Source organism: Chitinophagaceae bacterium (assembly GCA_016717285.1).
Lineage (GTDB): Bacteria > Bacteroidota > Bacteroidia > Chitinophagales > UBA10324 > JACCZZ01.
The window spans coordinates 1,962,641-2,020,311 of sequence record JADKFU010000005.1 but is presented as its reverse complement, the minus strand read 5'-3'; the positions used below and the strand labels follow the sequence as shown (position 1 = coordinate 2,020,311).

Here is a 57,671-nt window from a genome sequence, read left to right as displayed (position 1 = left end):
GGCATGTCCTACTTTTGATTTTGTCCATCGCTTCACTTTATTCACCACATCAAACGATGACCAGTCGAATGGCTTATCGAAAAGCAAAACCGAACCGTTCCGGATTTCTTCGAGCGTCATAACATTTGCAGATTTACTCCCATTGCAATCAGCAGGAGTAAGATAGCGCCCACTACAATTCTGTAATAACCAAATACTTTGAAGCCATGTTTGGTAAGAAATCCGACAAATGCTTTGATAGCGACCATCGCAACAAGGAAAGCCACTACAAAACCGATCAGCAATGGCGTTAATGTTTCAGGTGTGATGAATTTATAATATTCAATCAGATCCAGCAGGGAAGCAGCAGCCATTGTAGGCACTGCAAGAAAAAAGGAAAACTCTGCGGCCTGCTTCCTGCTCAGTCGCTGACTCATGCCACCGATAATGGTAGCAGCGGACCGCGATACACCGGGAATCATGCTGATGACCTGGAACAATCCGATTTTGAAGGCCATTGGAAAGGTGACCGGTTTTTCTTCACCTGCTTCCGATTCTTTAAAAATTTTATCAATGAAAATCAAAACAACGCCTCCTGCAAGCATGGAAACAGCAACAACCGTAACACTGCCGATCATCTGTTTGATATAATCGTGAAATAACAATCCGAAAAATGCTGCCGGGATAAATGCGACGAACAGTTTAAGATAAAAATCAAACCACTCACGCATGGTCTTGTTGCCGGGCATAAATTTCCTCCAGTATAAAACCACCACAGAAAGTATGGCACCAAACTGAATCACCACTTCAAACATTTTTACAAAATCATCATTGTTGATGCCCATGATGGTGGAAGCGATAATCATGTGACCGGTGGAAGAAATGGGAAGGAATTCCGTAATGCCTTCAACAATAGCGAGGATTACCGACTGAAAGATGCTCATTTAAAACAGGAAAGTTTGTTAAGAATAATTTGCCGGTTTATGATGCTCGGGGCATTTTAACTTAATAAGTAAAAAAATGTTTTCACGAATCAATAAACTCAGGCGGGCGCAAAGATAGGCGGGAACCTGGAAGTACAAAGGGAATCGTTTCGAAGGAGTAGCAGTGTTGGATTTTGATGTCATATGGTTAAATGATTGCATGGCTAAATGGTTAAATGGTTGCGGCAAAGCCGAAGAACATTATCGTGGAATAATTGCGGCCTTGTTTTGAGGAGGAACAATAAATGTGTTGCATGAAGTTTTAAAAGTGCACATCAGTTTACCCATTCTGCTTAAATTAGCGGTTCTGCAATGGAAACTGAAGTTCTTGCCATAGAAAAAACTGCCGGCCCTGATACCACGGGCGGTGCGCATGTCATTCTCTTTAATGACGATTATCACACTTTTGATGACGTGATTTTCCAATTGATTTTAGCCATTAATTGTTCTTACAAAGCAGGAGAGAAGATGGCGCAAACGGTGCATACCGAAGGCAAGTGCAAAGTATATGAAGGAGCGATGGAAGAATGTTTATCTGTGAGTGCTATATTGGAAGAGATCAATCTGAAGACGGAGATCGGGTTTGAGTAGAGAGCTGATAGCAGTTTTTCCGAATTCTGCCCTGGAATATGTAGTCATTTCCCATGTATGATTTTGAAAGGCTGATGGAAGGTGCTACACTATTGAAATGCCCGGAGTTTGGGGATGAGGTGATAAAGAATATGTGAGCATAGCAGTAGAATAATAAGGTAAATCATAAAGTTCATTCAAACAAAAAGAGAAGCTTCGGTTTCTCTTTTTTCATTTCAATCCGAAGCATGAAAAATTGCGGGTGTCATTCCAGGAAGAAACTGCTTCTCAATCAGTGCTGACATTGGCTTATGCTTCATCTGTAATTCTAAGCCATCAACTGCAGAAAGAAGATTTCAATTAAAGATGATTACTATATTTGATACAAAGTATCTATTGTATGTATCAGGCATTATCCACCTTTCAGCAAAATGCGGTAACCGCTTACTGCGACCATATCCGCCTCAAACAATACAGCGCTGCAACATTAAAGAACTACAGAAGCTGCTTTATTCTGTTTCTGCTGGCCTTCCCGGAGCACAAGCCATCGCAGATCCGAAAGGCAGAAGTGATGCAATTCCTGGTGAATCACCTAAACGAGCACAAACCTTCGGCATCGTATTACAACCTGATGATCAACGCCATCAAATTTTTCTATGAAGAAGTGTTGGGCAAACCGCGGGAGGTGTATGACCTACCACGTGCGAAAAAAGAAAATAAGCTGCCTGCAGTATTTTCTGCCGCTGAAATAAAAAAGATGCTTGGAGTAACTGAAAACCTCAAGCACAAAACCATCCTTTCAATTGCGTATGCCGGCGGACTAAGGATCAGTGAAATCGTGAACCTGCAGGTGAAAGAGGTAGACTCCACACGCATGACGATTACCATCAGGCAAGGGAAAGGTAAGAAAGACCGGCAGGTGATGCTCTCTGAAAAGCTGTTGTTGCTTCTTCGGATGTATTACAGGCAATACAAACCGGCAAAATACCTTTTCGAAGGCGTCAACCATGAGCAATACAGCGTAAGAAGCATTCAATTGGTATTGAAACAAGCCAAGAAAAAAGCAGGCATCAGGAAGCAGGGAGCGATGCATGCATTACGGCATTCCTTCGCAACACATTTACTGGAAGGTGGCACTGACCTGGTGAGCATCAAAGAATTGCTTGGCCACAGCAGCATCCGGACAACCGCAATTTATACGCATGTAAGCACCAAAAGCATCAGCAAAATTCAAAGCCCACTTGACAAACTGGACCTGTAAGCATGTTGCGTGTTATTTTTCAATTCATTCGTGTATTCTGTTATATTTGGTGGGCTTGACGAAAGGAAAATGCGTAAAATAAAATGTTATGCGTCATGCTTGGGGACAGTGCAAGTAATTATCTTTACAACAAGGAATGAAACGACAGAAAAATTTCGGCAAATGCATTTGGAAATTACCTTTACTCTTGCCCCAACTCACCGACAACGACACCACATTGCCAACTTTAAAATATCACTTAGAAAAACCCTGTCCATGAAAAAAATATTTTGCATTTTCCCGATTTTAATTTCCAGTTTATCTCAGGCACAAACTATTTCTGGTATTCACGAAAGCGCTGATAGCTTTTACTTGACCTCACTTAAAGAGATTGCAAGTAGGGACACAGTGAATACATTCAATTATCCAAAAGAAGTAGAGAATGATTTTGAAAAAGAACATGATCTGAAAGTACCAGAATCATTTAAGGTAAAGCAAAATAGCGATCATGGAAAACCCATAAAACAAAACTCGAGCAATATCTTTTCCCCAATTCCTGATACAAGTTTTATTGCTGTAGGCGATAATGGGCAAGCATATCCACCTGACGTAAGCGGGGCTGTTGGAGACAGTTTTTTAGTAACTGCTCTAAATACCCAAGTAAGAATTCAGAACAAATTTGGAAATGTTTTAAGCACAGTTTCTCTATTTAGTTTTTGGTCAATATTTGCCAATGTAACTCCCTTTGATCCAAGAATATTATTTGACCCTTATCAACACAGATGGATTTTGACATCAGCAGCGAATTCATATTCTCCCAATGCTGCATTGTTAATTGCTGTTTCAAGTTCGGCAGATCCAACAGGAAGTTGGTATCAATACAAAATTAACATTGATCCTAACTATTGGATGGATTATCCAAGAGTGGGGTTTAATAATAAATGGATTGTTGTTCAGGGTGCGATATTTCCGAATGGTATTGGTTCAAATATTAGCAACTATTATTGTTTTGATAAAAATAATTTATATGCAGGTGGTGCGGGAAATTATACACTGTTACAATCTACATATGGTGGAAATATGCCTACTCCTACGTTAACCTATGATGATACTTTATCAAATTTTTATTTGGTGCAAGATTGGGCAAGTAATGACGCTGGCATTTGCTATCTCCGTTTGTTCGAAATATCTGGTACTGTTGGAAATGAAGTGCTTTCTACGATCGCTTATCCCTCTGCACCTTATCCATGGAATACTACTATGACAACACCTCAAGCGTCGCAATTAAATAGCTCATATACCTTATCAACAAATGACACTAGAATAAGCGGTTCAATTTATAAAAACGGAAAACTGTGGTGTATCCATACGGTTTTTCTACCTGCTGACACACCAATAAGATCATCCGTCCAATACTGGTGTTTAGATACTTTGGGCAATGTGCTTGATGTAGGAAGAATTGACGATACCAGCGGAGTTAACTTTTACGGACAACCAAGTATTGCCGTGAATGAAAATAACGATGCACTGATTGGATTCTCAAAATTTTCTAACTTAATTTACGCGAGTGGCGCATATTCTTATCGCGCTTTGTATGATACAACATTTGAAGCGGATTATGTTTTGAAACATGGAGACAGTACCTATCATCGTTCAGTTGGAAGTTCCAGTAGGTGGGGAGATTATACAAGTACAATAGCCGACCCAAATGGTAAAGACATTTGGACAATTCAGCAATATGCGGCTTACCCACAATCTGGCATTGATAGGTGGGGGAACATATTGGGGTAAAGTTGGGTGCTCGAAACCAAAAAAGCCCGAAACTCCTAATGGTACAATAACTGTTTGCAAAAACTTTATTCCTAGCACTTATACTACAAGTTCAGATGGTGCAACATCATATTCGTGGACATTAGATCCTCCAAGTGCAGGTACGATACTAAATGTTGGTTTAGGTGTTCAAATTGTTTGGGATACATCATTTGTTGGCACAGCTCACCTTGCTGTACGAGGAATCAATTTTTGTGACGTAGGTGAAGAATCTGATAGTTTACAAATATCGGTATTCTCACTTCCGAATATTTTAGCTTCCGCAATAAATAATATTTTCTGTAGCGGACAATCAACAACGCTTTCAGCAAGTGGAGCAAGTAATTATTTGTGGACACCGTCAACGGGATTAAACAATGACAGCATTGCAAATCCAACCGCTGCTCCAATCATAACAACGACTTACACTGTTATAGGAACAGATAGTAACGGATGCACCAATACTGCTACAGTTGCAATCACAGTCAATCAATTACCAACTCCTGCAGTAAATGCAAGCGGACCAACAATATTTTGTTCGGGTGATACTGTTACTCTTTCATCTTCAATCACAGGAACAAATTATTTGTGGAGTAACAATGCGACAACGCAAAGCATTTCTGTAAACATGACAGGAAATTTTTATGTGACTCTTACGGACATCAACGGTTGTGTAGGAACATCACTACCAACAAGTGTAATAGTAAATCCATTACCAACACCAATGGTGAATCCAAGCGGAGCAACAACATTTTGTTCAGGCGACAGCGTTACTCTTTCATCTTCAGTCGTAGGAATAAATTATTTGTGGAGTAACAATGCAAACACACAAAGCATTGCCGTAATCACAACAGGAAATTATTCCGTTACAGTAACAGATGTCAATGGATGCACAGGCACATCAATAGCAACAAGCGTAACGGTAAACCCACTTCCGAATGTTTCAGCCTCGGCAGTAAGCAATGATCTCTGCTACGGACAGTCAACAACGCTTTCAGCAAGCGGAGCAAACAATTATTTGTGGATACCAACAAATGGATTAAGTAATGACAGTATTGCAAATCCAAATGCATCACCTCCAGTGACAACCATCTATACAGTTACAGGGACTGATGGAAATGGATGCAGTAAAACCGCGACTGTTCCAATAACTGTTAGTGCGTTACCGTCGGTAGATGCAGGAAATACTGTAACGATTACTCAAGGTAACACTACTATTATCGGTGGAATTCCAACTGCTTCAGGTAATGAACCTTTTATTTATAGTTGGACACCAACAACTGGATTAGATTCAAGTAATGTTTCAAATCCGACAGCTTCACCCACAGACACAACTACTTACACTGTTACTGTGATAGATGTTAACGAATGCAGCAACATTGACAGCATTTTGGTAATTGTAAATCTCCAAACGGGTATTGTTGAATCAACAAATGAAATCGGACTTTTAGTTTTTCCGAATCCTACAAACGATTTGCTGAATATTTCAGGTTCAAGTATTGAGAATGGAGAATACACTTTTGAATTGAAAAATGTTATAGGCGAAACAATATTTGTTGATAAATTAAATGTATCAAATCATTCAGTTAGAAAACAATTTTCTCTTGCAAGTCTTACAAGCGGAATGTATTTCCTGACAATTAAAAATGGAAAGACAAAAACAGTAGCAAAGTTGCATAAGATGAACTAGCGAGCCAAGTGTGGAACAATTTGTTTGATTCTAAAAACTCAGCTTCAAGCCACAGTAGCACGAACGCATAACATGGGTTTTGCGTTAGTGGGCACGAAGTGCGGACATAAAAAGTGTTTCATTTAGTTACCTTTATTCCGGGCATGCAGTTGGTTGTTTCAAACGCCCACCAACGCAAAGCCCCATTCGTTAGCAGCAATACAATCGACTCCCTAAGATATGAGCTTAAAAAAACTAATTGATAAGCAAACAATAATTATAGACGATCACAAGCGAGGAAATGGAGAAGTTAAGAATTGGGATAATCCTTCCATTGATATTCATATTGACAAGAAGACAAACTACCGACTCAATGGCAAGCAACAAGAAGTAAGAATTAGATTGCCAATAAACTCGGACAGACCCTTAAGAATTGAAGGTAAAGGAAGAAAACAACTTAATGATGTTCCAGGACAATTAAGGCGAGAAATCCAACAAGCGTTCGAGAATAAAGATACAAGAGAAAGCTTTGTCACTGACGTCGTCGAGACTTTGAAAAATTATGACACAATATTAAACAGTGAGCAACGAGTAGAACAAGTACTTAAAAACCTTTCAAGACATTTCAATCTGCAATGGACTGACGAAAAAATTGCGACCTACCGAAATGAAGTACTTGAACTTTATACTAGAAACTATACTGATCAGACAGGCCGGCAGTTCTTTATTACCGTTGACAATAAAAAAATTAAAATTGGCGAGAATAATGGCTATGCTCGGCATCAAAAAAGCTTAAAATAGTACTGCTGCTAACATGGGTGCCCGTTGCACAACTCACCAAACATAGTGAATAACTACCTGAGATCGAAGGAGGATATCAAATGCTGTTCTGAGATATTTGTGTCATGCAAGGCCGTAAAGAAATAATACCCAAAATGCTCTACCAGGTTCACATTGATGACCTGGTTCCAAAGGAGAACTTTTACCGTAAGCTCAGTGCAGCTATTGATTTGCATTTTCTGTATAAGCAAACTGCACGTTATTATGGAAGTGAAGGTCAGGACAGCATTGATCCTGTAGTGTTTTTTAAGATCTGTTTGGTGGGTTACCTCAACAATATAGGTTCGGATCGCCGCCTGATGGAGTATTGCAGCAACTGCCTGGATGTAAGGTTGTATTTGAAATATGATATCGATGAACCACTTCCCTGGCATTCGACCATTAGTCGCACCAGGCAACTGTACGGTGAAGAAGTTTTTCTTGCATTGTTTAAAAACATACTGAGCCTGTGTATTGAGGCTGGTATGGTTCGCGGTAAACGACAGGCCATTGACAGCGCTCACGTGAAAGCAAATTGCAGTATGGATTCGCTGGTTGAAAAACAGATACTTGATGATGTAGAACAATACAGCAGTGAACTGAACGAACAAAGTGAGTTCAAAATAAAACCTCCCACACTCACTCCTTCTGATAAAGCAAGCCCCACCATCAGTCGTGATAAGCACAAAGCCGTCCAATCCCATCACCAATGGAAAGCAGAGGAATATAAAGACATGCCCGGTGGAAGTAGTAAGGGAGCTGATCAAAACAGTAACCAGATCCGTGGAAAATATTTAAGTAACCATACCCATACTTCTCCCACTGATCCTGATGCGCGTATTGCAGTCAAGCCCGGCAAAACGAGGCAGATGAATTACCTGGCACAGGTGGCAGTAGATCAAAGCTGCCATGTGATCACGGCAGCAGGAGCCGATTTTGCCGATAAACGCGATAGTGAATGTCTTGAACACATCGTAAAGCAGGCCACCACTAACTTAAAAGAAAATGACCTCCATTTAGAACAGATCACAGCCGATACAGGCTACAGCAGCGGTGAGGCACTACAATACTGTGCTTCAAATAATATCGATGCCTACATCCCCAACTTCGGGCAGTATAAAAATGAACGGGAAGGGTTTATCTATAACAAAGAACAGGACCGCTATGAATGTACAAGAGGAAATAAAGCCACCCTTCCCTTCAAAAAAATAAGGTACAGCTACGACAAGCATGCGATGAAGGTTTACCGCAGTGACAACAGTAAATGCAAAAGTTGTCCGTTAAGAAGCAGTTGCATTGGTAAGGGTGATTATAAGAAGATCGAGCACAGCATCCATAAACCACTATATGATCAGATGCATGAGAAGCTCAAAACCCCATATGGCAAACGGCTGATGAAAAAGCGCAGCAGCACCGTAGAACCAGTGCTGGGGACGCTGCTGAACTTTGTAAATATGAGAAGAGTCAACACCAGAGGCATCCACCAGGCCAATAAACACATCATGATGGCAGCACTCACTTATAACCTGAAGAAGTATATCCGCTTCACGAGCAAAAAAACAAATTCAAAAGCGGCAGCGATGATAGAAAATGCTTCCGAATTTGTTCAAAAACTGCTTTCAGCGCTGTTTTTTGTTTTACCACGTCCTACACCACAGTATGCAGCGAAACTTGTCTGAAAAAAATCCCCGACAATTTTTTTAAAACTATCAGCGACTTAAGCTGATCGCTGTTCAAAATCATGCATGAATACCATCTCAGGAAGAAGTTGTGCAACGGTTACATGGGTTTTGCGTTAGTGGGCACGAAGTGCGAACATAAAAAGTGTTTCATTTAGTTAACTTTATTGCGGGCATGAAGTTGATTGCTTCAAAAGCCCACCAACGCAAAGCCCCTTTCCGTTATCCGCAATTTTAACGCTCCGAACAACCGACATCAGTAACATCAAACATCAGTATTTCAATTAACCATATAAATTTGTACAAACAAAAATTCAAAATTATGAACTATAAACATTTTATTTATTTAATCGCACTTGTTGCTATTGCAGGAAAAGCTAATTCACAAAACATTACACTGCATTATGATGATGCCTATATGCAGGATTTTTTTAACTCAATACTAAAAGTATGTTTAGTTGGTGATGCAAAATATGATGCTGCAATTAAAGAGGCTGTTCAAAATAACTGGACACTTACTAAGTTTGAATTTATTAACAACATGGATTTAAAGGATAAAAAAATTATTCAAGACAAGACCTCATCCTTTTTAGTACCCTTATCTTTAAGTGACCTTGGTGACGCACACCTTACACCCAACTTAGTTTATCAATGGAAAATGTTAAACGATAATCGTTGGCTTTCGATTTTACCAGGCGGAAGAAAGTCTATTTTGGATTACCGCGATTATAATATTATTGTTTATTCACCATTCGATAATTTTAATCTTGAATCCAACATTTTGTTGTGTTCGTATAGGCTTGGCTTAATGATAAAAAGTATGCAGGATGCTATTATCATTTCTCGTGATAAAAAAATAAAAGGAGCACCGTTTAATGTTTTAAGCGATGTTTTGAGCCAAATAAATTTGAAGGCAAATGTTTTAAAAAGTAAAACTTTGTTGGTAAACGAAAACCTTCTTAAAAATAAAAACGAAAAAGGTAAGTTCGCAATTACAGAGGAAATTTTAAAGACATACAAGTTCAAGTATAAAATAGTAAGTCAACAAGAAATCGAAACTGCAATTAAAAGTAAAGATAAAGAGTCTTGTTATTTCTGTCCTGTCTTCAGCGGAGGTAAGGACATTTACATTTACAATCTTGAAAACATGGAAGTGATTTATGGAACATACGAAATGAAAGGCACAACTGTTGACAATGGTGATATTTCAAAACTTAATGAGGCAATAAGTTCTAATTAACTTTCATGCTAACTCCAAACTTCTGTGCTTCGACTGAACAGCAAAACTGCGGATAACAGTAAGATTAAAAGAAATAAAAAAATGAAGGGCTTTGACAGGTAAACAAAGAGTTGAGCTTCTAATGAACAGTGCAGGTAAAGGAACAGTTGTACTTCTAAACCCTTCTTTTTTTTACTTCTTTAATCCCTTCTTCGTTATGTGTAATGCTAAGACCGACCCCAAAAGAATTCAATAGACACCATTTTGGCTATCTTTGCATGGGCAGAAAATTAAATGAAACAGAGAATTTACATAGACACATCACTGGTAGGCGGCTACTTTGATAAAGAATTCAAAGAGGCGACAATTAAGCTATTTGAACGACTTGATAACAATGAGGTTGTTTTTGTAGTATCTGACTTACTTGACCTTGAATTGATAAACGCACCACAGCAAGTACGAGAACATTTACTTAAATTTTCGGCTGACAAGTTTGAAAGAGTTGAACTAACCGAAGAGGCCGTAAGGCTTGCAGACTCTTACATAAACGAAAAAGTTGTTGGCAAGACAAGTTTGGAAGACTGCCGACATATTGCATTGGCGACCATTAACAAAGTGGACGTTTTAGCAAGTTGGAACTTTAAACATATTGTAAATCTTGACCGAATTAAGGGCTACAATTCTGTCAACTTACGACTTGGGTATTCAATGATTGAAATCAGAAGCCCCAAAGACCTTGTAAATTATGGAAACGACTAAAAAAGAAAAACAGTTTGACGCTGTAAAAATGATGAGAGACATAAGAGAAAAGATAAGCTCTGAAACTCAAAATATGACTTTTGACGAATTAAAAGCATACATCAAAAAGCAACTTACAGACAACAAAACTAAACTTGTTGGACGACCATAACTGAAGAAAGCACTACACATAACATATAAGGATTAAACGCGCGCAGCGAAGCGGAGCAGCGATTTAATCCTGTGTTGAAAGAAGCTTCGGTAGCCCCTCCGATGTTGACTTGCAGCCTTATGGGGATTTAATAAAATCAGTGCGATTGCGAACAGGCGGGCAGAGGTAATCTGAGTGTACAGATATGTTGTTGTGCCCGTTTTTTAATATCATTTTGAACAGATTATTTTTTACGGCTAATCTTTTCTGGCTTACCACTTCGTTTTTTTCATATGCGCACATAGCAAACCTGCCTGCCATTTTGCAGCAAAAATTAATTGGTGATTTTTTGTTGGTATTTTTCCTGATGTGTTGCGCTGATCAATCGTTACGCGCTCCATAAATTTTGAATCAACAGCCGCAAAACCTGTTACATGAATTTTTGTTTGCGACACTAATGTGGTCTTTGATTTTTTGTCGTTGCTCATTTTTATGGTTTTTTGATTTGAGCACGGTTTACAAAAAATCCGCTAATTTGTGTACATAGTTAAGAAGGGCTACCGAAGGTTCTGTTCAACATGGGTTTTGTGTTAGTGGGCACAAAGTGCGGACATAAAAAGTGTTTCATTTAGTTAACTTTATTGCGGGCATGTAGTTGGTTGTTTCAGATGCCCACCAACGCAAAACCCCATTCGTTAGCGGCAAGCAATAGAGCCAGCCCACTTGAATTTATTAACTGCTAATTGACTCCATATTTTCAATACCTTTATCAAAAAATATTAAGGCAATGCTGACATTAAACACCATACTTAAGGAGATGAAAGATGTTCCGGTTAACCGACTGGAAGAACTTCATGAGTTCGTTCAATCACTAACGCTTACTAAAAGGCAAACGGAGACCTTGCGTAAGAAAATCCTATCGTTTGCTGGAGCATTTAGCGATATGAGTACAAAGGATTATACCGACTTTGTTCATCAAACAAAAAAGTCAAGAAAAAAACTTTTTGACCGCAGCATTGACTTATGAAGCCATCAATGCTTGACACCGATATTCTTTCGGAATTTTTACGTGGTAACCCAAATGTAATTTTTAGAGTTGACGAATACTTGAAGGAGTTTGGTTTCATAAGCTTGAGCATCATCACTTACTACGAAATTCTAAATGGACTTTTATATAAGGATGCCAGAAAGCAACTTACGCGATTTGAAGAGTTTGTAGCTTTAAACAAAGTTGTTCCACTTACTTTACGTATGGCGAGAGTTGCCGCATTTATTCAGGCCGATCTAAGACGAAAAGGAACTGAGATCGGACACACCGATATTTTGATAGCAGGCATTGCAATATCAAGTGAACTTCAATTAGTGACCAATAACACAGCTCATTTCAAACGAATAAGAGGACTTGAAATAGCTAATTGGACGAAATGAGAACGCTTTGAAGTTTGCCAGCAAGTAACATATAAGGATTAAACGCGCGCAGCGAAGCGGAGCAGCGATTTAATCCTGTGTTGAAAGAAGCTTCGGTAGCCCCTCCCATGTTGACCTACAGCTTTATGGGGATTTAATAACATCAGCGTGACTCCGGACAGGTGGGCAGAGGTAATCTGAGCGTACAGATATGTTGTTGTACCGGGTTTTTTAATATCATTTTGAACAGATTATTTTTTACGGCTGCTCTTTTCTGGCTTACCACTTCGTTTTTTTCATATGCGCACATAGCAAACCTGCCTGCCATTTTGCAGCAAAAATTAATTGGTGATTTTTTGTTGTTACTCATTTTTATGGTTTTTTGATTTGAGCACGGTTTACAAAAAATCCGCTAATTTGTGTACATAGTTAAGAAGGGCTACCGAAGGTTCTGTTCAACATGGGTTTTGTGTTAGTGGGCACAAAGTGCGGACATAAAAAGTGTTTCATTTAGTTAACTTTATTGCGGGCATGTAGTTGGTTGTTTCAGATGCCCACCAACGCAAAGCCCCATTCGTTAGGCGTAATTTTTGACAACCGACAACAACAACACAATGATAACAATTGATAACTATTTAGACAGCCATTATATACACCGAAGCAACTGGTTGAGAGCAGCTGTTTTAGGAGCAAACGATGGAATAATTTCTATTTCCAGTCTTGCAATAGGAGTTGCTGCTGCAAGTTCAACAAGAGAGCCTATTGTTTTAGCAACAGTCGCGGGACTTGTAGCTGGTGCATTATCTATGGCTGCCGGTGAATATGTTTCTGTAAGTTCTCAAACTGACACAGAAAAAGCTGACATTGAAAGAGAAATCAAAGAACTCAAAGAAATGCCAGATATAGAGTTAAATATATTAGCTCAAATCTATGAGAAAAGAGGACTAAAAAAAGAAACAGCAATGCAAGTAGCCATTGAAATGACAGAGAAAGACGCATTGGGAACACACATTAGAGAAGAACTGGGTATAAACGAGATTAGCCAAGCAAATCCAATACAAGCAGCCATTGCATCAGGAGCATCATTTATTGTTGGAGGAGTATTACCTCTTTTAGTAATACTTTTTGCACCAATAAAAGGACTGGAATATTGGTTATATGGTTTCACAACTATTTTTTTAATTGTTTTGGGAACAACTGCGGCCAAAACAGGTGGTTCAAGTGTAAAAAAAGCTATTTTACGCATTACTATTTGGGGGACAATCGCAATGGGCTTATCAGCTCTGGTGGGCTATATCTTTGGTGTTAAAATATAATTTATGATTTTAATAAATTGTATAGAAACTGAAATAAAAACTACGCCTAACAGCACCTACAAAAAATTGGCGGTTCCGTGGTTAAATGGAGCTTTGTGCTTCGTATCAAGTTCAGTGCTGGTAGACAGTTTTCGTCTCCGAAATCGCCAACTTCTTGTAGCTGCAAAGCGTTATCGGCAACCTTAATCGCTCCGATTGAACAGTGTGTTAACATAAACAAATAGCAAAAAACAAATTAGTATGACAAACGAATTTAAAAATTGCCAATCATGTGGAATGCCTTTAAAACGAGACCCAAAAGGTGGAGGAACAAATGCCGATGGGAGCATCAGCAAAATGTATTGTTCTTATTGCTACGAAAAAGGTGAATTCACTTATAAAGGAAATGATGTAAAAGAATTTCAGGAATTGAACAAACAAAAAATGATGGAAGGCGGACACTCAAAATTCTTCTCTTGGTTATTTACAAGAGGGATGAAGCGATTAGGAAGATGGAAAAACAATTAGCGTTTTTTTCACCGAAGACAGTAACTCAAAAATGATAGGGTTCCTTGCTTCTAACAAACTTCTCTGTGGACTTCAAACAGTTGCGCTTCGGACGAACAGCAAGGCAGCGCATAACAGCACCTACAAGAAATTGGCGGTTCAGTGGTTAAATGAAGCGAAACCATCATTCGTTTAGAACATTAAAGACAATTTTAATAATGAAAAATATTTCTCCCAAATGCAATTTTTTACTTTTCTGACAATAATAATTTTTTGCACTTCCTGCAACAGACAAGTCAAAAATGACTTACCAAAAGAAAAGGTAAGTGAATTAAAAATAATAGCTGATGGACAACCAAAACTTGTAAGAAATCTGGGCTCACTAAAAGATAAAGGCAACAATGTTAATAGTAGCCTGCAGGACAAAGCCGGTAACCTTTGGTTCGGAACCACAGGAGACGGTGTTTATAAGTATGACGGAAAATCGTTCACTCAATTCACAACGTCAAATGGATTGAACAGCAATACTGTTTTTTGCATTTTAGAAGATCAAAGTGGTAAGATTTGGATAGGTACAGACGATGGTGTTTGTCTTTACGATGATAATAAATTTTCTAAAATTCAAATCGCTTTACCAAATGATACACTAAGTAGTAAATACTATGTATGGAGTATTATGCAGGACAAGAGCGGAAAACTATGGTTTGCAACTAGTATTGGTATTTATGAATATGATGGCAAATCATTTAACTTTTCAAAGTACCTAATGACATAGAATATTGTATTATGAAAATAGAAAAAGTTTTAGAAGATAATGAAGGTAACTTTTGGTTTGGAGGACGGTGTCACGATGGAGTGTATCGTTACGATGGAAAATCTGTAACTAAATTTGAACTAAAGAAACTATATGAAGACAGTCCACTAAGAGAACGCAATTGGGCCTTTCCTCAATTGCAAGACAAAAATGGAAATATTTGGTTCAGCAATTGGGATGGAGTCTACCGTTATGATGGAAAATCATTTACAACTTTTACAAAAAAAGATGGTTTGTCGGGCAATGTGGTTGCCCGAATGATAGAAGATAAAAAAGGAAACATTTGGTTTGGTGGCGATGGACTTAGTTGTTACGATGGTAAATCTTTTACTCGTTTTACAGCAAACGACGGATTAATCAATAATAGTGTATGGTCTATTTTGGAAGATAGAACGGGAAATATTTGGGTGGGTACGAGGAACACTAGTTTGTTTCGTTACGATGGAAAAACCTTTACCAGCTATACAGACCAAGATAAACAAACTGAAAATCTATTTGAGAATAAATGGAACCCCTTCGGCAGTCAATGAAAAATACTGATTTGAGGCTTCGGGTACAAAAGCAACGAACCGCTAACATCTGCTACCCGCGAGTCCGGCAGCAGTGGTTTTCGGTGGGTATCTTTCCGCTCGGGCAGCTTTTCGGCTTGACAGGAAATCGCCCGCAATCCGCACCTGCGTGTAGCTTCCTACTTTATCGGTCAGCTTAAAAGACGACACCGTAAAAAAATGACAGACTTTAAAACATTGTAACTCTTTACTATGAACCAACAAACGAAAAACAACGATCGGCTAACAGGGCTTCGTAGATTTTTATGAGCATACAAGAAGAAATCAAAAATTATATTAACAGCCAACCTGAGCCAAAGCGCAGCGACATGCAAGCGTTGCATAATAACATTCTGCAGGTAATGCCAGCCTGTAAATTATGGTTCCTGGATGGGAAAGACAGTGAGAATAAAACGGTTGCTAATCCTAATATTGGATATGGATTGCAGACCATGAAATATGCTGATGGAAAAACCAGGGAGTTTTATCAGATTGGTATGAGCGCAAACACAACCGGAATCTCGGTCTATATCCTTGGACTTGAAGATAAGAAATACTTAGCCCTCACTTATGGAAAAAAAATCGGCAAAGCAAGCGTGAGTGGTTATTGCATTAAGTTCAAATCCCTGAAAAATATAAACATGGATATACTTGAAGCGGCAATTCGATATGGGGTGGAAAACACGTAAATTCTCTTGTAGATGTTTCTGCAAACTTGTTCTGCAAAGCTTCATCTGGAAATTTAACTTGTCGCAATTAAGCGATCATACGTCAGTATTATTTACATACATGCCGAAACAATTTAGTTAACACTGCGATTCAATGCTTCTTTAAATAATTCAATTTACATACATTGTATTTTGCTTTCCATTCCAAACCCAAATTAATACGCTTATGAATTTTTTTCCCCCAGTTGGTCCGGATATGCAACTGCGCTGGTCTGGATTTTTTTACTCCCGATCGATTGAGATTTTCAATCCGTTTATCTGATCCATCATTCCCGGAATATAAGGTCAATTATTGCGTTGACTCCGTCATAATCAATTATAGTAATCAGCGCAGGATTAAAAATCGCTTGGCTCAGTAGACAAGGATTACAAATCTGCGCCAACGAGTCAACTTCAATGTATGAATTGGTGCGGATGAACAGACACGGTTGCACCCTGCGAACACAGGCAAATTGAAACAAAACAAAATTTCACCGGAAACCGCTCTTAAAAATTCTAACTTTACAATGTGTTTTACAGACGGAAAATAATATTGTCATTGCTTCAATTGTTTGATGGACAGCTTGAGAAAATCCGGTTACAAAAACTTCTTTTTCTTTTCACTCAGCAGCAAACCAAAACAGATTATGATTTTGTTCCGTATCGCTTCGGTTGCTACTCCTATTCTGCCAATGCCGATATGACAGCAATGGTTACGAGGGGTTTTCTGAAAGAAGGTGAAAATCATTTTGAAAGGAATGATGCAATTGATTATATAAAGCAACTGAAAGAAATTGACAGGAAGTTGTTGCTCGAAGTGAAATATAAATATGGAAGCATGAGCGAAACAGCTTTAATGAGGCACACTTACCTGAACTATCCGTTTTATGCCATACGAAGCGAAGCTGCCGAAAATATTCTGAGCCAGGCTGAATTGGAGAAAGTGAATAATGCAAAAGCAAAATCTAACAAGACCATTTTATTTACGATTGGCTACGAAGGAATTTCGTTGGAAGAATATCTGGTTCGCTTGCTGAAAAATGATGTGAAGATTTTAGTTGACGTCCGCAATAATCCGTTGAGCATGAAGTACGGATTCAGCAAAAGTCAACTGAAAAAATATTGTGAAAGTCTCGGAATACAATATCTTCACTTTCCTGAAGTTGGAATTACGTCGGACCAACGACAAGAGTTGAACTCTCAAACTGATTATGACAATCTATTCTCTGTTTATCGTAAAGACAATCTGAGTAAAACAACCAGGTCGCAGCATGAAATTTTGAACCTGTTAAAACAACACCAACGAATTGCTTTGACTTGCTTTGAAGCGAATATTTGCCAGTGCCACCGCAAACATTTAGCGGAAGCCATTGAAAAACATCCTGATTTCCTTTATGAAGTAAAACATATTTAGCCGATGGCTTTAACAAAAGTTTTAATTGCTGTAAAAACCTACCCGACTCTTTCAGCAAAATATGATGAACTGGTCTGCACAGCAGGTTTCCGTGAAGACGGAACATGGATAAGAATTTATCCGGTTCCGTTTAGAAAAAGATCCTACAACGAACAGTACAGGAAATACGATTGGATTGAAGTTGATATGGTAAAAAACGATTCGGATTTCAGACCAGAAAGCTTCCGGCCGCATTCACACGATAGCGAAATAAAAATTGTTGGACACCTTGATACAGCAGGCAATTGGAGAGAACGAAAACAGATCGCTTTAGGGAAAATCTATTACAATCTTTCAGAGTTGATTGCAGAAGCAAAAGACAAAAATGTTTGCACTTCGCTTGCTGTTTTTAAGCCTGCAGAGATTTTAGATTTTACAGTTGAGGCAGTAGAAAGAGCATGGGACAAGGGCAAACTTGCAAAGTTGAATCAGTTGAATCTCTTTGAAGCGAATGCAGAAGGGAAATTTGAAGTAGTACAGAAACTACCCTTTAAGTTTTCATATATTTTCACTGACAATCAAGGAAAGAAAAGTCAAATGATGATTGAAGATTGGGAAACAGGACAACTGTTTTGGAAATGTCTTGCAAGGCACGAAGGCAACGAAGAAAATGCTGTGGCTGATGTCAGGAAAAAATACTTTGATGATTTCGCAAAGACAAAAGACCTTCATTTCTTTTTGGGAACAACACAACAGTATCACAACGTTGCACCAAATCCATTTATCATCATCGGAACTTTTCACCCGAAGATAGAAACGCAAACTCGTCTATTTTAAGCAATGGCGATTGATGCTCTACAAACGTTAGATGTAATTGAAGCAATGGAAAATTTCATTGCAAGGAAAAGACCGCCGGAACATATCAGAGCGCAACTTGACTTAGGATATAAGATTGAAAACCAGGATATTTTTGTGTTCGAAATCAGGCCGAAGTTTGAAAAGCCGAGTGAGAAAAGAGCATCACCAATTGCCAAGACAACTTTTGTGAAAGCAAAAAATCATTGGAAAGTTTTCTGGATGAGAGCAGATTTAAAGTGGCACAGTTACACACCAATGCCAACCGTTAAGACAGTAAATGAATTTTGTAAACTTGTTGAAGAAGATAAACACTATTGTTTTTTTGGATGAAGAATGAAGTCTGCACACAAATGGAAATTCAAATTATTTCCCTCACTGTGCTGTTGAGCACCTGGATTTTCAATCCGCTTTCTGATCCATCATTCCCGGAATTTAAAGTCAATTATTGCTTTGACTCCGTCATAATCAATTGCCGCAATCACCTTAGTGCAAGCTGAAATGAAAAATTATTTGTCGCATTTAATTTGGCGCATGTCGCTGCTGAATCAGTGTACGCCGAAAATGATGTGATGAATGCCTGCATATCTTCTTCTTTAAAGACTTCAATTACCTTATTTTGCATTTTCGTTCTCATTCCAAACCGAAACCCAATCCGTTTATGAAAAAAATTTTCCTGCACTTCACGTTTGCTGCAATGTTGTTTGCGTCGCCGATCATCGCCCAGAATAAAAAATCAGCCGACTCGAAAAAGAAAGAAACAGTTTCTGAAAATAAAGATCCCTGGAAAACAGAAACCTTTAGCGGGCTCACTTTCCGCAGCATCGGCACTGCTAAAACATCCGGTCGTGTAGTGGATTTTGCGGTGAACCCAAATAATTCCAATGAATATTATGTAGCCGCTGCCTCAGGCGGCGTATGGAAAACTGCTAACCATGGAATTACTTATACACCCGTTTTTGAAAAAGAAGGTTCTTACTCGATCGGCTGTGTGCGCATCGATCCCAACAACCCGAATATAGTATGGGTGGGTACAGGAGAAAATAATAACCAGCGAAGCGTTGCCTATGGTGACGGCGTTTATAAATCAGAAGACGGTGGAAAATCATGGAAAAATATGGGCTTGAAAAATTCCGAACACATCGGGATGATTGTGATCGACCCCAAAAATTCCGATATCGTGTATGTTGCTGCATATGGTCCGTTGTGGAGTGCCGGCGGTGATCGCGGAATCTACAAAACCACGGATGGAGGAAAAACATGGAAGCAGGTTTTATCCGTGAGCGAGAACACAGGGTTCAACGAAATACACATGGACCCGCGCAACAGCAATGTACTTTATGCAACGGCACATCAGCGCAGGCGGCAGGTATACACTTATATCAGCGGAGGTCCTGAATCAAACATTTATAAAAGCACAGATGGTGGCGTAACCTGGGAAACCCTGAAGAAAGGTTTGCCCGAAGTTGACAAAGGCAGAATCGGACTTGCCATCTCGCCAGCAAATCCTGATTACATCTACGCCATCGTGGAAGCAGCAGATAAAAAAGGGGGAGTGTTCCGGTCTACCAACCGCGGAGCAAGCTGGGACAAGATGAGTGATAACGTAACGGCGGGAAATTATTACCAGGAAATTTTCTGTGATCCCAAAGATGTTGACAGGGTTTTTTATGTCGACTTCTGGGTAATGGTTTCAAGAGATGGTGGAAAATCATTTTCTAAAATTGGTGAAAAGAATAAGCATGTAGACAATCACGCGCTATGGATTGATGAGAAGGATACCAGGCATCTTCTTGTAGGATGTGATGGGGGAGTGTATGAAACATACGACTTCGGTGCGAACTGGGAATTCAAAGCAAACCTTCCGATCGCGCAGTTTTATAAAGTAGCCGTCGACAACTCACTTCCATTTTATTGGGTATATGGTGGCACACAGGATAATAACAGCCTTGGAGCACCATCCCGCACCCTAAGTGCAAACGGCATCACGAATGCCGATTGGATATTTACACTTGGCGGTGATGGTTATGAGACACAAATTGATCCCGAAAACCCCGACATCGTTTATCCTCAATCCCAATATGGTGGCCTTGCACGCTTTGATAAAAAGAGTGGAGAAATAGTGGACATCCGCCCGGTTGAAGGTGAGAATGAACCTGCCCTTCGCTGGAACTGGGATGCTCCTTTGCTCATCTCCACGCATCTGCACACACGCCTTTATTGCGGAGCCAATAAATTATTCCGCACCGACGATATGGGCAATTCATGGACAGCTATCAGTGGTGACTTGTCGCGGCAGATCGACCGTAATAAATTACCTGTGATGGGAAAAGTCTGGAGCATGGATGCCGTTGCAAAAAATTCATCCACTGATTTCTATGGCCAGATAGTTTCCATTGCCGAAAGTTATTTTGATGAGAACCATCTCTTAGCAGGAACCGATGACGGGCTTATTCAAGTCACAAAAGACGGAGGCAAATCCTGGTCGAAGGTGGATAACATTGCAGGAGTTCCTGAGCGCACGTATGTAAATCAGATCATTGCATCGCAGCATGATAAAAATGTTTTCTACGCCACCTTCAATCATCACCGCTACGGAAATTTTAAACCGTTTGTGTACAGAAGTGCTGATGGAGGAATGACATGGTCGCCCATACAATCCAATCTTCCTGAGCGCGGCAGTGTTTATACTATTGCAGAAGACCATGTAAACAAGGACCTGCTTTTTGTTGGTACTGAGTTCGGAGTGTTTTTCACCATCGATGGCGGAAAAAAATGGACACAGCTAAAAAGTGGTCTGCCCACTATAGCTGTTCGCGACCTTGCTATTCAAACCCGTGAAAACGATTTGGTGCTGGCAACATTCGGGCGCGGATATTATATCCTTGACGATTACACTCCACTTAGAACTATTAAGAAAGAAGACCTTGACAAAGACGCCTTTATTGCTCCTATCAAAGATGCATGGATGTTTATTGAGAACACTACTGCAGCAGGCGGACCGCAAAAAGGTTTCCAGGGAGAAAGCTATTATTCCGCGCCAAATCCTAAAGTGGGTGCCGTGTTCACGTACTACCTGAAGGAAGATCTCACCACACTGAAGGAAAAGCGCCAGGAAATGGAGAAACAAAGAATAGAAAAGATAGAACCTGTTTATTATCCTTCCGCTGATTCCATCCATTTGGAAGATCAGTATCCCGATCCTTACCTGCTGTTCACGATTACCGATGATGCAGGAAGTATTGTGAGAAAAATAAAAACTGCAGCAAAGAAAGGACTGAGCCGCATCACCTGGGACATGCGTTATGCATCACCTGGCCCTGTGAACTTCAATACACCAGACCCTACTAATCCATATGATGTGCCTGAAACAGGGCATCTTGCCATGGCCGGCACGTATAAAGTTTCTCTCAGCAAATTTGAAGACGGTAAAATCACAGAGCTGGTGCCGGCACAACCCTTCGTCATCAAATCCCTCAATGCTGCTTCGCTTCCTGCCACAGATACAAAAGCACTCACAGCATTCTCTAAGAAAGTGAGCGATCTGCGAAGAGCAACAGGAGCTGCAGACACTTATCGTGGCGAGCTGGTGAATAAAATAAAATTTATCAAGTCAGCCATCATCGATGCACAACTGCCGCAGGATTCCATTACCGCACAGGTGCATGCAGTGGAAAGACGCCTTAACACAGTCGATATAAAAATGAATGGTGATGCAAGCCTTGCCAGGCGCGAGTTTGAAACGCCGCCTTCCATCAACGGGCGCATCAGTACCATCGAAGGCTCACTGTGGACGGCCACTTCAGCGCCCACGCAAACGGCCATTCAGAGCTTCGACATCGCTTCAAAGCAATTTGCCAACCTGCTTCCCGAATTAAAATCCATTGATGAAGAAATTAAAAAAGTGGAAACCACACTTGAAAAAAACGGAGCGCCTTATACGCCTGGAAGATTGCCGGAGTGGAAGAAATAAATGAATGGCGTTAAAAAAGAAATAGACGCTATCAAATGGTCTTCATGTGCTGTCATGCTGCATTTATTTTCCGGAGGATTCTGTGGGCGGCATGACAGCACATTTTGAGGAACATAGCATAGCCTTGTTTGTCAGGTATATATGGCTTCTGATTTTTTTTAGAGCATCTTATTTTCAGAGAAGTATTTTGGGATTGACTGTGTTAGATTATTTATTCCACGACGGATTGTTAGCACCGATAGTATGAAGATAACCAAGCTGATATTTCTATTTGGATTATTAGCAGTTATGTTGCTTGCAAGTTTTGACGATCCGGAATTTCCTAAGCTTCCGAAAATTAAATCGATCATCGAATGGAGAGCATGGGCTGACACAACCAAATATAAAGAAGCAAAATGGATGAAGTCTAAACGGGAATATTATATGAATGGGGAATTAAGTACTACACTTTTCTTTGGTTCCAAAGGTGACACAACTGACTTACGAATTTATAAACTGAATAAGGACTCAAGTTTAAAAATGGAAATCTGGTATAATAAATTTTTAAAAAAATGGATGGACGGAGATACTTATTATTACAACAAAGGAGAAACACTTCCTTTTATGTCAAAGGACAACGATAAATATAAATGTTTCTATACTTACGACAACCAGGGGAATATTATTGGCAAACGACTTTCAGATGACAAAGACGAAAACTTTGCGGAGTATGAATATACTTATGACACAACAGGGTTATTAATTCAACAAGTTGAGTTTGATTTTTTTGATGGACAACGAGACATGAAGAGAATTTATGTTTACGAATATGAAAAAAATGAGACGGGGCAAGTATTAAAAATGGATGCTTTTTTCGTGCCTCATCATACCAATGAAAGTGTTACCAGGACCGATAAGCAAGGAAATCAAAAAACAACTTATTATGGATTTACCGCTAAGGCAAAAACCAATACTGAGACTATTTACTACAACGACAAAGGAGAACGAACACAGAAAATAGAATACGATAGAGACAATAAGCCACAATTTATCTGGACATACGACTATGCATATTATTATTAGACAAAGAAAAACCGGTGCAAAGCGATAAATGACAAGGTGGGATACAGAGATTGTATCCGGTATACGGAAGCTTGCACCAAAGGTGAACTATCGGGCTTAAATGTTTGAAGGATTACGAGAATAATCGGATGCTTATTACTTTTATGTACCTGAATAGGTTGGTCCAAAAAAGGACCATTAAAAACCTGAAAAGTATACCGGCAATGAATGATCAAACGAATGATGCTCAAAGCAACTTAAAAGAGACTTCCCGCTTAGAAGCATTCAGTGATGGTGTTTTTGCTATTGCTATTACATTGCTGATCCTGGAACTTATCCAAACGATGTATCCGCACAGTGAAGGCGGATTACCAGGGCTCTTGCTCAATCATTGGCAGTCTTTCCTGGCTTTTGCCATGGGATTTTTAACAATCCTGATCTGTTGGATCAACCATCACCTCGTATTTGAGTACATAAAAAAGACGGACAGTAAACTCATGTGGGTAAACGGATTTGTATTACTTGTCGTAACGTTTACTCCTTTCCCTACAGCAGTTCTCGCTGAGTATTTTGAAAGTGAATCAAATACAGCGCTGGCTTTCTTTGGCTTCAATTATTTTATGATGTCGGTGGCGGCATATGGTATCTGTGCTTATCCATTCAATAAACATCTTATTGAAGAAGGCAGTAGAGAAGTGTTCAATGGCTTTAGATTGATGTACGCTTATAGCATCATTTATACGCTCCTGACCTTTTTTGTTTGCTTTTTTTCTGTGGCTGCCGCCATATTTTTCTATTGCATTTTGTTTGTTGTATTTGCATTTCCAAAAGAATTTTCTAAAAAATTAATGGTAAGAAAGAACCGGAAGTAATAATTGGTGACAAAGAATTTAAATTAACTGACAAAATTCAGCTATGATCAACGGTGCACATTTTATTATCTACAGCAAGAAGCCGGATGCGGATCGTGATTTTTTTCGCGATGTAATGAAATTAACGAATGTAGATGTGGGCGACGGCTGGCTGATCTTTGGTTTGCCACCGTCAGAATTGGCAGTTCATCCCGCAGCAAAGAATGGACTGCAGGAATTGTACTTGATGTGCGATGACATTGAAGTATTTGTAGCAGGCATGAAGCAACAAAATATTACCTGCAGTAAAATACAAAACCAGGGTTGGGGACTCATAACGCAATTGACTTTGCCTGGTGGTGGAAAAATCGCTGTGTATCAACCACGTCATGCAAGACCTCCATCTATGAAGGTTAAAAAGACAACTAACGCCAAGGAAAAAACTTCAGGCAAAACAAACAAGAAGTGAAACATTCATAATGTGATAAAAACACTATTTCATTGCTGTCTGATTTTGGCATGTTGCGCGATCCGGGTTTCAGGACAGTCCAATGAGCAAGTGCAAAACCCGATTGACATCCGGTTGAAGGAGTGTTTGGAAGTTGATTCCAACTATACTACTTATGGAATGATGCATTGCGAGGCATTGGCTCGTGATGAATGGGATGTGGAGATGAATAAGTATTATCACCTCCTCATCGATACACTAAATGCTGATGAGAAAGAAAAGTTCAAGGTCGCGCAAAGGCAATGGTTGAAATACCGCGACAAGGAGTTTGAATTCTCTGCAACCATGCATTACAACATGCAGGGAACGATGTGGAGAGTGGTGGCAGCAGCAAGGTCATGTGAAATAGTGAAGGCAAGAGCGCTTGAATTGAAAGATTATTTTGAAACGCTAACATTTCACGGGCAGGAAAATTAATGTGTATGCCTGCAATCAATTGTTTTCATTTATCCCTGGTGTTTTAGCTGTCATTGTCAACAATAAGAAATAATCTCAACAAACGAATTAATTTTGAAAAGACAAAAGCTAAAAGCCAGAATAGAAATTATAGGTATTAATCCACATGTGCTTTTGCCTGACAAAGTTTTGAAAGATCTTTTTAAACAAGCAGGTATAGACAAGGGACCCATACGAATTAAAGGGACACTCAACGACAAACCTTATCAGCAAACGCTGGTAAAATTCAGAGGTGCGTGGCGATTATATATTAATATGAAAATGCTAAAAAATTCGCCTAAACGTATCGGTGAAATCATAGAGCTGACTGTAGCTTTTGACCCTGAGGCAAGAGTTGTTCAGCCGCATCCCAAATTTATTAAAGCATTAACACAAAACAAGAAAGCCAAAGCCATCTTTGATGGCTTAAGGCCCTCTTTACAGCATGAAATTGTACGCTATATTTCACATTTAAGATCTGAAGAAAGCATCGATAGAAATGTTAGTAAAGCAATAGAATTTTTATTGGGGAGATGCAGATTTGTCGGGAGAGATAGACCATAATCGCGGATGAATTGAGAATTAATTTAAAGAAATGAAGAAGGAAAATAAATTAACCGATCATGAACAAGTGACGGAATTAATCCAAAAGCTTGATCCGTCATTGTCGGATTTGGCAGAAACCGTCAGGCAAATTATTTTAAATACTCACAACGAAATCGGGGAGCAGATAAAATGGAATTCGCCGGCTTTTTATTATACGGGTGAAATGAAACCTTTCGACCCCAGGGAATATAAACGCGATATTGCAGTAATGAATCTTCGTAAAAACAAACTCTTGCTTGTATTTCCAAGTGGTGCAATCATAAATGACCTAACAGGAATATTTGAAGGCGATTACACAGATGGGCGACGACTGGTAAACTTTTCTGATTTGAAAGATGTAAAAGCAAAAGAAAAGGCATTAAGAAGAGTGCTTAAGGAATGGATTAAATTAGTGGACAGGTGATATTGTTCGGTTCGCTTTAATTAACTTTTCAAAACATGATCATCAGGGAAGCGAAAATCTACGACATCAGGCAGATTCAATTTGTCCGAAATGCTGTAAAAGAAAATATGCTTTCTGATCCGGAACTCGTGACGGATGACGACTGCAAAGTTTTTTTGACAGAAAGAGGGAAAGGTTGGGTTTGTGAAATTGATCATCAAATTGTGGGGTTTTCAATCGTAGATTTAAAGGACAACAATATCTGGGCACTCTTTATATTACCGGCATTTGAAAAACAGGCTATAGGCAGACAACTTCATGAGGTAATGCTTGACTGGTATTTTGCACAGACAAAAGATAAGGTGTGGCTCGGTACTGCACCAGGAACAAGAGCGGAAAAATTTTATAGAAAAGCAGGTTGGTCAGAAATTGGTATACATGGAAAAGGAGAAATTAAATTTGAAATGACTTACGACGATTGGATGAAAAACAAAAGTAACAGAGTGAAGGAGCAGGAAATAGGAAGTGTATAGGATTTGCCTGCTAATTCTGTCCATAGGAAACTCATTGGTTACCGTCATTTTATTTTTTATTTAATTTGCAAATAAACATTTGCGGGTTCAAATAGAAATCAAGAACAAAGATTTACAATGAATAAATGCATTGAGAAAAGCTTAAATTGTTTAGTAAACTATTTTTAATCAATCCTTAATTCAAATCATATGTCAAAAACAATAGTTACCTGCTTGTGGTTTAACGGACAGGCTAAAGCAGCAGCGGAATTTTACTGCTCAGTATTTAAGGATTCAAAAATTACTGCTGAAAATCCATTGGTGGTAACTTTTGAAGTTAACGGATCGAAATTTATGGGATTGAATGGCGGACCTGAATTTCAATTTAATGAAGCCGTTTCATTTGTTGTGAACTGTGATACGCAAGAGGAAATTGACTATTACTGGAATGCTTTCACAGCTGAAGGCGAGGAAAGCAGGTGTGGCTGGCTTAAAGATAAATTTGGTGTTTCCTGGCAGATTGTGCCAACTGATATGGCTGAATTAATGAGTGACCCTTCAAGAGCAAAAAGAGTTACGGAGGCGTTTATGCAAATGAATAAGCTGGACATTGAAAAGTTAAGGCAGGCGTAGAACAACGTGTTTAAACTACAGTCAAATTAAATGAAAAACGCAACGGGTAAACGATATGAAAGTGTTGACAGTTATATAGCAGCTTTTCCGAAGGAGACGCAGCAAGTCTTGCAACACATCCGCTCTGTCATTATGAAAGCAAGTTCCTCTGCTACGGAAATCATCAGCTATAATATGCCGGCATACAGGCAAAATGGTGTGTTGGTTTATTTTGCCGGTTATAAAAATCATATCGGCTTTTATCCTACATCTTCTCCCATCAGGGTTTTTAAAGATGAATTGGTGAAGTTTAAGACTTCGAAAGGTGCCATTCAATTTCCAATTGATCAGCCGCTGCCAACTTCACTGATCAGCAAAATTGTTAAATACAGAATGAAGGAGGATTTGCTCAGAGAGGCTTCAAAGAAAAAATGAGATCAGCTTCCTGTCTTATCTCAATTATGGCTGTTGATAAAAACCTGCCTTAAGTAATTTGCTACGCAGTCGTTGTTTTTCCATTATAATTAAATTAACTTTTTAATTTTACTCGTCGTTATTCTGATATAACGTCCCGCCAACTGATGTGCAACTCCCGTTTCAATCCCATGCAATGTATCATGCCACCATACATCATGAAAAAGATGCATCAGACAAATACGGATAAGAGCGAAACAGAGCGGCTGACGGAAATGTTTCATACCAATCGTATCAAGGCCGACCGTGAATTTCTCGCAACGTTGCCCCCTCATGCGCAGCGTTTACTGGCAGGAGCGGTACCGGTAAAAGACGCTACGAAATCAAAAAATAAAAAAAATCCTAAACCTGTCATTCACCTGTATGATTGCAGGCATGGATATGACCTTCCCGGCAAATTGATTGAAAGGCCGAAAAACGGACGATATGACGATCCTGATGCCACCAAAGCTTATAATGGCATTTATCATTGCTGGAAATTTTATTACGATCTGTACAAACGTGATTCATTGGATGCACATGGTATGCCTTTCAAGAATACCATTCATTACGGAAAGCGATATGGGAATGCAATGTGGGACGGAAAGCAAATGATTTTTGGTGATGGTGATGGAAAAACTTTCAAGAGTTTTACTTCTGATCTTGATATTATCGGGCATGAAATAACACATGCATTGATACAATTCACTGCTAATTTTGCCTATGAGTTTCAGCCTGGTGCTCTCAATGAAGCTTACGCCGATATATTTGGTATACTGATTAAGCAACGCGCAATGAATCTGAATGTCAAGCAATCCGATTGGCTTATTGGCGCTCATACCATGTTAGGAAGTGAATATGCTCTTCGCAGTCTGAAAGCGCCGGGAACTGCTTATATCGGTCATCCATATTGGGGTGACGATCCGCAGCCGGCAACAATGAAAGATTATATGAAACTCCAGTATACGGATGCTGATGATTGGGGAGGTGTTCATTGGAATTCAGGAATTCCCAATTATGCTTTTTACGTTACGGCTATGAATATCGGCGGATTTGCCTGGAAGAAAGCGGGAAAGATATGGTACGAAGCCCTGACAAAGGAGCTCCGTTATGATTCTACTTTTGAAGATGCGAAAAAGGCAACGGTCCGGCAGGCTGCAAAAATTTTCGGAACCGGAAGTCTGGAGGAGAAAGCTGTAAAACATGGATGGAAAACTGCACACATATGAGCAAAATTAAACTGGTAGAAAGCGGCGGAATGATGGGGTCAAAACGTTCTGCTGAAGACGATGTAAACATGAGCGCCGCTGAAATTAAAGCTGCTTTAACAGCGATTAAAGCGGAAGCAAATGCCTTGTCGCGCGATGGATTTACCTATTCCGTTTTTGCTGAAGGCGTTGATGGTATCGCTATTGATCCCAACAAAGCAAAAGGAAAAATAGGACGTATCCTGAAACGGTTAATGGATGATCTCACTCCTATGAACATTAAAAAGTGACGGCTCAATTGATTTGGGAGATAAAACATATTGATAGCCATTTGCTATGCGTTCGTAATTTCAGATTTTTTTTGCGAGCTGGATTGCTTCACAGTATTTGGAGCATAAAATGAATGGGTTGTCTTCAGCGGACATGGTATTCCATACTGCTTTCCTGCTTAACAGGCGATTTCTTTTACAGAAATGGAGTCCTTTTCTATTCCTGACAATAGTATTAGTAACGGCATGTGAAAATCTCTGCGGAAAACAGTGAATGCATGCCGCATTACCTTTACGATAGGTTACTTTGTTTCAGATAAATTGCCATACTTTATTGCTTCATGAAAACACTACCCCTTTTTTTAGCAACACTACTTTGTACAATCTATGTTCATGCTTCCAGTCCGGAAATTGACAGCATCAAGCGACAACTCAATGCTGCAGGAAGTGACTCTTCTAAAATTTTTATTTACGCAGATTTAAGTGATGCTTTTGATTTTTCGCACCCGGATTCAAGCTTTATTTATGCAAGAAAGGGATTGGCACTTTCACAGTTGATTGAGTTTCCGAAAGGAGAGGCGCGTTGTATTTATGAGATAGGCGTTACGCTTTGGATAACCGGCAATTACGTACCGGCACTGGAACAATTGCTGAAGTCATTGGAAATGCAGGAGAATATGAATGATCATTTGGGAGCCGCAAAAAGCATGAATGTGATTGGAATCGTGTATACCGAGCAAGAAGATTACCGGAAAGGACTTGAATATTATCTTAAATCCAAAGCTATTTTTGAATCAATAAAAAGAGATGACAGGTTACAGATCGCGCTTCTTAATATCGGCGATTGTTATGAGAAACTGAATGTGCTCGATTCTGCACTCCTCTTTGAGAACGAAGCCTATCAATTGGCGATTCGCACCAGGGATGACACCAATCTGGATGGTATTTTAAATAATCTGGGTAATATTCATTCGAAGCTTGAAAACGATAGCCTGGCAATGAACTATTACCGGTTGAGTATTCCCTATTCAACTGCCATCAGCGACTTTAAAATACTTAGCGAAACCTATTTAGGTATGTCGAATATTTTTAAAAGGGAAGCGCAGTCGGATTCCAGCATTCTATATGCAAGGAAATCGCTTGCGGCAGGGAGATCTGCAACTAATCCTTTGAATATTATGAATGCAAGCATACGCTTATCAGAAATGTATGAATTCAACAAAGTGAATGACAGTGCCTTTCACTATTATAAAATGGCAATAGCCTTTAAAGATATCATGTTTGATGAGGCGAAGGTGAAGAAGGTTCAGGCATTGAGTTTTGCCGAACAGCTTCGGCAACAGGAAATGGCAGATGAGAAATTACGTCAAATGAATGAGCGTCAACATAACATTCAAATACTTGGCATTGGAGTTTTTATCATCACGCTATTTACTTTCGTAATGCTGCTTTCGAGGCGGAAAACAAAGCCGCGCTTTATAGAATTCGCGGGATTGTTGGCCTTGCTTATCTTTTTCGAGTTCATCACATTGCTCACACATCCGTTATTGGAAGAGTTGACCAACAATACTCCTGTGCTTATGCTCCTGATTTTAGTCTGCATAGCTGCAGTGTTGGTACCAACCCATCATGCAATGATCAGATTGATGAAAGAAAAATTGATTTACAAAGAAGATGCTAAGCACAAATAATTTTCCGCTTCAAAGCAGTGTTGCATGACCTGACATATAGTTTTGATCGTCACTTTTCCCAACCTGCCCGGCGTTTCTGCAGGAGAAAACACTCTTTCAGTTTATAGATAAATAATTGAATGCCGGTGATGGCTCCAAAGAAGTGTTCAGTAAGAATACCTGTAAAATATACCTCGGCGTGAACGCTATATAACGTGCCATTAAGCCATTGAAACCACTTCTTTTTCTACATTTATGGAGATAAATTTAACTCCATGACAACAGTCACCTTAAGATATCCGGAAGTAAAAAATTATATAGGCGGAAAGTTTACGAACGGCACGCAGAAGACATTGGATATTCTTTCTCCCTTATCAGGAAAAGTGATCTCCACGGTTCCGCTGTCATCAGCGCAAAATTTGGATGAAGCAGTAAAAGCCGCAAAGCAAGCATTTCCAGCATGGAGCGCAATTCCTATAAAGGAACGCGTGCAAATATTTTTCAGGTATAAAACATTGCTTGAAAGAAGTATGAATGAACTGGCGAACCTTGTTCATGAAGAGAATGGAAAAACACTGGATGAAGCGAGAGCTGAAGTAGAAAAGAGTATTGAACTCACTGAGTTTGCCTGTTCATTGCCACAGTTAATTTCAGGGGAATTATTAGAGGTGAGTAAAGGGGTGGAGTGCAGAGTGGAACATAAACCACTCGGTGTTGTCGCTTCTATTGCCCCTTTTAATTTTCCGAACATGGTTCCGCACTGGACGATACCCAATGCGATTGCTCTTGGCAATTGCATGATATTAAAACCTTCTGAGCAGGTTCCTATTTCTTCTAATAAGATTGCTGAATTATTAAAAGAAGCAGGCCTGCCTGATGGTGTGTTCAATATTGTAAATGGCGATCGTGAAATTGTAGAAGCAATTTGTGACCATCCGGATATTGAAGCGGTATCGTTTGTCGGCTCAACAAAAGTTGCGAAGATTGTTTACAAACGTTCAACAGGTAATCTGAAAAGATGCGTTGCCTTAGGTGGTGCAAAAAATCATTTGATCGTGATGCCGGATGCCCATCCTGATATGACGGCTTCTAACGTAACAGCCAGCATGAGTGGTTGTGCCGGACAGCGTTGCATGGCTGCAAGTGCAATGGTAGCGGTTGGACAAATTGAGCTCATCATTGACAAGATTTGTGAGGAAGCGAAAAAAATAATTCCTGGTAAGAACCTTGGAAGTGTAATCAGCAAGGAAGCGAAGGAAAGAATAGAGCGGTATATCACAGAAGCCGAAAAAGCTGGTGCTGTTGTTTTGGTGGATGGAAGAAACTATAAAGTGCCAGGCAATGAAGAAGGCTTTTATGTGGGTCCGACAGTTATCGATCATGTAACTGCTGACATGGCCATTGCAAAAGAAGAAGTGTTCGGTCCGGTGCTCGCAATTATCCGTGCAAATAATCTTGATGAAGCCCTCAACATTGAAAACAATTCGAACTATGGAAATGCTGCATCGGTATTCACGCAAAGTGGTGGCATCGCCAGACAAGTGATGGAACGTGCAAGTGCCGGAATGATTGGCGTGAATGTAGGTGTTCCTGTTCCACGGGAACCATTTTCATTCGGTGGTTGGAACGAAAGTAAATTCGGCGTATGCGACATTACCGGAAAAAGCTCTATTGAATTCTGGACCAAGCTGAAGAAGACAACCGTGAAATGGAATCCGGAAGGGAAGGTGAATTGGATGAGTTGACGTTGGGTATTAGTCATTATAGTCATTGGTCATTGGTCATTGAGTCATTGTGTCATTTAGTATGGTGATCTTTTGTGGTTGTTATTAGTTAATTGTAAAGTGCTTGCTTGTTTTGTATTCATATAAAAATCATTTTAGGAAATGAAAAGTTTGGAAGAATTCAATGTTTATAATCTTTCAATGGAACTTGGAGAAAAGATTTGGGAGATCACTGGGAAATGGAACTACTTTGAAAGAACTACCATCGGTAAGCAATTAGTGAGGGCAGCTGATTCAGTAGCTGCAAATTTGAGTGAAGGATTTGGCAGATTTCATTATTTGGAAAACAAAAATTTCAGTTATTATTCGAGGGGCTCATTGTTTGAAACTAAAACCTGGATAACAAAGGCTCACAATAGAAAACTAATTGATGATGCTGAATTTAATTCTTTCACAAATGACATTAATATCATAGGAAAAATGCTGAACAATTACATTAAATCCATAGGTACTGTTCCAACGAATAAAAAGAATTGAGAATAAATAACTAAGCTTAAAATGATAAACCCGACTTTGGGGAAAGTTTAAAAGTTTATGGATATAGAAGGGGCAGCAACCATATCGGATCTGGTGCTAATAATCAATGACGAACAATGACTAATGCTCAATGACTAATGACTAACACAGACGAAAATGACCAATAACGAAATACTAAAATCCAACCTCGAACACACCATCATCTCCTGGAGCAAACAAAGTGGACTGAATCCATTGAGCATCGAGCGTGCAAAGGGTGTTTATATTTATGAAAGAAGTGGAAGACGCATCCTTGATTTCTCTTCTCAACTGATGAACGTAAACATAGGGCATGGCCATCCAAAAGTTGCGGAAGCGGTTATGAAACAGATGCAGGAAGTGAGTTATGTGCATCCCGGAATGATTACCGAAGCACGAGGAAAGCTCTCGCAAAAGCTTTCTGAAATAACAGCCGGTACATTAAACCGTACATTTTTTACCAATGGTGGTGCTGATGCTATAGAAAATGCAATCAAGTTTGCGAGAATGTATACAGGAAGGCACAAGATCATTTCACTTTTTCAAAGTTATCACGGTGCCACGTATGGCGCGCTGTCAGCAGGTGGCGATCCACGGGGACTTCCACATGATTCCCAGGCGGTACCTAATATTATTCATGTGGAAAATCCATATATCTACCGTTGTCCGTGGAATAGTAAAACGCCGGAAGAGTGTGCAGAAAATGCGGCAGCACACATGGAACGTGTGATCAGGTATGAAGGTCCTCAATACATCGCTGCTATTTTAATGGAAGGAGAAAGCGGTTCGTCTGGTTGTATTAAATATCCACCCGGATATTGGAAAAAGGTAGAAGTGATTGCAAAAAAATATGGCATCCTTACTATAGCAGATGAAGTGATGAGTGGCTTCGGCAGAACCGGAAAATGGTTTGGTGTAGACCATCATGATGTAGTACCTGATATTTTGTGCATGGCAAAGGGAATTACAAGCGGATATATTCCGATGGGTGGAATGATAGTTAAAGAAGAGCTGATTAAACACTTTGATGATAAACCGCTTCCCATCGGATTAACCTATTCTGCGCATGCCGTTGCATGTGCTGCGGCTAATGCAGTGATTGAAATTTATGAAGAAGAAGGATTGATAGAGAATGCAGCGAAGATGGGCGCATACATTGAGCAACAAGTGGAAAAGATGAAGCAAAATCATCCGTGCATTGGGGATTTCAGAAATACAGGATTGCTGGGTTGCATCGAAGTAGTAAAGAACAGGAAAACAAAAGAACCAATGGCTCCATGGAATGCCGGACCTTCTGATATGGAAATCATGAATAAGGTTGCAGCGAAAATTTCTGAACTCGGCATGTTCACATTTGTGCGTTGGAATTTTATTTTCATTGCACCTCCGCTTTGCATTACTCAGGAAGAAGTGGATGAAGGACTTGAAATCATCTCAAAGGCGCTCACGGTAGCGGATGCATATTGTAATTAGCTTTTCCAACTATGAGCGAACATGATCTTTCACTTTATAGCGAAGACCTCGCGCCAGTTCCAATAGACAAGCGGAGTTGGAATACGTGGAACTATGCAGCACTTTGGATCAGCATGAGTTTGTGTATTCCCACCTACATGCTCGCAAGTTCATTAATTGAAGGCGGCATGAATTGGTGGCAAGCTATCCTCACTATTTTTCTTGGTAACACTGTTGTCTTAATTCCAATGATATTAAACGGCAGAGCCGGAGCTAAATACGGCATTCCGTTTCCTGTTTTTGCACGTGCAAGTTTCGGTGTGCGCGGAGCCAATGTTCCTGCTTTGCTCAGGGCCATTGTTGCCTGCGGCTGGTTCGGCATTCAAACATGGATCGGAGGGTTTGCAATGTACCTCCTTATAAAAATCTGGATTCCTTCATTTGAAAATCTTCCTCCATTATTTCCGGAATCATTTGGTTTACAAACCGGACCTGCCATTACTTTTTTTCTTTTTTGGCTGTTAAATATGTTCGTGGTGTACCTGGGAGTGGAGAGCATAAAAAAATTATTGGTGTTCAAAGCATTCTTTCTTCCGATTGCTGCACTTGCACTATTGTTCTGGGCTATTTCTGCGGGGCATGGACTAGGTCCTATTCTTTCACAACCTTCAAAGTTTACCACCAACAATGAATTCTGGAATTTTTTCTTTCCGGGTCTCACCGGCATGGTGGGTTTCTGGGCAACGCTTTCTTTAAACATTCCTGACTTCACACGGTATGCAAAAAGTCAGCGCGCGCAAATAATGGGACAGGCAATTGGCCTTCCACCGGCCATGACTATTTTTTCATTTATCGGAGTAGTGGTGACGTCAGCAACATTTATTATTTATGGAGAAACGATATGGGATCCGCTGGTGCTTGCTGGAAAATTTGAAGGTAAAGCGCTTGTGAGTGTTGCAATGATTTGTGTTGCCATTTCTACGCTTGCGACGAACATTGCAGCTAATATTGTAAGTCCGGCGAATGATTTTTCAAATCTTGCTCCATCTAAAATTAATTTCAAGCTTGGAGGATATATCACCGGCGTTATCGGCATTCTCATCTTTCCCTGGAAACTCATTGCTGATCCGAATGGATACATCTTCACCTGGTTAATTGCCTATTCAAGCTTGCTGGGTCCTGTCGGAGGCATTATGATTGCTGATTATTATTTCATCAGAAGGCAGCATCTGGAAGTGGATGATTTGTATTCAAAAAATGGTCTCTACAGTTTTGGTAACGGATACAATCAGGCCGCGATTATTGCGCTTCTCTGCGGCATCGTTCCTAACGTGCCCGGCTTTCTTACCACTATTAAGTTAGTAAATGCCGGATCAGTTTATCCATGGATTGCCCACCTGTACAATTATGCATGGTTTGTTGGCTTCGCGGTTTCATTTGGTGTTTACTATATTAGCATGAAGAAAAAAATAATTAATAAATAACAGCATGTCGATCTTAATAAAAAACGGAAGGGTGGTCACCGCATCTGAAGATTATGTGGCTGATATTTTTGTTGAAGGTGAGACCATTTCCTGTATAGGGAAAAATCTCAGCATGAATGCTGATGAAGTGATTGATGCGAAAGGGAAATTTATTTTTCCCGGTGGCATTGATCCGCATGTTCATCTTGACATGCCATTTATGGGAACATTTTCCAGCGATAATTATGAAACCGGAACATTGGCTGCTTTACATGGCGGCACTACAATGGTGATAGATTTTGTTTTGCAAACACAGGGAAAATCATTGCACCATGCACTGGAAGCCTGGCAAAGCAGGAGCAACGGAAACTGCTTTGGCGATTACTCTTTTCACATGGCGGTTACAGACTTCAATGAAGAAACAAAAAAGGAAATCAACGAAATGGTAGAAGACGAAGGCATTACTTCGTTTAAAACATTTATGGCTTATAAAGGCGCGCTGATGATTGATGATCGTCAGATGGTTGGACTGATGAACGAGGTGAAGAAATGCGGTGGCATGGTGACCGTTCATGCCACCAATGGCGATATGATAGATTTTTTGATTGCAAAACATAAATCAGAAGGAAAGCTTTCTCCGCTCTATCATTACCTGTCGCAGCCGGAGATTACAGAGAGCGAAGCGTCCGGAAGATTTACTGACATGATTTTTCAAACCGGTTGTCCTGGATATATTGTACACATGACTTGCGAAGGCGCTGTAAGTGCCGTACGCCGTGCAGGATTCCGCAATCAAAAAGTTTTTGGTGAAACCTGTATTCAGTATCTGTTGCTGGATGCTTCCTTGTATGAGAAAAATTTCAATGGGGCCAAGTGGGTGATGAGTCCGCCTTTAAGAGAGAAAAAGGACCAGGCCGCATTGTGGTCTGCCATTAACCAGGGAACCGTGCAGGTGGTAGCAACAGATCATTGCCCGTTTAAATGGGAGCAGAAGAAAATGGGTGAAAACGATTTCTCTAAAATCCCGAATGGACATCCTGCTATTGAACATCGTATGGAACTATTGTTTTCAGAAGGCGTGAATAAAGGAAAGATTTCATTGAACAAATTTGTGGAAGTTACATCCACCAATGCTGCAAAAATCTTTGGTATGTTTCCTAAAAAAGGGAGCATCGGAATCGGAAGTGATGCAGACTTAATCATTTTTGATCCGGAAGAGAAGCACGTGCTTTCCGAAAAATCTCATCATATGAATGTTGATTACTCTGCTTATGAAGGCTGGGAATTAAAAGGTAAAGTCAATACAACAATATTGAGAGGAAAAATAGCAGTTGACAATGGAGCAGTAAAAATCAATAAAGGTTATGGACAGTTTGTAAAGCGGAATAAAGTTTCTCCGATAATTTAGAATTAAAAGTTTAGAATTATGAGTGACGTGAAAAGGAATGACAGCATTGTTGGAAGAAAATCATATGATTTTGCATTGCTTATAATTCAGTTATATAAAGAGTTGTCAAGTGAAAAGAGAGAATTTGTATTATCAAAACAACTACTGAGATCAGGAACATCAATTGGGGCAAATATTAATGAACCGATTTCAAGTGAATCAAAAAGAGACTTCGTACCTAAATTAAACATTGCATTAAAAGAAGCGAGGGAAACTTTGTACCGGCTTCATTTACTATTTGACAGTTCATACATTGAAAAAGAAAAATTACTTGCTTCCGAAGACCATTGCAATCAACTAAAAAAAACTATTAAGCAGCATCATTCTGACAACTAAATCGAGATACTTGAAGGACTAATCTGGTATTGTTTGAAAAAAAAACAAACGTGTAACTCTAAGCTCATAATTCTAAACTCATAACCCTAAACTCTAAACTCATAATTCATAACCAACACCATGGCTCGAAAAGTAAAATCAGGCTTAATCCAAATGTCTCTTCCGATGACGGAAGGAGAGGGCACCATTGAAGAGATTGTAAATGCAATGGTCCAGAAACACATTCCATTTATTGAGGACGCAGGGAAAAAAGGCGTACAGATTTTATGTCTTCAGGAGATTTTTAACACGCCTTATTTCTGCCAGGGCCAGGACAGTAAATGGTATGCTTCTGCGGAAGCAGTTCCCGGGCCAACAGTAGAAATTATGCAGGAATACGCGAAAAAATACAGGATGGTAATTATTGTTCCTGTATATGAAAGAGAACAAGCCGGATTTTTATACAACACGGCAGCAGTGATTGATGCGGATGGAAAATATTTGGGCAAGTATCGTAAGAATCATATTCCGCATACCTCCGGTTTCTGGGAAAAGTTTTTCTTCAAACCCGGCAATTTGGGGTATCCTGTTTTCGAAACGCAGTATGCAAAAGTTGGCGTTTATATTTGTTATGATCGACATTTTCCGGAAGGAGCGAGGATACTTGGATTGAATGGAGCGGAGATCGTTTATAATCCTTCTGCAACAGTCGCCGGTCTTTCGCAATACCTGTGGAAGCTGGAACAACCTGCTCATGCTGCAGCGAATGGATACTTCATGGGTTGCATTAATAGAGTCGGAGAAGAGAAGCCCTGGAACCTGGGTAAATTTTACGGCAGTTCTTATTTTGTAGATCCACGAGGACAAATATTTGCCACAGCATCTGAGGATAAGGATGAATTGCTTGTAGCGGAGTTTGATCTTGACATGATTGAAGATGTGCGTTCTACGTGGCAGTTCTTCAGAGATCGCAGGCCGGAGACTTATGGGAAGATGACTGAATTGTAATTGAATAGAACGCGGATTTTTAGGATGAGCATGATTTGCGCCGATTAACGATCTTAATTAATCATAAAAATCATAACGATCTGCATTTCATAAAACACCAACCATGTCTGAATTTAAAAGACCAGCTTCCGAAGCAGCATTCTCTGAAAATTTTTCACAGATCAAACCATTGATGAGCCAGACCGAAGCGTATTATGAAAGCTCTCGTTGTTTGTTTTGTTATGATGCACCTTGTATAAAGGCATGTCCGACAGGAATTGACATTCCGTTATTCATTCGTCAGATCAATTCCAAAAATGAATTGGGCGCTGCAAAAACTATTTATAACTCAAATTATTTTGGCTATGCATGTGGCAAGGTATGCCCGACTTCTGAATTGTGTGAAGGAGCCTGTGTTTATACCAACACAGATGTAAAACCAATTGAAATTGGACGGCTACAGTCTTTCGCAACCGGCAAAGCGATTTCAAGTAATAAGAAATTTTATGCTATTCCAAAATCAAACGGAATGAAAGTCGCGGTGATCGGCGCTGGCCCTGCAGGTATCAGTTGTGCCTGTGAGTTGCGACAAGATGGTTTTGAAGTGGACATTTTTGAAGCAAAAGAAAATCCTTCCGGTCTAACCGTGCATGGCGTTGCACCTTATAAGATTACCAACGAAGAAGCATTGGATGAAATGGAGTATCTCCAAAAGCAATTCGGGTATACGGTTCATTACAGCAAGACAATTGATTCTGGAAATGATATCAGACTGTTAGAGGAAAATTATGCTGCCATCTTTATAGGTATAGGATTGGGAGGAACTTCCGATTTAAAAATTAAAGGAGAAGAATTGGAGAATGTTTTTGGAGCTGTTGAGTTCGTGCAACATTTACGGATGAATCATCATAAAATAGTTGTGCCTGAAAAGGTGATAGTATTGGGTGGCGGCAACACTGCCATGGATGCGGCAAGTGAAAGTGCGAGGATGGGAGCATCGGAGGTTATTTTAGCTTATCGCCGGAGTAAGGAGGAAAAACCGGCATATGAGTTTGAATATGATTTAGCGAAGGAAGTTGGCGTAAAAGGGATATTTAATGTTGCACCAATGGAGATATTGGGAAAAGATGGAAAAGTTGCAGGAGTTAAATTTATCCGTACAGAAACTATAAATGGAAAGCCTTCTTCAATCGAAGGCAGTGAGTTTATTGAAGATTGCGATTGGGTTATTAAAGCAACGGGACAATCGAAACAAATCGGATTTCTTGAAAGAATTGAAGGAATACAATTAAACGCTAACGGCACGATTGCCGTGAATGATCATTTTCAAACAAGCAATAAAAAATATTTTGCGGCGGGAGATGCCGTCAGTGGAGGAGAAGAAGTAGTGAATGCTGTTGCAAATGGAACGAACGCAGCAATAGCCATTAAGAATTATTTAGGCGTAAGAATACCATAAGTTGGTTTTTTGACGTACCAAATTTTAGTTTGAGAAAAGAAGAAAGAAACATTATAGTTGCACAGAAGAAAAAAAAATCAGCATGGCAAATCTTCACACCAATCTTGCAGGCATAAAATCTCCCAATCCATTCTGGCTGGCATCTGCTCCACCTACCAACAGTGGTTACCAGATCATGAAGGCATTTGATGCGGGATGGGGAGGAGCGGTATGGAAGACATTGGGAGTTCCTGTAGTGAATGTTTCCTCCCGTTATGGCGCGCTCAACTATCGTGATACGCGCATGATGGGATTCAGTAACATTGAATTGATTACGGACCGGCCGCTGAGAGATAATCTTCGGGAAATTGAAGAAGTGAAAAAGCGTTTTCCTGATCATGCTGTGATTGCATCGCTGATGGTGGAAACGAAAGAGGAATGGCATCAGCTTATGCGTGACGTTACAAATGCAGGTGCTGATGGCGTTGAATTGAATTTCGGCTGTCCGCATGGAATGTGTGAACGCGGAATGGGAAGCGCAGTAGGACAGGAGCCAAAAGTTTTAAAAACTATTGTGAGCTGGGTGAAGGAAGTCGCAACAATTCCGGTAATCGTAAAACTTACACCGAATATTTCCGACATCACACGCCCTGCAGTAGCTGCTGTTGAAGGAGGTGGCGATGCGATTTCACTCATCAATACCATTCAAAGTATTGTGGGTGTCGACATTGATAATTTTGTTCCTTATCCTTTGGTAGATGGTAAAAGCACCAATGGCGGTTATTGCGGTCCTGCGGTGAAGCCCATTGCCATGAACATGCTGAAAAATTGCGCGCAGCATCCGCAGGTAAATATTCCCATCAGTGGAATTGGAGGTATTGAAAACTGGCGCGATGCGGTTGAATTTATTTTACTCGGTGCTACTTCTGTTCAGGTTTGCACCGCTGCAATGCATTATGGTTTTGGAATTATCCGCGAGATGATTGCAGGTCTGGAAAGCTACATGGATGATAAGGGATTTAAAACATTGGATGATTTCAGAGGGAAAGCCTTGGGTAACGTAAAACACTGGGAAGATTTGAATCTGAAATACAAAGTGGTTGCCAGCATCAACGAAGATAAATGTATCGGTTGCCAGTTGTGTTATACTGCCTGTGAAGATGGCGCGCACCAGGCGATTGGCTTATCCGGAGATATGTTGAACCGCAAGCCGCATATCATTGAAGAAAATTGTGTGGGATGTAATTTGTGTTCATTGGTTTGTCCGGTTGAAGAATGTATTACGATGGAACGGAGAGATAGTGGTAAGGAAAACCTGACCTGGAAAGAAAGAACGCTTGCAGGGTCTATTCCAAAAACCTTTAATGATGATTTAGCAGGTGGTTTGCATCATTGGGTTCCGGAACCGGAGGAGGCGTTGAAGAAAGTGAAGCCTCTTCATTATAAGTATCCGTCGTAGAACTAAAATCTGAATTGATTCTTTTCGCCTAACTTATGAATTACGAATTTTTACACGAGTGCAATAATGCCTTGCATGTTTAGAAGGTATCAATGAGAAATGTATTATGCCCTTTGAAATTGACATTTACTCAGAACAGAAGCAGTATATTTCCACTTCAACATATTCCGCTATTCTAAAGACATTTGATAATGATTAAGCAAATCGTCATTCTCGCCGCTGTTTTTCTTTTCAATGCTTCTTGCAAAAAGCATCCTCAAAATTTGATAATTGGAACATGGAATATTGAATCTGTCACCTTCAATGGGGAGGAGCTAAAGGGTGATTCTTCTCTTCACGGAATTGAAAAGTATGATGCTTCATATGATTATTACTGGGCTCAAACTTATAATGGAAGTAATGGAAGCTTGACTGCGAGAAGCAGTTCTAATGATAGGCTATATTTTGTTTATATTAGTTTTCCTTATGAAAGCCCTGATACCATGTGTTGTGCACCATTCTTTGATACACTTTATACAGAAGGATATTTGCCTGGCATGATTGATTCATCCGGCGTGGAATGTTGGAGGGTGCTGGAACTTACTCATCATAAATTTTGGATTCAGTATCTATATAACGACAATGTGTATGTGGTAAAAATGGAAAAATGATTTGAGTATTGCTGTTGTACGAGTTTAGCAGCTATACCTTTCAATTTGTTATTTTAATTCACGTTTTACTCGTGGATATTCATGCCGCTTCTCAACAGGAATATCGTCTGCCGGCGGAGGCGGATCTTTCATAATTACTTTCGGAAACAATTTTGTCTCAAATCCTTCAAAGTCCTTCGCCCATTCTTTATGGTTATAAACGCAAACGGGTAAACAGGCAGAACAATAATAGTGTGTAGCGAAGTAAGGAAAGCATTTCGCTGTGTCCACCTGGTAACGGTAATTTCCAAGATGATCTTTGCCGGCTGCTTCATTGCGTTCATCTGGAATCGCTTTGGCCGGACAATAAATTCTACAGGCGCGGCAGTTATCGCAGAATTTTGCAATGCCTGCATCTATAGGATGATCAATCTCCATCGGAATAGAAGTGATCACGCTTCCCATTCTGAACAACGGACCCAACTTCGGATTGATGATAGAACCATGTCTTCCTAATTCACCGAATCCTGCTTTCAATCCTATCGGGACATGAAGCACATCGCTGTCGCCGATCGGATGTTCCACTTTGCACGTGTAACCCAATGAACGAATGAAATTCGCCAATTGAATAACAGTTTCTCCCAACGTATAATAGATCCGCAAACATTCTATCGCCGCTTCTTTGGAAGGTACCACCTGGAAAGCCCGCCACAACATTCGCTGCCCGACAGCAATTGCATATTTCTCCGTTACTGTTTTTCCTTTGTAAATATCAGACGGCTCAATTTCGCAAATGCCAACGATGTCTGCACCGAAAGAAACTGCCTTTTCTTTGATCAGCGTTGCAGCTTCTGCAGCACTTTTAAATTCGGTTTTAACTGAAGCCACTTCACTTTCAAATCGCTTGTATTGATCTTCATAAATTTTATTCAGATAATCATTTACTTCCTCGATGTTAATAGTACGGCCACCAACGGATGCATACCAGTCATCCCAGGAAAAGGCAGGTGGTGAATCAGAGGAAGCGGTTATGGTTGTTGCGGGATTTTCAGGAGGGGAGGATGGATTCATTTTTTGATGTGCCGATGTTTTTAATGTGCCAATGTTCCGATGAAGTAATGACTGATGGAAGACTTAAGCGAAAGACACAACGATTCGTAATGTCCAATGACTAATGACTATTGACCATTGCCAAAGTTCCACAATAAATCGATGGAAGCAAAACCTCCTATTCGGAATATAGCTATATAGTCTTTCAGGAATAAAACAGTACTTTTCAGACATGAAGACTCTCTCTCTCAGATTACTGTTGCTTCTCTTTTTCTTGCCTTTGTTTTCAGTTGCCCAGGAAACGGTAACCTTAATGGCCTATAACCTTTTAAACTACGAAGGTTTGCAAGCAGATTCAGCAACACGCAACCCGTATTTCAGAAAGATTATGAAGGAAGTAAAACCTGATCTTTTGATTTGCGAAGAAGTGGTTGTTTACTCGGCGATCCAGGGTTTTGTCGCGAACGTGATGAATGATTCTGCTGATATTTATTCCCTGGGAACATTCATAACAGGCTTTGATACCAACAAAGCGTTGATCTACAGGAACGAGAAATTTACGTTTGTCAGCAACAAAGCGATAAAGACTGACCTCCGCGACATTAATGAGTTTACAGTAATTTATAAAGCAAGTGGTGATACGCTCAGGTTATATGCCGTGCACCTGAAAGCCAGTTCAGGAAGCAGTGAAGAAGCGCAACGTGCATTGGAAGTGGATTCTCTCCGGAAGCATACGAATGCATTGCCTGTTGGTTCCAATTTTATAGTGTGCGGTGATTTCAATATTTACTCTACCAATGAATCTCCTTATCAAAAGCTTTTGCAAAATAACATTACTGATGATGGAAATTTTAATGATCCTGTCCCAATCACCGGAACGTTCAATGCTTCCGCGAATGCGAAATATCATACACAATCACCACGCGTGCGAAGCTTTGGTGGTGGTGTAACGGGTGGTATGGATGATCGGTTTGACATGATACTTTTCAGCAATGCTTTGATGCAGGCTGGCGGCATTACTTATATTTCAGGCAGCACCATTCCTTACGGAAATGATGGCAATCATTACAATGATTCAATCAACAGACCACCGAATTCCGCAGTGACTATGGAAATAGCGAACGCTTTGCACCAGGCATCAGATCACATTCCAATTATTGCGAAGCTTGAGTTTGAGGTTACCGGTACAAATCAACTTGCATCAACACAGACTGAAGTGGTAATATTTCCGAATCCATTCAGTGATGAGCTGCAGTTCACTTTTTCGCACACTCCAACAACAGGTATTGATTTTTTATTGACGGATTTAATTGGCAGGAGTGTTGATCATAGGATGTTTACAGCCCGGCAATCCATTCAATTGCATACAACAGCTTTGACTGAAGGTGTTTATTTCTATCGCCTGAAGATGAATGGAGAAGTGATGCAAGGTAAGTTGGTAAAACAATAATTTCCTCCTAAGTTATTCAAAGAAGTGATTTTGAGTTTAGTCGGGAAACGGGCAAAGACAAGAAAGGCGTCATGAATGCCCGCATGTTGTTAGCGCCCCCCCCGGGCCCCCCCAAAAAAGGGCACTCCTTCTGCCAATTCTTTGAACCCCACGGGGCTTTGTGATTTTTTGCAAAGCCTTGTATGGGCGACATAATTTTGTAACTACAATTTTTTTTGCGGACAACAATGATAGTTCTACATAGAAAAAACATGCAATGCCTGCAAGGTTTACAAATCATTTCTGATAAATTATTTGTGTAGAGTATAAATGATCCTCAATGATGACGTTCAACAGATATATTCCTGCGGGATCAATTTTATCAAGTTGAATTTCTTCTGATAATTTTCCTTTTAGAAGTTGCGCAGGTCTCTTGAATATAACTTGTCCGATCAGGTTTCTCAGTTCCAGGTAGGCATCCAGGTCCATTTCAGTATTCAATTGGAGGTAAGCAGTGAAAAGTCCGTCCGTCGGATTTGGAAAAGCGGTGAGCTGCACTAAGGAACTTTGAGGAGAAATAATTCCTACGCTGATTTCATCAATGTATCCGTCACAATCATCATCAATTCCATTCGGAAGAATTTCGGGTGCGCCGGGATTAATAGCCGCACTGTTATCATTGCAATCTGTACTGTCCGCAACATAGCCTGTGGGTGCCGCACATGCATTGAGAGCAATCAATGAATTACCGTAATTGTCATTATCATTATCCTGGTAGAATGCAGTCAGCACAAACCCGTCATCAATCGTATCGTTACAATTGTCATCAACACCGTTACATATTTCAAGGACTGCAGGATTGATTAATGAATTTGCATCATTGCAATCCTCATTGTTGACAGAATATCCGATTCCCGGATTATTGCACAATGAAATGCCGGCGCTTAGCACATTGCCATAACTATCATTATCAATATCCGGATAGTAATTAATGAAAATCAGTCCCTCGTCGGACGATCCATTGCAGTTGTCATCAATCCCATTGCAACTTTCTATCGCACCTGGATTGATCAATGCGTTTCCATCATTGCAATCAGTATGATTAGTGGAAAAGCCAATGCCCGGATTTTGGCACAATGAATTTCCGGGGTCAGATATTTTGCCATAGTTGTCATGATCAAGATCTACGTAATACGTAATGAAAGTTAACCCTTCATCTATACTTCCATTGCAATTGTCATCCTGCGTATTACAGATTTCGGAAGCAGTAGGATTAATTGCCGCATTTCCATCGTTACAGTCGGAGTGGTTTAGTGTAAAACCTGCTCCCGGATTATTGCAAAGAGAATTTCCGGCATCTAACAAATCTCCAAAACCATCATTGTCATCATCAGCATAATAGGTCGTGAAGACCAATCCATCATCAGCAGTACCATTACAGTTGTCATCGATACCGTTGCAGCTTTCAATTGCTAACGGATTGATAAGTGCATTTCCATCGTTGCAATCAAGGTGATTGATAGAAAATCCAATGCCTGGATTTGAACAAAGTGAATTTCCAACATCGGTTAAATCACCAAATCCGTCATTGTCAGCATCTGCGTAATAAGTGATGAAGATCAATCCATCATCAGCCGTTCCGTTGCAGTTGTCGTCGATACCATTGCAGCTTTCAATTGCTAACGGATTGATAAGTGCATTTCCATCGTTGCAATCAAGGTGATTGATAGAAAATCCAATGCCTGGATTTGAACAAAGTGAATTTCCAACATCGGTTAAATCACCAAATCCGTCATTGTCATCATCAGAATAATAAGTAATGAAATTCAATCCATCATCAGCCGTTCCGTTGCAGTTGTCGTCAATTCCATTGCAGGTTTCGGGAGCAGCCGGATTGATCGATATATTTCCATCATTGCAGTCGGTGTTATTTGGAACGAATCCTGTTCCCGGATTGGCACATAAAGTATTTCCAACACCGAATAAGTCTCCATAGTTATCATTGTCGAGATCAGCATAATAGGTGAGGAACAGTAAACCATCATCAATAGTGATGTTACAGTTATCGTCGATAGCATTACAAGTTTCAACAGCATTTGGGTTGATTAAGGAATTCCCATCATTGCAATCCGTATTATTAATGGCGAATCCAATTCCCGGATTATTACACAAAGAATTTCCTGCATCCAGCAAACTTCCAAATCCATCATTGTCAGCATCTGCGTAATAAGTTACAAAGGTTAATCCATCATCTGCTGTTCCATTGCAGTTATCATCAATGCTATTACAATTTTCTATTGCTGAAGGATTGATTGCGGCATTTCCATCATTGCAATCAGTATTATTAGCTGGCGAATCCAATTCCCGGATTTTTGCAAAAAGAATTTCCTGCATCCAACAAACTTCCAAATCCATCATTGTCAGCATCTGCGTAATAAGTGATGAAGGTCAATCCATCATCTGCTGTTCCATTGCAGTTATCATCAATGCTATTACAATTTTCTATTGCTGAAGGATTGATTGCAGCATTTCCATCATTGCAATCAGTATTATTAATGGCGAATCCAATTCCCGGATTATTACACAAAGAATTTCCTGCATCCAACAAACTTCCAAATCCATCATTGTCAGCATCTGCGTAATAAGTGATGAAGGTCAGGCCATCATCAGCCGTTCCATTGCAGTCATCATCAATGCTGTTACAAATTTCTATTGCTAAAGGATTGATTGCAGCATTTCCGTCATTGCAATCAGTATTATTAATGGCGAATCCAATTCCGGGATTGTTACACAGTGAATTTCCTGCATCCAACAAACTTCCAAATCCATCATTGTCAGCATCAGCATAATAGGTGATGAAGGTCAATCCATCATCAGCCGTTCCATTGCAGTTATCATCAATGGTGTTACAAGTTTCAATTGCTAAAGGATTGATTGCTGCATTTCCATCATTACAATCTGTATTGTTCGTTGAAAATCCTGTTCCCGGATTATTACACAAAGAATTTCCTGGATCCAACAAACTTCCAAATCCATCATTGTCAGCATCAGCGTAATAAGTTACAAAGGTTAATCCATCATCTGCTGTTCCATTGCAGTTATCATCAATGTTGTTACAGCTTTCTATTGCTGAAGGATTGATTGCAGCATTTCCATCATTGCAATCAGAATTATTAATGGCGAATCCAATTCCCGGATTATTACACAAAGAATTTCCTGCATCCAGCAAACTTCCAAATCCATCATTGTCAGCATCTGCGTAATAAGTGATGAAGGTCAATCCATCATCAGCCGTTCCATTGCAGTTATCATCAATGTTGTTACAAATTTCTATTGCTGAAGGATTGATTGCGGCATTTCCATCATTGCAATCAGAATTATTAATGGCGAATCCAATTCCGGGATTATTACACAAAGAATTTCCTGCATCCAGCAAACTTCCAAATCCATCATTGTCAGCATCTGCGTAATAGGTGATGAAGGTCAATCCATCATCAGCCGTTCCATTGCAGTTATCATCAATGTTGTTACAGCTTTCTATTGCTGAAGGATTGATTGCAGCATTTCCATCATTGCAATCAGTATTATTAATGGCGAATCCAATTCCAGGATTATTACACAAAGAATTTCCTGCATCCAGCAAACTTCCAAATCCATCATTGTCAGCATCAGTATAATAGGTGATGAAGGTCAGGCCATCATCAGATGTTCCATTGCAGTTATCATCAATGCTGTTACAAGTTTCTATTGCTGAAGGATTGATTGCCGCATTTCCATCATTGCAATCAGTATTATTAATGGCGAATCCAATTCCCGGATTATTACACAAAGAATTTCCTGCATCCAACAAACTTCCAAATCCATCATTGTCAGCATCAGCATAATAGGTGATGAAAGTCAATCCATCATCAGCCGTTCCGTTGCAGTTATCATCAATGTTGTTGCAGCTTTCTATTGCTGAAGGATTGATTGCAGCATTTCCATCATTGCAATCAGTATTATTAATGGCGAATCCAATTCCCGGATTATTACACAAAGAATTTCCTGCATCCAACAAACTTCCAAATCCATCATTGTCAGCATCAGTATAATAGGTGATGAAGGTCAATCCATCATCAGCCGTTCCGTTGCAGTTATCATCAATGTTGTTACAAATTTCTATTGCTGAAGGATTGATTGCAGCATTTCCATCATTGCAATCAGAATTATTAATGGCGAATCCAATTCCCGGATTATTACACAAAGAATTTCCTGCATCCAGCAAACTTCCAAATCCATCATTGTCAGCATCTGCGTAATAAGTGATGAAGGTCAATCCATCATCAGACGTTCCATTGCAGTTATCATCAATGTTGTTACAAGTTTCAATTGCTAAAGGATTGATTGCAGCATTTCCATCATTGCAATCAGTATTGTTGCTTGAAAATCCAAAGCCAGGATTTTCGCAAAGAGAATTTCCAACATCGGTTAAATCACCAAATCCATCATTGTCAGCATCAGCGTAATAGGTGATGAAGGTCAATCCATCATCAGCTGTTCCATTGCAGTTATCATCAATGCTGTTACAAATTTCTATTGCTAAAGGATTGATTGCAGCATTTCCATCATTGCAATCAGAATTATTAATGGCGAATCCAATTCCCGGATTATTACACAAAGAATTTCCTGCATCCAACAAACTTCCAAATCCATCATTGTCAGCATCTGCGTAATAAGTGATGAAAGTCAATCCATCATCAGCCGTTCCGTTGCAATTATCATCGACATTGTTGCAGCTTTCAATTGCTAACGGATTGATAAGTGCATTTCCATCGTTGCAATCACTATTGTTGCTTGAAAATCCAAAGCCAGGATTTTCGCAAAGAGAATTTCCAACATCGGTTAAATCACCAAATCCATCATTGTCAGCATCTGCGTAATAGGTGATGAAAGTCAATCCATCATCAGCCGTTCCGTTGCAATTATCATCGATATTGTTGCAGCTTTCAATTGCTAATGGATTGATAAGTGCATTTCCATCGTTGCAATCAGTATTGTTGCTTGAAAATCCAATGCCTGGATTTGAACAAAGAGAATTTCCGGTGTCGAATAAATCACCAAACCCATCCATGTCAAGATCGGTATAGTAGGTAATGAAGGTCAAACCATCGTCAGCAGAACCATTACAGTTGTCGTCGAAGCCATTACAGGTTTCCGCAATAGTAGGATTGATGAACGGATTCTGATCGTTGCAATCGGAATTGTTAATTGAAAATCCCGGCCCTGGAGTACTGCACAATGAATTTCCCGTTCCAAACAAATCTCCATAACCATCATTGTCAAAATCAGCGTAGTAAGTGATAAATGTTAATCCATCATCAATTGCTATGTTGCAATTGTCATCAATGCCGTTACAAATTTCAATAGCCGAAGGATTGATAAGTGAATTTCCATCATTACAATCTGTATTGTTCGTTGAAAATCCTGTTCCTGGATTAATACACAAAGAATTACCGGCACCCAGTAAATTTCCAAATCCATCATTGTCAGCATCTGCGTAATAAGTGATGAAGGTTAAGCCATCATCAGCCGTTCCGTTGCAGTTGTCGTCAATGTTATTGCAGCTTTCTGCTGCTGAAGGATTGATTGCAGCATTCCCGTCGTTACAATCAGTGTTGGTGGTTGTATAACCTGTTCCGGGATTATTACACAAAGAATTACCGGCATCCAGCAAATTTCCAAATCCATCATTGTCAGCATCCGTGTAATAGGTGATAAAGATCAATCCTTCATCAGCATTGCCGTTGCAATTATCGTCAATGCCATTGCACGATTCGGTAATGCCGGGATTAATTTCAGCGTCAACATCATAGCAGTCTTCATTGTTAGTGGCATAACCGGTTCCCGGATTGTTGCACAAATCATTTCCTGCCAGAAATAAGTTTCCATATCCATCCTGATCCTGATCAATGTAATAAGTGACAAAGTTCAATCCGTCATCGGTTGATCCATTGCAGTTGTCATCAATGCCATTGCAACTTTCAATAGCGTTAGGATTGATAAGTGAATTGCTGTCATTACAATCACTATTACTAACTGAAAAGCCAATTCCAGGATTATTACATAGTGAAATTCCGGGATTAGTTACATCACCATAACTGTCATTGTCAAGATCAGGATAATAATTAGTGAAGATCAATCCATCATCCGTCGTTCCGTTGCAGTTGTCATCTATGCTATTGCAACTTTCAATTGCAGAAGGACTGATTAGTGAATTTGCATCATTGCAATCCGTATTACTTGTTGAATAGCCAATTCCGGGATTATTACATAGTGCAATTCCGGGATCACCTGCGTCACCAAAATTGTCATTGTCCAGATCGGGATAATAATTTGTAAAGATCAATCCGTCGTCAGCAGTTCCATTGCAGTTGTCGTCGATACTATTGCAGCTTTCTATCGCTGAAGGATTGATAGCAGCATTTACATCGTTACAATCAGTGTTGGTAGTCGTAAATCCTGTCCCAGGATTTACACAAAGTGAATTTCCAGCATCCAGCAAATTTCCGAATCCGTCATTATCCGTATCCGCATAATAAGTGATAAAGGTCAATCCATCATCAGCCGTTCCGTTGCAATTATCATCAATGCTGTTACAAATTTCTATTGCTGAAGGATTGATGATTCCATTCCCATCGTTACAATCGGTATTGTTTAAGGAAAATCCTGCTCCCGGATTATTACACAAAGAATTTCCTGCATCCAGCAAACTTCCAAATCCATCATTATCAGCATCTGCGTAATAAGTGATGAAGGTCAATCCATCATCAGCCGTTCCATTGCAGTTATCATCAATGGTGTTGCAAATTTCAATTGCTGAAGGATTGATTGCTGCATTTCCATCATTGCAATCAGAATTATTAATAGCGAATTCAATTCCCGGATTATTACACAAAGAATTTCCGACATCCAGCAAATTTCCGAATCCATCATGGTCAGCATCTGCGTAATAGGTGATGAAAGTCAATCCTTCATCAGCCGTTCCATTGCAGTTGTCATCAATGCTGTTGCAGACTTCAATTCCGAAAGGGTTGATGAGTGAACTTCCATCATTGCAATCAGCATTGTTTAAGGAAAATCCTGTTCCTGGATTATTACAAAGCGAATTACCGGCATCCAGTAAATTCCCAAATCCATCATTATCAGCATCGGTGTAATAAATTGCAAAGACCAATCCTTCATCAGTATTGCCATTGCAATTGTCGTCAATGCCATTGCACTGTTCTGTTATACCTGGATTAATGGCAGCGTCAACATCATAGCAATCTGCATTATTGTCGGCATAACCTATTCCGGGATTGTTACACAAAGTAATTCCTGGTTGAAATAAGTTGCCATATCCATCCTGATCCTGATCAGGGTAATAAGTGACAAAGACCAATCCGTCATCCGTTGTTCCGTTACAGTTGTCGTCAATGCCATTGCAGCTTTCAACAGCAGCAGGACTGATCATTGAATTGGCATCATTACAATCTGTATTACTGGTTGCAAAACCAATTCCCGGATTGTTACATAGTGAAATTCCCGGATCAAATGCATCACCAAAACCATCATTATCCAGATCAGCATAATAATGTGTAAAAATCAAACCGTCATCTGTTGCTCCGTTGCAATTGTCGTCGATGCTGTTACAATTTTCTATTGCGGAAGGATTGATGGCAGCATTTCCATCATTGCAATCCGTATTATTTGTCGAGAATCCAATTCCCGGATTTGTGCAAAGTGAATTTCCTGCATCCAACAAACTTCCAAATCCATCATTGTCAGCATCTGCGTAATAGGTGATAAAGATCAATCCATCATCATCTGTTCCATCGCAATTGTCGTCGATGTTATTACAAGTTTCGAAAGCTGAAGGATTGACGGCAGCATTTCCATCGTTGCAATCGGTGTTGTTGGTTGAATATCCTGTACCAGGATCATTGCACAACGAATTTTCTGTACTGCCGGAATTGCCGAATCCATCATTGTCAGCATCGATATAATATGAAATGAATAAACCTTCATCTGCCGCACCATTACAGTTGTCATCAGTGCCATTGCATACTTCAGCAGCGCCTGGAAAAACAGCACTTAGATTGTCATCGCAATCCGTGTTGCTGATTACAAACCCTGAAGGCTGTGCACAGGAATCAATCTGTATGTCAGGATTTCCGAATCCATCGTTGTCTCCATCTGCATAATAGGTAGTAAGTATAACCCCGTCATCGGCTGGGCCGTTGCAGTTATCATCAATACCATTACAACTTTCAACAGCTCCGGGATTGATGGCAGGATTTCCATCATTGCAATCCGTATTGTTGGTGGAAAATCCAATGCCCGGATTATTACAAAGCGAATTTCCAGCAGTGAGCAGCTCACCATAACCATCGTGATCCAGATCTATGAAATAATCTGTAAAGAGCAATCCATCATCAGCCGTTCCATTACAGTTATCGTCTATGCTATTGCAACTTTCGTTGGCTGCAGGATTGATGAGGGGATTTCCATCATTGCAATCTGTATTATTCGTAACATAGTCGGTTCCCGGATTATTGCAAAGTGAATTTCCCGAATCGAGCAAATCACCAAATCCGTCATGATCGAGATCGGCGAAGTAGGTAATGAAGATGATTCCATCATCAGTGGTTCCGTTACAATTATCATCAAGGCTGTTACAAATTTCTATAGCTGAAGGATTGATCAATGGATTTGCATCATTGCAATCTGTATTGTTTGTTGAAAATCCTGTTCCGGGATTATTACACAATGAATTACCTGCATCCAATAAATCACCAAATCCATCATTGTCAGCATCAGCGTAATAAGTGTTGAAAGTCAATCCGTCATCAGCCGTGCCATTGCAGTTATCATCAATGGTGTTACAATTTTCAATAGCAGCAGGATTGATCAGCGGATTCCCGTCATTGCAATCTGTATGATTCGTGGAAAATCCTGTTCCCGGATTGTTACAGAGCGAATTTCCAACAGCCATTAAATCGCCGAAGTTGTCATGATCCAGGTCAGCGTAATAAGTTGTGAAGGCCAATCCTTCATCAGTATTGCCATTGCAATTGTCGTCAATGCCATTGCAGGATTCTGTTATACCGGGATTAATGCCAGCGTCAATATCGTAACAGTCCGTATTGTTAGTGGCATAACCAGTTCCTGGATTGTTACACAAATTAATTCCTGGCTGAAATAAATTTCCATATCCATCCATATCCATATCAGGATAATAAGTAACAAAAGTAACTCCATCATCTGTACTTCCGTTACAGTTATCATCAATGCCGTTACAGCTTTCGATAGCGATAGGATTGATGAGCGGATTACCATCATTACAGTCTGTGTTGTTGATTGAAAATCCAATTCCCGGATTATTACACAATGAATTCCCGGTATCTGATAAATCACCAAATTCGTCATGATCCAAATCTGCGAAATAGGTAATGAAGATGATTCCATCATCAACCGATCCATTGCAGTTATCATCAATGGTGTTACAACTTTCAATGGCAGCAGGATTGATTAGAGGATTCGCGTCATTGCAATCTGTGTTGGTGGTTGAAAAGCCTGTCCCAGGATTGTTGCATAACGAATTGCCCGCGTCAAGTAAATTTCCGAATTCATCATTATCAGCATCTGTATAGTAGGTAATGAAGCTCAAACCATCATCAGTCGTTCCATTGCAATTATCGTCAATGCTGTTGCAGATTTCAATCGCTGAAGGATTGATAGCAGCATTTACATCGTTACAATCAGTGTTGGTAGTCGTAAATCCTGTCCCTGGATTTACACAAAGTGAATTTCCAGCATCCAGCAAATTTCCGAATCCATCATTATCCGTATCCGCATAATAAGTGATAAAGGTCAATCCATCATCAGCCGTTCCATTGCAATTATCATCAATACTGTTACAAATTTCTATTGCTGAAGGATTGATTGCAGCATTTCCATCATTGCAATCAGAATTATTAATGGCGAATCCAATTCCCGGATTATTACACAAAGAATTTCCTGCATCCAGTAAACTTCCAAATCCATCATTGTCAGCATCAGCGTAATAAGTGATGAAGTTCAAGCCATCATCAGCAGTGCCGTTGCAGTTATCATCAATGCTGTTACAAGTTTCAATTGCTGAAGGATTGATTGCTGCATTTCCATCATTGCAATCAGAATTATTAATAGCGAATCCAATTCCCGGATTATTACACAAAGAATTTCCTGCATCCAACAAACTTCCAAATCCATCATGGTCAGCATCTGCGTAATAGGTGATGAAAGTCAATCCTTCATCAGCCGTTCCATTGCAGTTGTCATCAATGCTGTTGCAGACTTCAATTCCGAAAGGGTTGATGAGTGAACTTCCATCATTGCAATCAGCATTGTTTAAGGAAAATCCTGTTCCTGGATTATTACAAAGCGAATTACCGGCATCCAGTAAATTCCCAAATCCATCATTATCAGCATCGGTGTAATAAATTGCAAAGACCAATCCTTCATCAGTATTGCCATTGCAATTGTCGTCAATGCCATTGCACTGTTCTGTTATACCTGGATTAATGGCAGCGTCAACATCATAGCAATCTGCATTATTGTCGGCATAACCTATTCCGGGATTGTTACACAAAGTAATTCCTGGTTGAAATAAGTTGCCATATCCATCCTGATCCTGATCAGGGTAATAAGTGACAAAGACCAATCCGTCATCCGTTGTTCCGTTACAGTTGTCGTCAATGCCATTGCAGCTTTCAACAGCAGCAGGACTGATCATTGAATTGGCATCATTACAATCTGTATTACTGGTTGAATAGCCAATTCCCGGATTGTTACATAGTGAAATTCCCGGATCAAATGCATCACCAAAACCATCATTATCCAGATCAGCATAATAATGTGTGAAAATCAAACCGTCATCTGTTGCTCCGTTGCAATTGTCGTCGATGCTGTTACAATTTTCTATTGCGGAAGGATTGATGGCAGCATTTCCATCATTGCAATCCGTATTATTTGTCGAGAATCCAATTCCCGGATTTGTGCAAAGTGAATTTCCTGCATCCAATGAACTTCCGAAGCCATCCTGATCAGCATCGATGTAGTAGGCTACGAATAGTCCTTCGTCTGAAGAACCATTGCAATTGTCATCAGTGCCATTGCATATTTCAGCAGCGCCTGGGAAAATGGCACTAAGCGTATCATTGCAGTCAGTATTGCTTATGACGAAGCCGGAGGGCTGTGCGCAGGAATCAATCTGAATGTCAGGATTTCCAAATCCGTCGTTATCGGTATCCTGATAATAAGTAATATTCCCAACAGCATCATCCACTGTGCCATTGCAGTCATCATCAATGCCATTACAGTTTTCAAGAACAAAGGGATGAACAAAAGTGTTCGCATCATTGCAATCTGTATTGATTGTGGAATACCCGGTTCCCGGATTGGTACAGAGCGTGTTACCGGGATCCAGCAAATTACCATAACCATCATTGTCTAAGTCAACATAATAAATAATGAATAGTAAACCATCATCAGCAGTTCCATTGCAATTATCATCAATGATATTACAAATTTCAAGTGCAATGGGACTGATGAGTGGATTGCCATCATTGCAATCGGTATTGTTTGTAGAATAATCGGTGCCGGGATTATTGCAAAGCGAAATTCCTCCATCCAGCAAATCGCCAAATCCATCATGATCGAGATCGGCGAAGTAAGTTATGAAGACAATTCCATCATCGGCGGTGCCATTGCAGTTATCATCAATGTTATTGCAACTTTCGTTGGCTGCAGGATTGATGAGGGGATTTCCATCATTGCAATCTGTATTGTTCGTTGAAAATCCTGTTCCCGGATTATTACACAATGAATTACCTGTATCCAATAAATCACCAAATCCATCATCATCCACATCAGCGTAATAACTAATGAAAGTTAATCCGTCATCAGCCGTGCCATTGCAGTTATCATCAATGGTGTTACAACTTTCAAGGGCTGAAGGATTGATCAGTGGATTCGCGTCATTACAATCTGTATTGTTCGTTGAAAATCCTGTTCCCGGATTATTACACAATGAATTACCTGCATCCAATAAATTTCCAAACCCATCATCATCCACATCAGCGTAATAACTAATGAAAGTCAATCCGTCATCAGCCGTTCCATTGCAGTTATCATCAATGGTGTTACAACTTTCAACAACTGAAGGATTGATCAATGAATTCGTGTCATTGCAATCTGTATTGTTCGTTGAAAATCCTGTTCCCGGATTATTACACAATGAATTACCTGCATCCAATAAATCACCAAATCCATCATCATCCACATCAGCGTAATAACTAATGAAAGTCAATCCGTCATCAGCCGTTCCATTGCAGTTATCATCAATGGTGTTACAACTTTCAACAACTGAAGGATTGATCAATGAATTCGCATCATTGCAATCTGTATTGTTCGTTGAAAATCCTGTTCCCGGATTATTACACAATGAATTACCTGCATCCAATAAATCACCAAACCCATCATCATCCACATCAGCGTAATAACGTAATGAAGATTATTCCCTCATCAGCCGTTCCATTGCAGTTATCATCAATGGTGTTACAACTTTCAACAACTGAAGGATTGATCAGTGAATTCGCGTCATTGCAATCTGTATTGTTAGTTGAAAAGCCAGTTCCCGGATTATTGCAAAGAGAATTACCTGCATCCAATAAATCACCAAATCCATCATGATCCAGATCAGCGAAATAACTAATGAAGATTAATCCTCATCGGCCGTACCATTGCAGTTATCATCAATG

At 39.9% G+C, this 57,671-nt stretch carries 51 protein-coding genes (2 of these 51 running past the window's edge); 43 read left to right on the top strand and 8 right to left on the bottom strand.

Annotated features, from left to right (window positions below; translation table 11 throughout):
- A protein-coding gene (gene truB, locus IPO83_17950; protein ID MBK9733140.1) for a tRNA pseudouridine(55) synthase TruB crosses the window boundary here: on the bottom strand, positions 1-120 show its 5' portion. Its footprint begins 576 nt before the window's first position; 120 of the gene's 696 nt are visible here — the first part of the coding sequence; the start codon lies at positions 118-120; its stop codon lies off the left edge, out of view.
- Positions 117-923, bottom strand: coding sequence for an undecaprenyl-diphosphate phosphatase (locus tag IPO83_17945; GenBank protein MBK9733139.1), 807 nt, complete (start codon positions 921-923; stop codon positions 117-119). The genes truB and IPO83_17945 overlap by 4 nt, the downstream gene beginning before the upstream one ends.
- A 351-nt stretch (positions 924-1,274) precedes the next feature.
- Between IPO83_17945 and IPO83_17940 the strand changes: the two genes are divergently transcribed.
- The 9 genes from IPO83_17940 to IPO83_17900 all read left to right on the top strand — a co-directional run bounded on the left by IPO83_17940 (position 1,275) and on the right by IPO83_17900 (position 10,877).
- Positions 1,275-1,553: an ATP-dependent Clp protease adaptor ClpS gene (locus IPO83_17940; GenBank protein MBK9733138.1), complete on the top strand. Its 279-nt coding sequence runs from the start codon at positions 1,275-1,277 to the stop codon at positions 1,551-1,553.
- A 379-nt stretch (positions 1,554-1,932) separates the two neighbouring features.
- Positions 1,933-2,793, top strand: coding sequence for a tyrosine-type recombinase/integrase (locus tag IPO83_17935; protein MBK9733137.1), 861 nt, complete (start codon positions 1,933-1,935; stop codon positions 2,791-2,793).
- 255 nt (positions 2,794-3,048) lie between these two features.
- Positions 3,049-4,563 (top strand): hypothetical protein, encoded by a 1,515-nt coding sequence (locus tag IPO83_17930; protein ID MBK9733136.1) that lies wholly within the window; start codon positions 3,049-3,051, stop codon positions 4,561-4,563.
- Positions 4,481-6,271 carry a T9SS type A sorting domain-containing protein gene (locus tag IPO83_17925; GenBank protein MBK9733135.1) on the top strand — a complete coding sequence of 597 codons (1,791 nt, stop codon included), beginning with the start codon at positions 4,481-4,483 and terminating at the stop codon, positions 6,269-6,271. Before IPO83_17930 ends, IPO83_17925 begins: the two co-directional genes overlap by 83 nt.
- Positions 6,272-6,490: 219 nt before the next feature.
- Positions 6,491-7,051: a hypothetical protein gene (locus IPO83_17920; protein ID MBK9733134.1), complete on the top strand. Its 561-nt coding sequence runs from the start codon at positions 6,491-6,493 to the stop codon at positions 7,049-7,051.
- Between the two features lie 104 nt (positions 7,052-7,155).
- Positions 7,156-8,748, top strand: coding sequence for an IS1182 family transposase (locus tag IPO83_17915; GenBank protein MBK9733133.1), 1,593 nt, complete (start codon positions 7,156-7,158; stop codon positions 8,746-8,748).
- A gap of 322 nt (positions 8,749-9,070) precedes the next feature.
- The gene (locus IPO83_17910) at positions 9,071-9,988 is read left to right on the top strand and encodes a hypothetical protein (GenBank protein ID MBK9733132.1); all 918 of its coding nucleotides are present in this window, start codon (positions 9,071-9,073) and stop codon (positions 9,986-9,988) included.
- Positions 9,989-10,261: 273 nt separating this feature from the next.
- Entirely contained in the window at positions 10,262-10,726 is a 465-nt protein-coding gene (locus IPO83_17905) for a PIN domain protein (protein MBK9733131.1), read from the top strand.
- The gene (locus IPO83_17900) at positions 10,713-10,877 is read left to right on the top strand and encodes a hypothetical protein (GenBank protein ID MBK9733130.1); all 165 of its coding nucleotides are present in this window, start codon (positions 10,713-10,715) and stop codon (positions 10,875-10,877) included. Before IPO83_17905 ends, IPO83_17900 begins: the two co-directional genes overlap by 14 nt.
- Before the next feature lie 251 nt (positions 10,878-11,128).
- On the opposite strand, the gene IPO83_17895 is transcribed toward IPO83_17900, so the two are convergent.
- The gene (locus tag IPO83_17895; GenBank protein MBK9733129.1) at positions 11,129-11,344 is read right to left on the bottom strand and encodes a hypothetical protein; all 216 of its coding nucleotides are present in this window, start codon (positions 11,342-11,344) and stop codon (positions 11,129-11,131) included.
- 299 nt (positions 11,345-11,643) lie between these two features.
- Here IPO83_17895 and IPO83_17890 point away from each other — a divergent pair, with 299 nt between their 5' ends.
- The 33 genes from IPO83_17890 (at position 11,644) to IPO83_17730 (ending at position 42,392) form a co-directional block, all read left to right on the top strand.
- Positions 11,644-11,883, top strand: a complete 240-nt coding sequence (locus IPO83_17890) for a hypothetical protein (GenBank protein MBK9733128.1) — start codon at positions 11,644-11,646, stop codon at positions 11,881-11,883.
- On the top strand, positions 11,880-12,284 hold the full coding sequence (locus tag IPO83_17885) for a type II toxin-antitoxin system VapC family toxin (GenBank protein MBK9733127.1): 405 nt from the start codon (positions 11,880-11,882) through the stop codon (positions 12,282-12,284). Before IPO83_17890 ends, IPO83_17885 begins: the two co-directional genes overlap by 4 nt.
- 593 nt (positions 12,285-12,877) lie before the next feature.
- Positions 12,878-13,579, top strand: a complete 702-nt coding sequence (locus tag IPO83_17880; protein ID MBK9733126.1) for a VIT family protein — start codon at positions 12,878-12,880, stop codon at positions 13,577-13,579.
- A gap of 240 nt (positions 13,580-13,819) precedes the next feature.
- Complete coding sequence (locus tag IPO83_17875) at positions 13,820-14,086, top strand: zinc ribbon domain-containing protein (protein MBK9733125.1); 267 nt, start codon at positions 13,820-13,822, stop codon at positions 14,084-14,086.
- Positions 14,087-14,303: 217 nt separating this feature from the next.
- Positions 14,304-14,840: a hypothetical protein gene (locus IPO83_17870; GenBank protein MBK9733124.1), complete on the top strand. Its 537-nt coding sequence runs from the start codon at positions 14,304-14,306 to the stop codon at positions 14,838-14,840.
- 11 nt (positions 14,841-14,851) lie between these two features.
- Positions 14,852-15,409: a hypothetical protein gene (locus IPO83_17865; GenBank protein ID MBK9733123.1), complete on the top strand. Its 558-nt coding sequence runs from the start codon at positions 14,852-14,854 to the stop codon at positions 15,407-15,409.
- Positions 15,410-15,693: 284 nt separating this feature from the next.
- A complete protein-coding gene (locus IPO83_17860; protein MBK9733122.1) occupies positions 15,694-16,116 on the top strand; it encodes a DUF1801 domain-containing protein in 423 nt (140 codons plus the stop codon).
- Between the two features lie 547 nt (positions 16,117-16,663).
- Positions 16,664-17,548: a DUF488 domain-containing protein gene (locus tag IPO83_17855; protein MBK9733121.1), complete on the top strand. Its 885-nt coding sequence runs from the start codon at positions 16,664-16,666 to the stop codon at positions 17,546-17,548.
- 3 nt (positions 17,549-17,551) lie between these two features.
- Positions 17,552-18,364, top strand: a complete 813-nt coding sequence (locus IPO83_17850; protein ID MBK9733120.1) for a hypothetical protein — start codon at positions 17,552-17,554, stop codon at positions 18,362-18,364.
- Positions 18,365-18,367: 3 nt separating this feature from the next.
- Entirely contained in the window at positions 18,368-18,715 is a 348-nt protein-coding gene (locus IPO83_17845) for a DUF3024 domain-containing protein (GenBank protein ID MBK9733119.1), read from the top strand.
- Between the two features lie 364 nt (positions 18,716-19,079).
- The gene (locus IPO83_17840) at positions 19,080-22,355 is read left to right on the top strand and encodes a glycosyl hydrolase (GenBank protein ID MBK9733118.1); all 3,276 of its coding nucleotides are present in this window, start codon (positions 19,080-19,082) and stop codon (positions 22,353-22,355) included.
- Positions 22,356-22,598: 243 nt separating this feature from the next.
- Positions 22,599-23,417 carry a hypothetical protein gene (locus tag IPO83_17835; GenBank protein ID MBK9733117.1) on the top strand — a complete coding sequence of 273 codons (819 nt, stop codon included), beginning with the start codon at positions 22,599-22,601 and terminating at the stop codon, positions 23,415-23,417.
- Between the two features lie 203 nt (positions 23,418-23,620).
- Positions 23,621-24,268: a DUF1211 domain-containing protein gene (locus tag IPO83_17830; protein ID MBK9733116.1), complete on the top strand. Its 648-nt coding sequence runs from the start codon at positions 23,621-23,623 to the stop codon at positions 24,266-24,268.
- A gap of 43 nt (positions 24,269-24,311) precedes the next feature.
- Positions 24,312-24,716, top strand: coding sequence for an extradiol dioxygenase (locus IPO83_17825; protein ID MBK9733115.1), 405 nt, complete (start codon positions 24,312-24,314; stop codon positions 24,714-24,716).
- Between the two features lie 90 nt (positions 24,717-24,806).
- On the top strand, positions 24,807-25,172 hold the full coding sequence (locus IPO83_17820; GenBank protein MBK9733114.1) for a DUF1311 domain-containing protein: 366 nt from the start codon (positions 24,807-24,809) through the stop codon (positions 25,170-25,172).
- A gap of 93 nt (positions 25,173-25,265) precedes the next feature.
- Positions 25,266-25,754 carry a YdeI/OmpD-associated family protein gene (locus IPO83_17815; GenBank protein MBK9733113.1) on the top strand — a complete coding sequence of 163 codons (489 nt, stop codon included), beginning with the start codon at positions 25,266-25,268 and terminating at the stop codon, positions 25,752-25,754.
- 31 nt (positions 25,755-25,785) lie between these two features.
- Positions 25,786-26,199, top strand: coding sequence for a DUF1801 domain-containing protein (locus tag IPO83_17810; GenBank protein MBK9733112.1), 414 nt, complete (start codon positions 25,786-25,788; stop codon positions 26,197-26,199).
- Positions 26,200-26,234: 35 nt separating this feature from the next.
- A complete protein-coding gene (locus IPO83_17805; GenBank protein ID MBK9733111.1) occupies positions 26,235-26,711 on the top strand; it encodes a GNAT family N-acetyltransferase in 477 nt (158 codons plus the stop codon).
- A 189-nt stretch (positions 26,712-26,900) separates the two neighbouring features.
- A complete protein-coding gene (locus IPO83_17800; GenBank protein MBK9733110.1) occupies positions 26,901-27,323 on the top strand; it encodes a VOC family protein in 423 nt (140 codons plus the stop codon).
- A 30-nt stretch (positions 27,324-27,353) separates the two neighbouring features.
- Complete coding sequence (locus tag IPO83_17795) at positions 27,354-27,737, top strand: DUF1801 domain-containing protein (GenBank protein MBK9733109.1); 384 nt, start codon at positions 27,354-27,356, stop codon at positions 27,735-27,737.
- Between the two features lie 182 nt (positions 27,738-27,919).
- Positions 27,920-28,984 carry a M4 family metallopeptidase gene (locus IPO83_17790; protein MBK9733108.1) on the top strand — a complete coding sequence of 355 codons (1,065 nt, stop codon included), beginning with the start codon at positions 27,920-27,922 and terminating at the stop codon, positions 28,982-28,984.
- The gene (locus tag IPO83_17785; protein ID MBK9733107.1) at positions 28,981-29,253 is read left to right on the top strand and encodes a hypothetical protein; all 273 of its coding nucleotides are present in this window, start codon (positions 28,981-28,983) and stop codon (positions 29,251-29,253) included. The genes IPO83_17790 and IPO83_17785 overlap by 4 nt, the downstream gene beginning before the upstream one ends.
- Before the next feature lie 320 nt (positions 29,254-29,573).
- Entirely contained in the window at positions 29,574-30,923 is a 1,350-nt protein-coding gene (locus IPO83_17780) for a tetratricopeptide repeat protein (GenBank protein MBK9733106.1), read from the top strand.
- Positions 30,924-31,177: 254 nt separating this feature from the next.
- Positions 31,178-32,647, top strand: coding sequence for a CoA-acylating methylmalonate-semialdehyde dehydrogenase (locus tag IPO83_17775; GenBank protein MBK9733105.1), 1,470 nt, complete (start codon positions 31,178-31,180; stop codon positions 32,645-32,647).
- 141 nt (positions 32,648-32,788) lie between these two features.
- Positions 32,789-33,163, top strand: coding sequence for a four helix bundle protein (locus tag IPO83_17770; GenBank protein MBK9733104.1), 375 nt, complete (start codon positions 32,789-32,791; stop codon positions 33,161-33,163).
- A gap of 156 nt (positions 33,164-33,319) precedes the next feature.
- The gene (locus IPO83_17765; GenBank protein MBK9733103.1) at positions 33,320-34,654 is read left to right on the top strand and encodes an aminotransferase class III-fold pyridoxal phosphate-dependent enzyme; all 1,335 of its coding nucleotides are present in this window, start codon (positions 33,320-33,322) and stop codon (positions 34,652-34,654) included.
- Between the two features lie 11 nt (positions 34,655-34,665).
- Positions 34,666-36,117 (top strand): NCS1 family nucleobase:cation symporter-1, encoded by a 1,452-nt coding sequence (locus IPO83_17760; protein MBK9733102.1) that lies wholly within the window; start codon positions 34,666-34,668, stop codon positions 36,115-36,117.
- Positions 36,118-36,121: 4 nt separating this feature from the next.
- Positions 36,122-37,504 (top strand): dihydropyrimidinase, encoded by a 1,383-nt coding sequence (gene hydA, locus IPO83_17755; GenBank protein ID MBK9733101.1) that lies wholly within the window; start codon positions 36,122-36,124, stop codon positions 37,502-37,504.
- Positions 37,505-37,522: 18 nt separating this feature from the next.
- Positions 37,523-37,879 (top strand): four helix bundle protein, encoded by a 357-nt coding sequence (locus tag IPO83_17750; GenBank protein ID MBK9733100.1) that lies wholly within the window; start codon positions 37,523-37,525, stop codon positions 37,877-37,879.
- A 120-nt stretch (positions 37,880-37,999) separates the two neighbouring features.
- Positions 38,000-38,866 carry an acyltransferase gene (locus IPO83_17745; GenBank protein ID MBK9733099.1) on the top strand — a complete coding sequence of 289 codons (867 nt, stop codon included), beginning with the start codon at positions 38,000-38,002 and terminating at the stop codon, positions 38,864-38,866.
- Between the two features lie 103 nt (positions 38,867-38,969).
- The gene (locus tag IPO83_17740; GenBank protein MBK9733098.1) at positions 38,970-40,304 is read left to right on the top strand and encodes an FAD-dependent oxidoreductase; all 1,335 of its coding nucleotides are present in this window, start codon (positions 38,970-38,972) and stop codon (positions 40,302-40,304) included.
- Positions 40,305-40,386: 82 nt separating this feature from the next.
- Positions 40,387-41,742 (top strand): NAD-dependent dihydropyrimidine dehydrogenase subunit PreA, encoded by a 1,356-nt coding sequence (preA, locus tag IPO83_17735; GenBank protein ID MBK9733097.1) that lies wholly within the window; start codon positions 40,387-40,389, stop codon positions 41,740-41,742.
- A 191-nt stretch (positions 41,743-41,933) separates the two neighbouring features.
- Positions 41,934-42,392, top strand: a complete 459-nt coding sequence (locus IPO83_17730; GenBank protein ID MBK9733096.1) for a hypothetical protein — start codon at positions 41,934-41,936, stop codon at positions 42,390-42,392.
- A gap of 48 nt (positions 42,393-42,440) precedes the next feature.
- On the opposite strand, the gene IPO83_17725 is transcribed toward IPO83_17730, so the two are convergent.
- The gene (locus IPO83_17725; protein MBK9733095.1) at positions 42,441-43,442 is read right to left on the bottom strand and encodes a hypothetical protein; all 1,002 of its coding nucleotides are present in this window, start codon (positions 43,440-43,442) and stop codon (positions 42,441-42,443) included.
- Between the two features lie 211 nt (positions 43,443-43,653).
- Between IPO83_17725 and IPO83_17720 the strand changes: the two genes are divergently transcribed.
- Entirely contained in the window at positions 43,654-44,871 is a 1,218-nt protein-coding gene (locus tag IPO83_17720) for a T9SS type A sorting domain-containing protein (GenBank protein ID MBK9733094.1), read from the top strand.
- 276 nt (positions 44,872-45,147) lie between these two features.
- On the opposite strand, the gene IPO83_17715 is transcribed toward IPO83_17720, so the two are convergent.
- The 4 genes in view from IPO83_17715 to IPO83_17700 are tightly spaced (at most 50 nt apart) and all read right to left on the bottom strand, a layout consistent with a single transcriptional unit that may run on beyond the window.
- Positions 45,148-47,211 (bottom strand): T9SS type A sorting domain-containing protein, encoded by a 2,064-nt coding sequence (locus tag IPO83_17715; GenBank protein ID MBK9733093.1) that lies wholly within the window; start codon positions 47,209-47,211, stop codon positions 45,148-45,150.
- Entirely contained in the window at positions 47,195-57,400 is a 10,206-nt protein-coding gene (locus tag IPO83_17710) for a putative metal-binding motif-containing protein (GenBank protein MBK9733092.1), read from the bottom strand. The genes IPO83_17715 and IPO83_17710 overlap by 17 nt, the downstream gene beginning before the upstream one ends.
- Before the next feature lies 1 nt (position 57,401).
- Positions 57,402-57,581: a putative metal-binding motif-containing protein gene (locus IPO83_17705; protein ID MBK9733091.1), complete on the bottom strand. Its 180-nt coding sequence runs from the start codon at positions 57,579-57,581 to the stop codon at positions 57,402-57,404.
- A gap of 50 nt (positions 57,582-57,631) precedes the next feature.
- Positions 57,632-57,671, bottom strand: partial view of a sulfatase-like hydrolase/transferase gene (locus IPO83_17700; GenBank protein MBK9733090.1) — the 3' end only. Its footprint extends 3,563 nt past the window's final position; 40 of the gene's 3,603 nt are visible here — the last part of the coding sequence; the start codon falls outside the window, past its right edge — the gene reads right to left on this strand; the stop codon is at positions 57,632-57,634.

Bases quoted from the DNA above. Each gene is read 5' to 3' on its own strand.
- IPO83_17945 (MBK9733139.1), bottom strand. From the start codon at position 923: ATGAGCATCTTTCAGTCGGTAATCCTCGCTATTGTTGAAGGCATTACG.
- IPO83_17940 (MBK9733138.1), top strand. From the start codon at position 1,275: ATGGAAACTGAAGTTCTTGCCATAGAAAAAACTGCCGGCCCTGATACC.
- IPO83_17935 (MBK9733137.1), top strand. From the start codon at position 1,933: ATGTATCAGGCATTATCCACCTTTCAGCAAAATGCGGTAACCGCTTAC.
- IPO83_17930 (MBK9733136.1), top strand. From the start codon at position 3,049: ATGAAAAAAATATTTTGCATTTTCCCGATTTTAATTTCCAGTTTATCT.
- IPO83_17925 (MBK9733135.1), top strand. From the start codon at position 4,481: ATGGTAAAGACATTTGGACAATTCAGCAATATGCGGCTTACCCACAAT.
- IPO83_17920 (MBK9733134.1), top strand. From the start codon at position 6,491: ATGAGCTTAAAAAAACTAATTGATAAGCAAACAATAATTATAGACGAT.
- IPO83_17915 (MBK9733133.1), top strand. From the start codon at position 7,156: ATGCAAGGCCGTAAAGAAATAATACCCAAAATGCTCTACCAGGTTCAC.
- IPO83_17910 (MBK9733132.1), top strand. From the start codon at position 9,071: ATGAACTATAAACATTTTATTTATTTAATCGCACTTGTTGCTATTGCA.
- IPO83_17905 (MBK9733131.1), top strand. From the start codon at position 10,262: ATGAAACAGAGAATTTACATAGACACATCACTGGTAGGCGGCTACTTT.
- IPO83_17900 (MBK9733130.1), top strand. From the start codon at position 10,713: ATGGAAACGACTAAAAAAGAAAAACAGTTTGACGCTGTAAAAATGATG.
- IPO83_17895 (MBK9733129.1), bottom strand. From the start codon at position 11,344: ATGAGCAACGACAAAAAATCAAAGACCACATTAGTGTCGCAAACAAAA.
- IPO83_17890 (MBK9733128.1), top strand. From the start codon at position 11,644: ATGCTGACATTAAACACCATACTTAAGGAGATGAAAGATGTTCCGGTT.
- IPO83_17885 (MBK9733127.1), top strand. From the start codon at position 11,880: ATGAAGCCATCAATGCTTGACACCGATATTCTTTCGGAATTTTTACGT.
- IPO83_17880 (MBK9733126.1), top strand. From the start codon at position 12,878: ATGATAACAATTGATAACTATTTAGACAGCCATTATATACACCGAAGC.
- IPO83_17875 (MBK9733125.1), top strand. From the start codon at position 13,820: ATGACAAACGAATTTAAAAATTGCCAATCATGTGGAATGCCTTTAAAA.
- IPO83_17870 (MBK9733124.1), top strand. From the start codon at position 14,304: ATGCAATTTTTTACTTTTCTGACAATAATAATTTTTTGCACTTCCTGC.
- IPO83_17865 (MBK9733123.1), top strand. From the start codon at position 14,852: ATGAAAATAGAAAAAGTTTTAGAAGATAATGAAGGTAACTTTTGGTTT.
- IPO83_17860 (MBK9733122.1), top strand. From the start codon at position 15,694: ATGAGCATACAAGAAGAAATCAAAAATTATATTAACAGCCAACCTGAG.
- IPO83_17850 (MBK9733120.1), top strand. From the start codon at position 17,552: ATGGCTTTAACAAAAGTTTTAATTGCTGTAAAAACCTACCCGACTCTT.
- IPO83_17845 (MBK9733119.1), top strand. From the start codon at position 18,368: ATGGCGATTGATGCTCTACAAACGTTAGATGTAATTGAAGCAATGGAA.
- IPO83_17840 (MBK9733118.1), top strand. From the start codon at position 19,080: ATGTTGTTTGCGTCGCCGATCATCGCCCAGAATAAAAAATCAGCCGAC.
- IPO83_17835 (MBK9733117.1), top strand. From the start codon at position 22,599: ATGAAGATAACCAAGCTGATATTTCTATTTGGATTATTAGCAGTTATG.
- IPO83_17830 (MBK9733116.1), top strand. From the start codon at position 23,621: ATGAATGATCAAACGAATGATGCTCAAAGCAACTTAAAAGAGACTTCC.
- IPO83_17825 (MBK9733115.1), top strand. From the start codon at position 24,312: ATGATCAACGGTGCACATTTTATTATCTACAGCAAGAAGCCGGATGCG.
- IPO83_17810 (MBK9733112.1), top strand. From the start codon at position 25,786: ATGAAGAAGGAAAATAAATTAACCGATCATGAACAAGTGACGGAATTA.
- IPO83_17805 (MBK9733111.1), top strand. From the start codon at position 26,235: ATGATCATCAGGGAAGCGAAAATCTACGACATCAGGCAGATTCAATTT.
- IPO83_17800 (MBK9733110.1), top strand. From the start codon at position 26,901: ATGTCAAAAACAATAGTTACCTGCTTGTGGTTTAACGGACAGGCTAAA.
- IPO83_17795 (MBK9733109.1), top strand. From the start codon at position 27,354: ATGAAAAACGCAACGGGTAAACGATATGAAAGTGTTGACAGTTATATA.
- IPO83_17790 (MBK9733108.1), top strand. From the start codon at position 27,920: ATGCCACCATACATCATGAAAAAGATGCATCAGACAAATACGGATAAG.
- IPO83_17785 (MBK9733107.1), top strand. From the start codon at position 28,981: ATGAGCAAAATTAAACTGGTAGAAAGCGGCGGAATGATGGGGTCAAAA.
- IPO83_17780 (MBK9733106.1), top strand. From the start codon at position 29,574: ATGAAAACACTACCCCTTTTTTTAGCAACACTACTTTGTACAATCTAT.
- IPO83_17775 (MBK9733105.1), top strand. From the start codon at position 31,178: ATGACAACAGTCACCTTAAGATATCCGGAAGTAAAAAATTATATAGGC.
- IPO83_17770 (MBK9733104.1), top strand. From the start codon at position 32,789: ATGAAAAGTTTGGAAGAATTCAATGTTTATAATCTTTCAATGGAACTT.
- IPO83_17765 (MBK9733103.1), top strand. From the start codon at position 33,320: ATGACCAATAACGAAATACTAAAATCCAACCTCGAACACACCATCATC.
- IPO83_17760 (MBK9733102.1), top strand. From the start codon at position 34,666: ATGAGCGAACATGATCTTTCACTTTATAGCGAAGACCTCGCGCCAGTT.
- hydA (MBK9733101.1), top strand. From the start codon at position 36,122: ATGTCGATCTTAATAAAAAACGGAAGGGTGGTCACCGCATCTGAAGAT.
- IPO83_17750 (MBK9733100.1), top strand. From the start codon at position 37,523: ATGAGTGACGTGAAAAGGAATGACAGCATTGTTGGAAGAAAATCATAT.
- IPO83_17745 (MBK9733099.1), top strand. From the start codon at position 38,000: ATGGCTCGAAAAGTAAAATCAGGCTTAATCCAAATGTCTCTTCCGATG.
- IPO83_17740 (MBK9733098.1), top strand. From the start codon at position 38,970: ATGTCTGAATTTAAAAGACCAGCTTCCGAAGCAGCATTCTCTGAAAAT.
- preA (MBK9733097.1), top strand. From the start codon at position 40,387: ATGGCAAATCTTCACACCAATCTTGCAGGCATAAAATCTCCCAATCCA.
- IPO83_17730 (MBK9733096.1), top strand. From the start codon at position 41,934: ATGATTAAGCAAATCGTCATTCTCGCCGCTGTTTTTCTTTTCAATGCT.
- IPO83_17725 (MBK9733095.1), bottom strand. From the start codon at position 43,442: ATGAATCCATCCTCCCCTCCTGAAAATCCCGCAACAACCATAACCGCT.
- IPO83_17720 (MBK9733094.1), top strand. From the start codon at position 43,654: ATGAAGACTCTCTCTCTCAGATTACTGTTGCTTCTCTTTTTCTTGCCT.